The 57,671-nt window shown below is 41.7% G+C and carries 54 protein-coding genes, 1 tRNA gene and 1 pseudogene (2 of these 56 only partly in view); 37 read left to right on the forward strand and 19 right to left on the reverse strand.

The features are described 5' to 3' along the window. A protein-coding gene (locus GKR61_RS03500) for an aldehyde dehydrogenase (RefSeq protein ID WP_036954587.1) crosses the window boundary here: on the forward strand, positions 1-819 show its 3' portion. It extends 666 nt beyond the left edge of the window; the window shows 819 of its 1,485 coding nt (coding positions 667-1,485); the start codon falls outside the window, past its left edge; the stop codon is at positions 817-819. 84 nt (positions 820-903) lie between these two features. Then, positions 904-2,418 carry an alanine/glycine:cation symporter family protein gene (locus tag GKR61_RS03505; RefSeq protein ID WP_154639549.1) on the forward strand — a complete coding sequence of 505 codons (1,515 nt, stop codon included), beginning with the start codon at positions 904-906 and terminating at the stop codon, positions 2,416-2,418. A gap of 13 nt (positions 2,419-2,431) precedes the next feature. Here the strand turns inward: GKR61_RS03505 and GKR61_RS03510 are convergent. Continuing rightward, positions 2,432-2,519 (reverse strand) — tRNA-Ser (locus tag GKR61_RS03510). Positions 2,520-2,860: 341 nt separating this feature from the next. Here GKR61_RS03510 and ghrA point away from each other — a divergent pair. The 3 genes from ghrA to GKR61_RS03525 all read left to right on the forward strand — a co-directional run bounded on the left by ghrA (position 2,861) and on the right by GKR61_RS03525 (position 5,458). Then, positions 2,861-3,802, forward strand: coding sequence for a glyoxylate/hydroxypyruvate reductase GhrA (gene ghrA, locus GKR61_RS03515; RefSeq protein ID WP_154599322.1), 942 nt, complete (start codon positions 2,861-2,863; stop codon positions 3,800-3,802). Positions 3,803-4,091: 289 nt separating this feature from the next. Then, positions 4,092-4,652 carry a TorD/DmsD family molecular chaperone gene (locus GKR61_RS03520; protein WP_154599321.1) on the forward strand — a complete coding sequence of 187 codons (561 nt, stop codon included), beginning with the start codon at positions 4,092-4,094 and terminating at the stop codon, positions 4,650-4,652. Between the two features lie 86 nt (positions 4,653-4,738). Further along, positions 4,739-5,458 (forward strand): YnfC family lipoprotein, encoded by a 720-nt coding sequence (locus GKR61_RS03525; RefSeq protein WP_154599320.1) that lies wholly within the window; start codon positions 4,739-4,741, stop codon positions 5,456-5,458. A gap of 111 nt (positions 5,459-5,569) precedes the next feature. Here the strand turns inward: GKR61_RS03525 and GKR61_RS03530 are convergent, their stop codons facing one another. After that, a complete protein-coding gene (locus tag GKR61_RS03530; protein WP_036954568.1) occupies positions 5,570-6,130 on the reverse strand; it encodes a lipoprotein in 561 nt (186 codons plus the stop codon). A 39-nt stretch (positions 6,131-6,169) separates the two neighbouring features. Beyond that, positions 6,170-7,375 carry a multidrug efflux MFS transporter MdtH gene (gene mdtH, locus GKR61_RS03535; protein WP_036954565.1) on the reverse strand — a complete coding sequence of 402 codons (1,206 nt, stop codon included), beginning with the start codon at positions 7,373-7,375 and terminating at the stop codon, positions 6,170-6,172. A 501-nt stretch (positions 7,376-7,876) separates the two neighbouring features. On the opposite strand from mdtH, the gene rimJ reads away from it, so the two are divergent. After that, on the forward strand, positions 7,877-8,464 hold the full coding sequence (rimJ, locus tag GKR61_RS03540) for a ribosomal protein S5-alanine N-acetyltransferase (protein WP_036954560.1): 588 nt from the start codon (positions 7,877-7,879) through the stop codon (positions 8,462-8,464). A gap of 78 nt (positions 8,465-8,542) precedes the next feature. After that, positions 8,543-10,081 (forward strand): murein biosynthesis integral membrane protein MurJ, encoded by a 1,539-nt coding sequence (gene murJ / locus GKR61_RS03545; RefSeq protein WP_036954556.1) that lies wholly within the window; start codon positions 8,543-8,545, stop codon positions 10,079-10,081. 69 nt (positions 10,082-10,150) lie between these two features. On the opposite strand, the gene amtB is transcribed toward murJ, so the two are convergent. From amtB to argS, 3 genes are all read right to left on the reverse strand, one after another. After that, complete coding sequence (amtB, locus tag GKR61_RS03550) at positions 10,151-11,443, reverse strand: ammonium transporter AmtB (RefSeq protein ID WP_108478197.1); 1,293 nt, start codon at positions 11,441-11,443, stop codon at positions 10,151-10,153. 12 nt (positions 11,444-11,455) lie between these two features. Then, positions 11,456-11,794, reverse strand: a complete 339-nt coding sequence (locus tag GKR61_RS03555) for a P-II family nitrogen regulator (protein WP_036954549.1) — start codon at positions 11,792-11,794, stop codon at positions 11,456-11,458. Between the two features lie 254 nt (positions 11,795-12,048). Continuing rightward, positions 12,049-13,779 (reverse strand): arginine--tRNA ligase, encoded by a 1,731-nt coding sequence (gene argS / locus GKR61_RS03560; protein ID WP_036954545.1) that lies wholly within the window; start codon positions 13,777-13,779, stop codon positions 12,049-12,051. A gap of 175 nt (positions 13,780-13,954) precedes the next feature. Here argS and GKR61_RS03565 point away from each other — a divergent pair, with 175 nt between their 5' ends. The 3 genes from GKR61_RS03565 to GKR61_RS03575 all read left to right on the forward strand — a co-directional run bounded on the left by GKR61_RS03565 (position 13,955) and on the right by GKR61_RS03575 (position 16,177). Next, entirely contained in the window at positions 13,955-14,509 is a 555-nt protein-coding gene (locus GKR61_RS03565; protein ID WP_036954540.1) for a VOC family protein, read from the forward strand. Between the two features lie 177 nt (positions 14,510-14,686). Next, positions 14,687-15,448 carry a copper homeostasis protein CutC gene (gene cutC, locus GKR61_RS03570; protein WP_108478196.1) on the forward strand — a complete coding sequence of 254 codons (762 nt, stop codon included), beginning with the start codon at positions 14,687-14,689 and terminating at the stop codon, positions 15,446-15,448. A 300-nt stretch (positions 15,449-15,748) separates the two neighbouring features. After that, complete coding sequence (locus GKR61_RS03575; protein ID WP_036948307.1) at positions 15,749-16,177, forward strand: hypothetical protein; 429 nt, start codon at positions 15,749-15,751, stop codon at positions 16,175-16,177. Positions 16,178-16,278: 101 nt separating this feature from the next. Here the strand turns inward: GKR61_RS03575 and cmoB are convergent, their stop codons facing one another. The 5 genes from cmoB to GKR61_RS03600 all read right to left on the reverse strand — a co-directional run bounded on the left by cmoB (position 16,279) and on the right by GKR61_RS03600 (position 19,414). Then, positions 16,279-17,250: a tRNA 5-methoxyuridine(34)/uridine 5-oxyacetic acid(34) synthase CmoB gene (gene cmoB / locus GKR61_RS03580; RefSeq protein ID WP_036948303.1), complete on the reverse strand. Its 972-nt coding sequence runs from the start codon at positions 17,248-17,250 to the stop codon at positions 16,279-16,281. Continuing rightward, on the reverse strand, positions 17,250-18,002 hold the full coding sequence (gene cmoA / locus GKR61_RS03585) for a carboxy-S-adenosyl-L-methionine synthase CmoA (protein WP_036948300.1): 753 nt from the start codon (positions 18,000-18,002) through the stop codon (positions 17,250-17,252). Before cmoA ends, cmoB begins: the two co-directional genes overlap by 1 nt. Positions 18,003-18,094: 92 nt before the next feature. Beyond that, the gene (locus tag GKR61_RS03590; protein ID WP_108478193.1) at positions 18,095-18,493 is read right to left on the reverse strand and encodes an MAPEG family protein; all 399 of its coding nucleotides are present in this window, start codon (positions 18,491-18,493) and stop codon (positions 18,095-18,097) included. Positions 18,494-18,598: 105 nt separating this feature from the next. Continuing rightward, complete coding sequence (locus GKR61_RS03595; protein ID WP_036948295.1) at positions 18,599-19,003, reverse strand: NUDIX hydrolase; 405 nt, start codon at positions 19,001-19,003, stop codon at positions 18,599-18,601. A gap of 72 nt (positions 19,004-19,075) precedes the next feature. Next, positions 19,076-19,414, reverse strand: a complete 339-nt coding sequence (locus GKR61_RS03600) for a DUF4377 domain-containing protein (protein WP_036948292.1) — start codon at positions 19,412-19,414, stop codon at positions 19,076-19,078. Between the two features lie 351 nt (positions 19,415-19,765). Here GKR61_RS03600 and aspS point away from each other — a divergent pair, with 351 nt between their 5' ends. The 7 genes from aspS (at position 19,766) to GKR61_RS03635 (ending at position 25,833) form a co-directional block, all read left to right on the forward strand. Continuing rightward, positions 19,766-21,535: an aspartate--tRNA ligase gene (gene aspS, locus GKR61_RS03605; RefSeq protein ID WP_154639550.1), complete on the forward strand. Its 1,770-nt coding sequence runs from the start codon at positions 19,766-19,768 to the stop codon at positions 21,533-21,535. After that, a complete protein-coding gene (gene nudB / locus GKR61_RS03610; RefSeq protein WP_154599318.1) occupies positions 21,535-21,969 on the forward strand; it encodes a dihydroneopterin triphosphate diphosphatase in 435 nt (144 codons plus the stop codon). Before aspS ends, nudB begins: the two co-directional genes overlap by 1 nt. A gap of 30 nt (positions 21,970-21,999) precedes the next feature. Next, a complete protein-coding gene (locus GKR61_RS03615) occupies positions 22,000-22,743 on the forward strand; it encodes a YebC/PmpR family DNA-binding transcriptional regulator (protein WP_036948283.1) in 744 nt (247 codons plus the stop codon). Between the two features lie 225 nt (positions 22,744-22,968). Next, the gene (gene ruvC / locus GKR61_RS03620) at positions 22,969-23,490 is read left to right on the forward strand and encodes a crossover junction endodeoxyribonuclease RuvC (protein ID WP_036948281.1); all 522 of its coding nucleotides are present in this window, start codon (positions 22,969-22,971) and stop codon (positions 23,488-23,490) included. Positions 23,491-23,574: 84 nt separating this feature from the next. After that, complete coding sequence (ruvA, locus tag GKR61_RS03625; protein ID WP_036948277.1) at positions 23,575-24,192, forward strand: Holliday junction branch migration protein RuvA; 618 nt, start codon at positions 23,575-23,577, stop codon at positions 24,190-24,192. Between the two features lie 16 nt (positions 24,193-24,208). Beyond that, the gene (ruvB, locus tag GKR61_RS03630; protein ID WP_036948275.1) at positions 24,209-25,219 is read left to right on the forward strand and encodes a Holliday junction branch migration DNA helicase RuvB; all 1,011 of its coding nucleotides are present in this window, start codon (positions 24,209-24,211) and stop codon (positions 25,217-25,219) included. Positions 25,220-25,473: 254 nt separating this feature from the next. Continuing rightward, complete coding sequence (locus tag GKR61_RS03635) at positions 25,474-25,833, forward strand: hypothetical protein (RefSeq protein WP_154599317.1); 360 nt, start codon at positions 25,474-25,476, stop codon at positions 25,831-25,833. Between the two features lie 96 nt (positions 25,834-25,929). Here the strand turns inward: GKR61_RS03635 and znuB are convergent, their stop codons facing one another. Continuing rightward, positions 25,930-26,715 (reverse strand): zinc ABC transporter permease subunit ZnuB, encoded by a 786-nt coding sequence (znuB, locus tag GKR61_RS03640; RefSeq protein ID WP_154599316.1) that lies wholly within the window; start codon positions 26,713-26,715, stop codon positions 25,930-25,932. Further along, positions 26,708-27,475 (reverse strand): zinc ABC transporter ATP-binding protein ZnuC, encoded by a 768-nt coding sequence (gene znuC, locus GKR61_RS03645; protein WP_154599315.1) that lies wholly within the window; start codon positions 27,473-27,475, stop codon positions 26,708-26,710. The genes znuB and znuC overlap by 8 nt, the downstream gene beginning before the upstream one ends. A gap of 73 nt (positions 27,476-27,548) precedes the next feature. On the opposite strand from znuC, the gene znuA reads away from it, so the two are divergent. From znuA to GKR61_RS17900, 8 genes are all read left to right on the forward strand, one after another. After that, entirely contained in the window at positions 27,549-28,508 is a 960-nt protein-coding gene (znuA, locus tag GKR61_RS03650) for a zinc ABC transporter substrate-binding protein ZnuA (RefSeq protein WP_154599314.1), read from the forward strand. Between the two features lie 20 nt (positions 28,509-28,528). Continuing rightward, a complete protein-coding gene (mepM, locus tag GKR61_RS03655) occupies positions 28,529-29,863 on the forward strand; it encodes a murein DD-endopeptidase MepM (protein WP_036948263.1) in 1,335 nt (444 codons plus the stop codon). Positions 29,864-29,980: 117 nt separating this feature from the next. Then, the gene (gene lpxM / locus GKR61_RS03660) at positions 29,981-30,955 is read left to right on the forward strand and encodes a lauroyl-Kdo(2)-lipid IV(A) myristoyltransferase (RefSeq protein WP_154639551.1); all 975 of its coding nucleotides are present in this window, start codon (positions 29,981-29,983) and stop codon (positions 30,953-30,955) included. Positions 30,956-31,176: 221 nt separating this feature from the next. Continuing rightward, positions 31,177-32,025, forward strand: a complete 849-nt coding sequence (locus tag GKR61_RS03665) for a LysR family transcriptional regulator (RefSeq protein WP_108478187.1) — start codon at positions 31,177-31,179, stop codon at positions 32,023-32,025. A 195-nt stretch (positions 32,026-32,220) separates the two neighbouring features. Further along, entirely contained in the window at positions 32,221-32,742 is a 522-nt protein-coding gene (locus tag GKR61_RS03670) for a fimbrial protein (RefSeq protein WP_036948256.1), read from the forward strand. Continuing rightward, entirely contained in the window at positions 32,660-33,457 is a 798-nt protein-coding gene (locus tag GKR61_RS03675; RefSeq protein ID WP_230083114.1) for a fimbrial biogenesis chaperone, read from the forward strand. The genes GKR61_RS03670 and GKR61_RS03675 overlap by 83 nt, the downstream gene beginning before the upstream one ends. A 3-nt stretch (positions 33,458-33,460) precedes the next feature. Continuing rightward, positions 33,461-35,974, forward strand: a complete 2,514-nt coding sequence (locus tag GKR61_RS03680) for a fimbria/pilus outer membrane usher protein (protein ID WP_154639552.1) — start codon at positions 33,461-33,463, stop codon at positions 35,972-35,974. 8 nt (positions 35,975-35,982) lie between these two features. After that, positions 35,983-37,005 (forward strand): fimbrial protein, encoded by a 1,023-nt coding sequence (locus tag GKR61_RS17900; RefSeq protein WP_154599310.1) that lies wholly within the window; start codon positions 35,983-35,985, stop codon positions 37,003-37,005. 73 nt (positions 37,006-37,078) lie between these two features. Here the strand turns inward: GKR61_RS17900 and pyk are convergent, their stop codons facing one another. Together pyk and GKR61_RS03695 are read right to left on the reverse strand one after the other, a co-directional pair. Further along, entirely contained in the window at positions 37,079-38,521 is a 1,443-nt protein-coding gene (pyk, locus tag GKR61_RS03690) for a pyruvate kinase (RefSeq protein ID WP_036948247.1), read from the reverse strand. Positions 38,522-38,721: 200 nt separating this feature from the next. Continuing rightward, positions 38,722-39,567, reverse strand: coding sequence for a MurR/RpiR family transcriptional regulator (locus GKR61_RS03695; protein ID WP_036948244.1), 846 nt, complete (start codon positions 39,565-39,567; stop codon positions 38,722-38,724). 459 nt (positions 39,568-40,026) lie between these two features. Between GKR61_RS03695 and zwf the strand changes: the two genes are divergently transcribed. Beyond that, entirely contained in the window at positions 40,027-41,502 is a 1,476-nt protein-coding gene (gene zwf / locus GKR61_RS03700) for a glucose-6-phosphate dehydrogenase (protein WP_154639553.1), read from the forward strand. A gap of 76 nt (positions 41,503-41,578) precedes the next feature. On the opposite strand, the gene pdxK is transcribed toward zwf, so the two are convergent. Next, complete coding sequence (gene pdxK / locus GKR61_RS03705; RefSeq protein ID WP_154599309.1) at positions 41,579-42,427, reverse strand: pyridoxine/pyridoxal/pyridoxamine kinase; 849 nt, start codon at positions 42,425-42,427, stop codon at positions 41,579-41,581. 656 nt (positions 42,428-43,083) lie between these two features. On the opposite strand from pdxK, the gene mdtJ reads away from it, so the two are divergent. From mdtJ to GKR61_RS03720, 3 genes are all read left to right on the forward strand, one after another. Continuing rightward, on the forward strand, positions 43,084-43,512 hold the full coding sequence (gene mdtJ / locus GKR61_RS03710) for a multidrug/spermidine efflux SMR transporter subunit MdtJ (protein WP_036948234.1): 429 nt from the start codon (positions 43,084-43,086) through the stop codon (positions 43,510-43,512). A 1-nt stretch (position 43,513) separates the two neighbouring features. After that, positions 43,514-43,846 (forward strand): multidrug/spermidine efflux SMR transporter subunit MdtI, encoded by a 333-nt coding sequence (gene mdtI / locus GKR61_RS03715; protein ID WP_154599308.1) that lies wholly within the window; start codon positions 43,514-43,516, stop codon positions 43,844-43,846. 669 nt (positions 43,847-44,515) lie between these two features. Then, a complete protein-coding gene (locus GKR61_RS03720) occupies positions 44,516-45,580 on the forward strand; it encodes a hypothetical protein (protein ID WP_154639554.1) in 1,065 nt (354 codons plus the stop codon). Here GKR61_RS03720 and GKR61_RS17905 read toward each other — a convergent pair. The 3 genes from GKR61_RS17905 to GKR61_RS03735 all read right to left on the reverse strand — a co-directional run bounded on the left by GKR61_RS17905 (position 45,543) and on the right by GKR61_RS03735 (position 47,093). Next, positions 45,543-45,758 carry a hypothetical protein gene (locus tag GKR61_RS17905; protein WP_230083115.1) on the reverse strand — a complete coding sequence of 72 codons (216 nt, stop codon included), beginning with the start codon at positions 45,756-45,758 and terminating at the stop codon, positions 45,543-45,545. The two genes, GKR61_RS03720 and GKR61_RS17905, sit on opposite strands and share 38 nt — an antisense overlap. 112 nt (positions 45,759-45,870) lie before the next feature. Then, the gene (gene cui, locus GKR61_RS03730) at positions 45,871-46,389 is read right to left on the reverse strand and encodes a colicin immunity protein Cui (RefSeq protein WP_148444739.1); all 519 of its coding nucleotides are present in this window, start codon (positions 46,387-46,389) and stop codon (positions 45,871-45,873) included. A 356-nt stretch (positions 46,390-46,745) separates the two neighbouring features. Next, positions 46,746-47,093, reverse strand: coding sequence for a RidA family protein (locus GKR61_RS03735; protein WP_036948225.1), 348 nt, complete (start codon positions 47,091-47,093; stop codon positions 46,746-46,748). Positions 47,094-47,241: 148 nt separating this feature from the next. Between GKR61_RS03735 and GKR61_RS03740 the strand changes: the two are divergent. The 8 genes and pseudogenes from GKR61_RS03740 to GKR61_RS03775 all read left to right on the forward strand — a co-directional run. Next, positions 47,242-49,167: pseudogene (locus tag GKR61_RS03740) on the forward strand (ATP-dependent DNA helicase). A gap of 103 nt (positions 49,168-49,270) precedes the next feature. After that, positions 49,271-49,966 carry a tRNA (adenosine(37)-N6)-threonylcarbamoyltransferase complex dimerization subunit type 1 TsaB gene (gene tsaB / locus GKR61_RS03745; RefSeq protein WP_108478182.1) on the forward strand — a complete coding sequence of 232 codons (696 nt, stop codon included), beginning with the start codon at positions 49,271-49,273 and terminating at the stop codon, positions 49,964-49,966. Between the two features lie 220 nt (positions 49,967-50,186). After that, positions 50,187-50,789 (forward strand): Slp family lipoprotein, encoded by a 603-nt coding sequence (locus tag GKR61_RS03750; protein WP_036948218.1) that lies wholly within the window; start codon positions 50,187-50,189, stop codon positions 50,787-50,789. A gap of 332 nt (positions 50,790-51,121) precedes the next feature. Further along, positions 51,122-52,810: a long-chain-fatty-acid--CoA ligase FadD gene (gene fadD, locus GKR61_RS03755; protein WP_154599305.1), complete on the forward strand. Its 1,689-nt coding sequence runs from the start codon at positions 51,122-51,124 to the stop codon at positions 52,808-52,810. Positions 52,811-52,919: 109 nt separating this feature from the next. Next, entirely contained in the window at positions 52,920-54,041 is a 1,122-nt protein-coding gene (rnd, locus tag GKR61_RS03760; RefSeq protein ID WP_036948213.1) for a ribonuclease D, read from the forward strand. 516 nt (positions 54,042-54,557) lie between these two features. Further along, a complete protein-coding gene (locus GKR61_RS03765) occupies positions 54,558-55,325 on the forward strand; it encodes a Slam-dependent surface lipoprotein (protein WP_154599304.1) in 768 nt (255 codons plus the stop codon). Positions 55,326-55,440: 115 nt separating this feature from the next. After that, complete coding sequence (locus GKR61_RS03770) at positions 55,441-56,865, forward strand: surface lipoprotein assembly modifier (RefSeq protein ID WP_154639555.1); 1,425 nt, start codon at positions 55,441-55,443, stop codon at positions 56,863-56,865. An 18-nt stretch (positions 56,866-56,883) separates the two neighbouring features. Next, positions 56,884-57,671: the 5' portion of a TonB-dependent receptor domain-containing protein gene (locus GKR61_RS03775; protein WP_154639556.1), read on the forward strand. 2,245 nt of this gene lie beyond the right edge of the window; the window shows 788 of its 3,033 coding nt (coding positions 1-788); it begins with the start codon at positions 56,884-56,886; the stop codon falls past the right edge of the window.

The following is a 57,671-nucleotide window of genomic DNA, read 5'->3' on the forward strand; positions in this document are numbered from 1 at the left end:
GTCGGGGAAGCCTTAGGACGCCATCCTGATGTGGATGTGGTGTCGTTTACTGGTTCAACCGAAGTGGGGCGTTTATTCCTGAAATACTCCGCGGAAAGTAACCTAAAAGAGATTGTCTTGGAATGCGGCGGGAAAAGCCCGCAAGTGGTGTTTGAGGATGCGGACTTAGATGCGGCTATTCCACATATTATGGCGGCAGCGTTCTGGAATATGAGCGAAAACTGTAGCTGTGGCTCTCGCTTAATTGTGCATGAAAATGTCAAAAAAACCTTACTCGAAAAGTTAACTGCGGCGACATCAACATGGCAAGTGGGAGACCCTCGCGAGGCAGGAGTTTCTATTGGTCCAATGATTGAACAGGCGCATTTTGAAAAAGTGAAATCGTTTTTAGATACCACCGTTAAAGAAGGTGGAAAATTGGTAACAGGAGGAAAAATACATAGTGACCTCGGCTCAGGATGGTATATAGAACCAACTATCTTTGATGCCGTTACGCCAGAAATGTCTCTCTTTCGACATGAAGTTTTTGGTCCCATTTTAGCCGTCACATCGTTTAAAACCGATGACGAGGCGGTCAATTTAGCCAATGACACTCACTACGGATTGGCTGCATCGTTTTATAGCCAAAATGTCCATCGAGTGATGAATATTGCACGTCGTATCAATGCGGGGACGGTGTCCGTCAACGGATTTAGCGAAGGTAATATCACCACGCCATTTGGTGGTTTCCGTCAGTCAGGTTTTGGTGGAAAAGACAACGGCTTAGAAGCCTTTGAGCAATACACCCAAACGAAAGTTATCTGGTTTATCAATCAGTAAAATGACATTGACCTGAACCTTGCGGGGTTCAGGTTTCGACCCTTGCAAATACACAAATACAATTACAATAGTCGAGGAGTACATATGGAAGCCATCGTTAATACCATCGTTGGTTACATCTGGGGTAATGCTCTCGTATTCTTATCTCTGGGTGTCGGTCTCTATTTCACATTAGCAACACGCGGTGTTCAGTTTCGTTACATCGTCAAAATGGTCTGTTTATTAAAAGGAAATAAAGCATCAAAAGACGGGATTTCCTCATTCCAAGCCTTCTGTTTAGCATTATCGGGGCGTGTTGGGGTCGGTAACATTGCAGGGGTAGCAACAGCGATTGCGGCAGGTGGTCCCGGCGCAATTTTCTGGATGGTCGTCATGGGCTTACTTGGAGGCGCGAGCGCCTTTATTGAGTCTACACTGGCGCAAATTTATAAGCAGCGCTCAGATGATCAATATCGTGGTGGTTCACCGTACTATATTGAAAAAGGATTGAAATTAAAGCCTTTTGCTATCTTTGTTGCGGCAGTGATCTGTTTATCTTACGGTGTGTTGGTACCGAGTATTCAAGCCAATACCATCGCGGATTCGTTCCAAACGGCATTTAATATTCCACCAATGGCAACAGGTGCATTAGTGACGGTATTAATGGCGTGGTTAATTTTTGGTGGCGTGAAACGTATTGCGAGCGCAGCCGATAAAATTGTTCCTATCATGGCATTAGCTTATATCGTGATGATGGTGATTATTCTGGGCAGCCATTGGGATAGCGTGCCTGGCATGTTCAGCTTAATTTTCCGCAGTGCGATGGGAATGGATGCGGTATTCGGTGGGATCGTGGGAACCGCGGTGTCTTGGGGCGTGCGTCGTGCCGTGTTTTCAAACGTGGCAGGAGTCGGTGAAGCGACGTTCAGTTCCGCGGCGGCAGAAGTTAGCCATCCGGTCAAACAGGGGCTTATCCAAGCATTCTCTATCTATATCGACACCGTGGTTGTGTGTACAGCATCGGGACTGATGATTTTAGTCACCAATATGTACAACGTTTTCCCTGATGGTTCAGCGACTGCCCTTGTGGAGTATGTGCCAGGTGTGGCAGCAGGAACTGCATGGACTCAAATGGCAGTTTCTACGGTATTTACATCGGCGGGTGCGGGGTTTGTCTCTATCGCGGTATTCTTGTTCGCCTTCACAACGCTTATGGCTTACTACTATATTGCAGAAACCACCATTGTTTATCTTGACCGTAAGCTTAAATACCCTGTGTTGAAGCTGATTTTGAAATTTGTCTTCCTAGTGATTGTCTTTATGGGCAGCGTGCAATCAGTCAGTATTATGTGGGGACTGGGTGATATCGGCTTCGGCAGTATGAGCTACTTAAACTTGATTGCGATTGTCTTTTTATCGAAACCCGCTTTAAGAGCGTTACGTGATTTTGAAAGACAAACTAAATTAGGGGTTGATCCGGTGTTTGATCCGAAGGCCGCAGGTGTAGAAAACGCAGAGTTATGGGAAGAAATCAGTCGTGAATATCATGCGCAAGGCGTTGGGATTGATAAAATCGATGGTTCTGGGAAGATAAACGAGAAATTACTTAAGGAAGAATAACTTAGATTAGAAATGGCGGTGAGGGAGGGATTCGAACCCTCGATACGTTGCCGTATACACACTTTCCAGGCGTGCTCCTTCAGCCTCTCGGACACCTCACCGTTTTTCTAAATTGTGGTTGTAGAATTTGTTATAAATAACTTGTCCTTCAACGGGGCGCTACTATAGGGAAAAGAGCGCCTTCCGTCAACTCCCAATTAAATAAAAATCCACTTTTTTCTATCGTTTAGCTAAATAAAAACCAATTTGGTTACTCTCTAATCTTAATAAATTACGGTTGATTAGAAATTGATAATAAATTGTTTATTTAAACTTCAAGTAATTAATCCAGATTCCGTTAACTCCTTAACAAAATCCTCATCTTATGGATATAAATATGGGGTATTGACTTGAAAATAAACATCATTACGCACACTCTGGTGGAAACCTATAAGGAGTTGCCATGAATATTTTATTTTACCATCCATTTTTTGATGCCAATCAGTGGATTGATGGCATGCGTGCTCGATTGCCTCAAGCCAATATTCGCCAATGGAAGCCGGGAGATACCCAACAGGCAGATTATGCCATGGTATGGCTTCCTCCTTATGAGTGCCTTGCGGGTCGCCAAGACTTAAAAGGAATCTTCGCATTAGGCGCGGGGGTGGATGCGATTCTAAAGCAAGAGCAAGATAACCCGGGAACATTACCGGCAGGCGTTCCACTGATGCGCTTAGAAGACACGGGTATGGCCATTCAAATGGAAGAATATGCCGCTGCAAAAGTCTTGTATTACTTCCGTCGTATGGATGAGTACCGTCAGTTACAATCCCAGCGTCAATGGAAACAACTGCCAGCTTACACCCATGACCAGTTTGTGGTGGGCGTGATGGGCGCAGGGGCGTTAGGTCAAGCCGTGGCAAAACGCTTAGCCAGTTTTGGTCTTAAAGTCAGAACGTGGAGTCGCTCAGAAAAGCAGATCCCAAATGTGAAAAGTTACTATGGGCAAGACCAGTTAGCGGATTTCTTATCAGGAACCCGCGCGATTGTGAACCTGCTACCAAGCACGCCAGAAACGGTGGGTATTTTGAATCATCAATTATTCAGCCAGCTGGAACAGAACGCCTATATTATTAACCTCGCCCGAGGTGCGCACTTAATTGAGCAAGACTTGCTGGAAGCATTAGAAAAAGGGCAAGTTGCAGGGGCGTCTCTCGATGTTTTTGCCACTGAGCCACTACCACATATGCACCCATTCTGGACACATCCACGTATCGCCATTACGCCACACGTTGCCGCGTTTACGTTGCCGAATGAAGCGATGGATATGATTGCGAGTAATATTCAGCGGATTGAAAGGGGTGAGCAGCCAGAGGGGATAGTTAATTTAGCCCAAGGCTACTAAATCCTCTTCATACTTCACGCTGTGGCGTTGTTGTCTGCTCTCGGTCACTCGGGTCACATACTTTTGTATGCTCCCCGAGATAACCTCGTTTGACGCCTAGCCACAGCGCGAATTATTTTGAGGATGCTTCAGTTATCAGATATCTGATTTTTTAAGAAATAGTCACTATTCATCATTGATGTCTTATCTCGATTTCTCAAAGCGTGGGTTTTCTGTTTTTTCAGGTATACTGCATCGCATCATGATCACGAAAAAGTGATTGCAGGAAAATCGCCACAGGAAGAAACCCATGAATGAATTCTCAATCGTCTGCCGTATTTTAGGTACCTTATTTCAACGCTCTCCGGACGATGCGCTTGTGAAGCCTCTTATCGATATGATTGCTCAAGATAAGCTCAAAGCCTCATGGCCCTTGGAGCAAGATGAGCTGTGGGTAAGAATGGCTAAGGCAGTGGATCACAAGGCTATCACGGCGGATTATCAATCAATGTTTGGTAGTGAGCCAACGGTTCCACCTTTTGCTCACCGCTATGATGAAGAAATCACTGAAGCGGAAATTCGCGAATTTCTTGTGACTCGTGGAATGACCTTAACCGATGCCCCAACGGATGCATTTGGTGCGCTACTGTTAGCCGCATCATGGCTAGAAGACCAAGCTGCTGAAGACGAAACCGCCGCGCAGGAAGAGCTATTCGACAGCTATATCTTGAGCTGGTATGGCGCATTTCTGGGGAAAGTTGAAGCTCACGCGACAACGCCGTTTTACCGTACATTAGCGCAAATTACCCGCGATGCCGTCATTGCACTGCGTGATGAGTTAGAATCTGACTCAGAGAGTGGTGATGAATAAGTGACACTGTCACTTAAAGACTGATGATTGAGAGAAGATAGGTGTGGAACCGTCTTCTCTCATCATAGGTTAAAAGGATAGACACAATGACCTCGACAAAACTTCACGGCTTAATGTTGCTCTTTATTTCACCGTTAGCACTGGCACAAGTGGATAATGATCTGCCTAGCTATAATAAACGCATGGTTAATTACAGCACGGAATTTCAATTTGACCCGCTTTACGGAAAAGTAAAAGAATTAACGCAAATCATGAACGATGAGAAAGGGCTCAGCAAAAGAGTGACTGTGTCTTTTAATCTCCATGGCTGTCTCAATAATTTAAGTTATTACAATAGAGACAGTGAAACAGCATTTGTGATTGTCAGAAAATTTAAGCAACTTTATTACTTAGTCGATAAACAAAAATTCAAAGGTTATGGCATCGATAAGATGTGCAATTTACAAACCGGAGAACTGCAAGATTGGAAATATTATTATCGTGATGGTCTTGTTAATAAGATCACTCAAGGAAAGAAAGAGATAGCGACGTTTGTTTATGGTGAACATTTTTTACCGATAGAAACGACATATTTCGATGGAAATGAAGTTATTAATACAAAAAATGAATACTTTTTCACTAATGGCTTAGTCACTAAAATTCTGTTTCATACGACGAAAAATCAGCAACCGTTTGTCGAAACAACTCAAAAATGCACCCATTATGATGATCATAAAAACCCAACAGTATGTACCAGTGTGGTGACATACAGTGATGGACGGGTAGAAAAATTCGATTTTGAATACAAAACGAGTTATTACGAGTGACTTTTTAGTATTAAAGATAAATGGCATTCCAATAAAAAAGCAACCTATCAGAAAGGTTGCTTTTTTCATTTTTAGATTATCAATTTATCAATCAAAAATATTTATGGTCAATTAATCAACCATTGGAATAACTAATTTACCCGGTTTGATTTCTAAACCTTTAGCGAGTTTTTTCGCAGTCGCTTCTGCGGCGCTGTTATCAGGGTTGAGCACGTAAACAGGCTGAGTCGCGAAGAAGGTATCAAGGGAGCTATTTAAATACGGGATCACCACGGAAATGGCGGTTTCCATATTTTCTGGTGTAATTTTATATTGGGTAATTTTCAGCTCTTTCAAATAGATAGAGCCTGTTTGTGCATCAAAAACAGGGCGCGCGGTTAAGGTCAGTGCAATATCGGCCGCCGCAGCACCAAGTAGTGAATTCATTGTGACAGTGGCTTCGCCTTTTAATGCAATAATGCCTGGTTCGCTACGACCAATTTCTGATTGCAAGTTATGTAAGGTGATATCCGCATCTGCAAATCCAGTAATGCCGATATTATTTTCGTACTTAACCTTGGTCGCAAGGTAACTGTTAATTTGTGATTCACTGATAGTAAATTCGGTTAATTTGTCACAACCCGTGAGAATAAATAGCAATCCAAAGATAGATGCCAAGAAAATGTTTTTCATAATCACTCCTTTATACAGTAATAACCCAAGTGTAACGTATTACTGCCCGCTCAACATGACTGTTTCAATTTTTTTACGGTTAAATTGGCGATGAAGCGCCCACAAAGTGATAAAACCAATAGTGCCGAGCAAGAACCAAGGAAGCTGAGGGATATTCCATTGGTGCCCAATATCGTACATCCAACCGCCACCGGTATAGCCAACGGCACCGCCTAGCGCAAGACCGAGTCGACTAAAGCCCATATAACTACCACGAGCGCGAGGGTCGGCAAGGGATGCACTCAGGGTCTCACGAGCAGGGTCGGCGGTGATAGTCCCCAAATAGAAAATACCAATCAACACAAACAGAATATTGACCGATGTGGTCATACCGATAGGGAACATGCTCAGGCTCATTAAAAATAACCCTGCCATCAAACGTTGCTCTAATCGGAAATGTTTTTCGCTCCAACGGGCAATCGGATAAAGCAGTGTCAGGGAAATTGCCGCTTCAATAGCATACATCCATTTCACCGCCGTTGGTGTGCCAGCCAATTCGTTAACGGCGATAGGAAACATCAGCATTACTTGTACTGACAGCATAAAGTAGCCAGAAAGCGTGATCACATAAGTCACAAAGCGGGTGTCTTTCAAGACTCGACGCATCCCATCACGAATAGGGGCTTTGATGGTGGAAATGCGATAAGCAGGAAGTAGCCAAGCATTAAGTAGAGCCGCAATCACAAACACTGCCGCGCCAGCCCAGCAAACATAGTGGAAGTCATACTGTAAAAGCCAGCTACCAATTAATGCCCCAATCACCGCGCCAGCGCTGTCCTGCATAAACAATAATGAATAAAAACGCCCACGCTCATAAGGGCGGGTCAATTTAATCACTAAAGCGGTACGAGGAGGGTCAAACAAGGTGCCGCCAAGGGCAGACAATATACAAGAAAGCCATAACACCCAAGGGTCATACGCCAAAGCCATCAACACAAAGCCTGCGGCACGCAACAGCATCCCGATAATAATTAACGGTTTTGCACCAAATCGGTCGGCAATCGCGCCCCCAAAAATCCCAAATCCTTGCTGCACAAACTGGCGAAGTCCAAGGGCAAACCCAACCACCACAGCTGCCCAGCCAAGCTGCTCAACAAAGCGAATTGAAATTAAAGGGAAAACCACGAAAAAGCCAAGAACAACCAGCATATTATCGAGTAAAAGGAAATATTTGCCGAGGCTTCTTGCCCGTGATACCTGCGCCATGAAACACCATAAAAAAATAGTAACGGAAGGAATGATTCTTATTAATAGTATCAGGAGTTTGGCGGGAATGATGGTATATGCACCATGATATTTTTTTATCGATAAATCCGTCATATTTCCCATTATAGGGGTGTTGGCTACGTTCGTTCGCCCTCGTCACATACTGATGTATGCTCCAAGGGACTCACTCACTTGCCGCCTACCTCTAATGTGAACTATTTTAAAGCGAAATATAATCGGGACATCGGAGGTTCCTGAAGTATTATTAGTTTATGTATTTCTAATGCTCTAGCTTAAGGTGAAAAGCACGAAATAGGAGTATCTAGGGTTTATCTGTAAACATCAATCGTGAGTTTTTTACGTACACATGAAATAAAACAAAACCAACCGCTCAAAAAATGACTTAATTATAGAGAGAATTGAATTAGTTAAGTGATAAATTTAAGTTATAATTCAAACATCGAAAGTAAGACTGGTAACACTACTAATTAAGGGCTAACGATGTTTGGTTATCGTTCAAATGAACCCAAAGTGCGTCTAATGACAGACAGAATGATTATCCGTTTAGCCTACGAACGAGATAATTACCGACTTGCGGACTATTACAGCTTAAACAAAGAGTTCCTAACCCCATGGGAACCTACCCGTGACAACTCTCATTTTAACCCTTCAGGTTGGAACAACCGCCTACATGCCATGAGCGAAATGCATCGCCAAGGCAGCGCGTTTCATTTCCTTTTATTGGATAAAGATGAAAACGAAGTGATTGGCGTCGCGAATTTTAGCAATATTTTACGCGGCTCCTTCCATGCGTGTTATCTGGGCTATTCGCTGGGTGAAAAATGGCAGGGACAAGGGCTGATGTACGAAGCTTTAACCCAAATTATTCGTTACATGCAAAAACACCAAGGCATGCACCGCATCATGGCGAATTACATGCCCCATAATATGCGCAGCGGTAACTTGCTCACTCGCCTAGGTTTTGAACGTGAAGGTTATGCAAAGCAGTATCTCGAAATTAATGGAGAATGGCGCGACCACGTCTTAACGGCATTAACCGACAATGAATGGAAGTCGACTAAAGCCTAAACATTTACTCTACAATCGTAGTCAGTTTTGCCATCCGCTGTTAAACTGCTGCGATTGTCTTCTTTTAGTCTAGCAATCATGAATTTATTAAAATCTTTAGCGGCAGTCAGCTCGATGACGATGATGTCACGGGTTTTAGGCTTCATTCGTGACGCCATTATTGCCCGTGTATTTGGTGCGGGAGCGGCTTCTGATGCCTTCTTTGTCGCCTTTAAACTCCCTAACTTATTACGTCGAATTTTTGCTGAAGGGGCGTTTTCTCAAGCATTTGTTCCCATTCTTGCCGAATATAAAAACCAGCAGGGCGAAGAGGCCACGCGCACGTTTGTAGCCTATATTTCGGGGATGCTTACATTAGCATTGGCGATCGTGACGGTTGTCGGCATGTTTGCTGCGCCGTGGATCATTTATGTGACGGCGCCGGGTTTTACCACGAATGCCGATAAATTTGCGCTAACGACAGATTTATTGCGTGTGACGTTCCCTTATATTTTCTTGATCTCATTGGCATCTTTAGCGGGTGCGATCCTTAATACGTGGAACCGCTTTTCGGTACCCGCGTTTGCACCGACGCTATTAAACGTCAGCATGATTTTCTTTGCAGCGTTCGCTGCGCCGTATTTTGACCCGCCGATTATGTCTCTGGCTTGGGCTGTTCTTGTTGGTGGTGTGCTGCAATTGGGTTACCAATTACCGCATTTAAAGAAAATTGGTATGTTGGTATTGCCACGTTTATCGTTCCACGATAGTGGTGTTTGGCGAGTAATGAAGATGATGGGACCGGCGATTATCGGGGTTTCTGTCGCGCAAATTTCATTAATTATTAACACGATCTTCGCCTCATTCCTGCAATCAGGTTCGGTATCATGGATGTATTATGCCGACCGCTTAATGGAGTTACCTTCAGGGGTGCTTGGTGTTGCACTGGGTACCATCCTATTGCCATCGCTCTCTAAAAGTTTTACTAGCGGAAATCACCAAGAATATCGCCATTTAATGGATTGGGGATTACGTTTATGTTTATTACTGGCACTACCGTGTGCGGTAGGGCTAGCGATACTATCTGAAGCGTTAACGGTTTCGCTTTTCCAATATGACAAATTTACCGCTCACGACTCCTTGATGACCCAGTATGCATTAATGGCGTATTGTGTGGGCTTAACGGGGATGATCTTAGTGAAAATCTTGGCGCCAGGTTTCTATTCACGCCAAAATATTCGTACTCCTGTAAGAATTGCGATAGTCACTTTGATTCTGACTCAGTTAATGAACTTAGCCTTTATTGGGCCTCTGCAACATGCAGGTCTAGCCCTGTCTATTGGGCTGGCGGCGTGTTTTAACGCCGGTGTTTTGTATTGGCAGTTACGCAAGCAAGATATTTTCCAACCGCTAGCAGGCTGGCGTGGTTTCTTAGTTAAATTGTTTGTTGCCTTGGCGGTGATGGTTGTGGTGCTATTTGGCGTACTACATTTTATGCCACCGTGGCAAGACGGCAATATGCTGATGCGCATGTTACGTTTGATGGGGGTAGTGATTATTGGAGCAGGGAGCTACTTTGTGGCGCTGTATCTATTAGGCTTCCGCCCGCGTGACTTTATGAAGCGCAGTATTGCGTAGTTCTTAATTCGCATATGTATTAGCTTTACATCGAACAAACTCCCCCCTCAATCGAGGGGGAGTAGACAATTACGGATGATAAGCACGCTCGCCATGAGTGGTAAGATCCAACCCATCGCACTCTTCCTCTGGGGAAACCCGCAGACCAACTAACTTATCAGCTAGTTTAAAGGCGATAAATGCCACTACACCCGACCATACAATGGTAACCACAATACTTTCAATCTGAACAAATACTTGATGGGATAACGTGACGTTGTCACGATAACCAAGTCCCCCAAACAGCGTCGAGGTAAATACGCCTGTGAGTATGCAACCAATAATACCGCAGGTGCCATGGATACCAAAAACATCGCACACATCATCGGCTTTTAACCAACGTTTTAAGACGACAACGCCCCAAAGCCCAATAATTCCCCCGACAACACCAATAACAAGTGCACCAATAGGACCAACAGTACCGGCCGCAGGTGTGATAGCGACTAATCCAGAGATACAACCGGAGCAGCTTCCAAGCATGGAGGGTTTTCCTCTCAATAACCACTCAGTAAATGTCCATGAAAGGATAGCGCCAGCCGTGGCAATCACTGTGTTAATAAACGCCAGTGCGGCAATATTATTGGCACTGCCTGCGGAGCCTGCGTTAAAGCCAAACCACCCAATATACAGTACAGCGGTACCCATAAAGACCATCGGTAAGTTATGGGGCTTTAGCACCACTTGGCTGTAGTCACTACGTTTACCCAGCAAATAGGCACCGACCAATGCAGCGACAGCGGCGTTAATGTGCACCACGGTTCCGCCTGCAAAATCGAGAGCGCCATCATCCGCCAGCCATCCACCTTCAGCCCACACCATATGCGCGATAGGTACATAAGAGAACGTAAACCAAATCACGGTAAAAATAAGAAGTGCAGAGAAACGCACGCGTTCTCCCAGTGCTCCGACAATTAATGCGAGGGTAATAACCGCAAATGAGCCTTGGAAGGCAACATGGATATATCGATTAATGGAACCCGATAAATCGTCGATGGACATCGCGCTTAGAAACGTTAAAGAACCATCCCCAAAGATTTTATTTCCTGCGGTGAAAGCGAGGCTATAGCCGAATACAAACCAAAGAATAATCACCACACTAAAAATCAGCATTACTTGGGTGATCAGCGATAACACGTTTTTGCTGCGTAATAATCCGCCATAAAACAGTGCAATGCCGGGGATGGTCATAAAAAATACCAACGCTGTGCAGATCAACATAAAGGCGTTATCGGCTTTATCAACGGCATTCACTTCCGACGCATAGGCGGGAAGTGCGAAATAACTTAAGGCGAAGAGTGCGGCAGGTAACCATAATCGTCTCATTATTTATCTCCCTTAGAGTGCGTCATCGCCGGATTCGCTGGTACGAATGCGAACAGCTTGTAGAAGTTCAAAAACAAACAGCTTTCCATCCCCCACTTTCCCCGTATCTGCGGTACGAATGATCGCATCGAGAGCGGGTTCCAGTAGGTCATCGCTGATAGCGATTTCCATTTTGGTTTTGGGTAGAAAACTCACTTCATATTCCGCACCACGGTAAAGCTCCGCGTGACCTTTCTGTCTGCCATATCCTTTGACTTCACAGATGGTCATCCCTTGTATTCCTAATTCAGTGAGTGCTTCACGAACATCTTCTAATTTGAACGGTTTAATAATTGCGATGATGTACTTCATAAATCCCCCTGTCTTTTTGAAAAGGCAAAAGAGATAAAGCAAGCATCGTGCCAAATGTTAAATTTCTGTTTTTTAGGGTGTAATGGATTGAAATGGGGAGAAATAATGAGAGGTTGCTCACCAATTAAGTGCAAGCTGTCTATTGATTACAAAAAATTGCTCAAAAATAGTGCAAAAAAGAGAGGGGAAAGGGGGGCGTGAGAAGTGAAAAGTAAAAAGCCCACCGAAGTGGGCTTTAAACAAAAGAATAAAACTTACATTCTTTCGACGGTTTCGATACCTAACGTATCCAGACCCGCTTTTAGGGTTTTTTGCGTTAATAAAGCCAGTTTTAAACGGCTTTGACGCTGTGCATCGGTATCTGCGGACAAAATAGGGCAATGTTCATAGAAACTAGAGAACAGACCCGCTAAGTCATACAGATAAGCACACATAACGTGTGGCGTACCTTCACGTGCAACCGTTAAGATTGTCTCTTCAAACTGCATTAAACGTGTTGCTAATGCCATTTCGTGTGGCGCTTCTAATACGATTGGCAGGGTTAAATCTGCTTCGGTAATGTCTGCTTTTTTGAAGATAGAGGCAACGCGGGTATAGGCATATTGCATATATGGCGCGGTGTTACCTTCAAAGGCTAACATATTGTCCCAATCGAAAATGTAGTCAGTGGTACGGTTTTTAGACAGGTCAGCATATTTAACCGCGCCGATACCCACGACATTTGCAAGATTCAGTAATTCCTCTTCCGCCATATCCGGGTTTTTCTCACGGATTAGCGTTTGGGCGCGTTCAACGGCTTCATCTAACAGGTCGGACAGACGAACAGTACCGCCTGAACGGGTTTTGAATGGCTTACCGTCTTTTCCTAGCATCATTCCGAACATATGGTGCTCAAGCGCCATGGATTCTGGAATATAGCCCGCTTTACGGACGATAGTCCAAGCTTGCATTAAATGTTGATGCTGGCGGGAGTCGATGTAATACAAAGAGCGATCCGCATGCAAGGTTTCATAACGGTATTTTGCACAGGCGATGTCGGTGGTGGTGTACAGGAAACCGCCATCTTTCTTCTGGACGATAACGCCCATCGGTTCGCCTTCCTTGTTTTTGAATTCATCAAGGAAAACGACGGTTGCACCTTCGCTTTCTACGGCTAAACCTTTGGCTTTTAAGTCAGCAACGATGCCTGGTAGCATGCTGTTATACAGGCTTTCACCCATCACATCATCTTCCGTTAACGTGACGTTTAAACGGCGATAAGTTTCTTGGTTCTGTTGCATGGTGATATCAACCAGTTTACGCCACATTTTACGGCAGTATTCATCACCAGATTGTAGTTTCACCACGTAACCACGGGCACGAACGGCAAAGTCTTCATCTTCGTCGTAATGTTTTTTCGCTTCGCGATAGAATTCTTCGAGGTCTGAAAGCGCCATATCGCTGGCATCTTCATTTTGCACTTTTTCTAAGTAAGCAATCAGCATCCCAAATTGTGTGCCCCAGTCACCCACGTGGTTAGCGCGGATTACTTTGTGACCGATAAACTCTTGGGTACGTGCTGCAGCATCACCAATAATCGTGGAGCGCAAATGACCAACGTGCATCTGTTTTGCAACGTTAGGCGCGGAGTAGTCAATCACGATGGTTTCGGCTTTAACTGGTGCTAGGCCTAAACGGTCGCTGGTCAGCGCGTTTTCTGCGTGAGTGGCAATCCATGTTGGGTCGATAAAAATGTTGATGAAACCGGGACCGGCGATTTCAATTTTAGATGCGATACCTTCGAGATCTAATTGGCTGACAATTTGCTCGGCCAGTTGTCGGGGAGGCAGACCCATTTTTTTCGCAGCTCCCATCACGCCGTTAGCCTGATAGTCACCAAATTGCGCTTTAGCTGATTGACGAACAAGGGCGTCACAGCCTTCTGGAGCTCCCGCTGCTAGCATTGCAGCACTGATTTTATCTGAAAGAATAGCCTGAATATTCACCGGATTACCTTAAATAACGAACATAGTTACCGCATTGTGCCATTTCATGGGCGTAACTAAAAGGTGGAAGAGAAAAAACGGCAGGTTTTATACCATATTTTGGGGGAGTCGTGCTACAGTCTGGCACTTGTTTCACTTTTTATTATCTTTGTTTTTTATCAATAGAGTTATGTGAATGTTAGATTTCGATAAAATCCCTCAGTTAAATGATTTGTGGTGTGACCTACCTTATTTTGAAAAAAAAGTGACGGCAATGGCGCACGCACTCGGCTTATCTTTGACAGATTATGTGATTGACCATATTTCTGTACGTTGCCATCATCAGGAAACCGCAGAGCGTTGGCATGATGGGCTATTGCAATGCGCCGAGTTACTTTCAGATAACTTGATTAACGGTCGCCCAATTCGTCTTTATGACCTGAAAAAGCCCATTCAAGTTGCTGGGCAGGATGTTTATATTATCGAGCTGCCTTTTCCAAAAGATAAAATCTATCCTCAAGAGAGCTGGGAACATATTGAAATGGTCATTGATGTCGCGCCAGAATTATTGGAAGAGACAGCGCGTCGTTTATTACCGGACACACTACCGGAGGGCTACTCCTATAAAGTGAGCCAACCTAAAGGTCAGCAAGAAAGACTGCCAAATCCGACTTTGGCCGTGACAAACGGCTTAATTACCCTCAAATATCACCCATTTTCCCTTAGAAACATCGTTGAAAGCGAAAAATAAGTGATGCAATTAACGTTATTGATCATTATTTAGAGCCAACTCTAAATGGTGTGATATCACGCAGATAACATTTAACAAAAAGTGGCATAGTTAGTTGAATGCCTAATAAAAAGCACGTTTTGGCCCTCAATTTTCAGCTCATATTCTACTGAGCTTATGACCATTTTGGAGATCTTCATGGCGAAACTGGAAATTTGCTGTTTTGGTATAGAATGCGCCGAAGTCGCGCAAGAATATGGTGCAAATCGCATTGAGCTCTGTTCGGGGGCAGCCGATGGGGGGCTAACACCAAGCTACGGCTATTTAAAACTGGCGAGAGAGAAACTTCATATACCTGTTCATCCCATTATTCGTCCTCGTGGTGGCGATTTCTGCTATAACGTGAGTGAATTTGATGTGATCCGTGAAGATTTACAGATGATCAAGGAGATGGGGTTTCCCGGCGCAGTGGTGGGGATCTTAGATACAGAAGGGCGCATTGATATCGAACGGATGCAGACCTTAATGGAAATTGCGAATGGAATGGAGATTACTTTCCATCGTGCTTTTGATATGTGTATCAATCCGTTACTGGCATTAGAGCAACTTAAAAACCTTGGGGTGGCACGTATTTTAACATCCGGTCAGCAACAAAGTGCTGAGTTAGGTTTGCCGCTACTGAAAGAGTTGCACGAAAAAAGCCGTGAAATTAATGGTCCAATCATTATGGCTGGTGCGGGGGTTCGGTTGGCAAATATGACCAAGTTTATGGAAATTGGTCTAACGGAAGTGCACAGCTCCGCAGGGAAAACTGTCCCTTCCAGTATGAATTACCGCAAAGCTGGTGTAACTATGGCATCGAACAGTGAAACCGATGAGTTCACACACTACTGTGTGGATGGACCAACGGTGGAAGCGATGATGGACTTTATTTCTATAACGGAAAAAGTTCCGGCGTAAATCATAAATTCGGAATAGGACTGACTGAATTTGTGATAGGGAGAGTTAAGATAGGGAGGCTAATAACCTCCCTGAGGTTGATGACAAAGAGGGATAAAAGCGTGGTTTTTCCCTCTTTGTGTTATCAGGCGAAAATCAATGAATTGATTTTCCTTGTTAATTTTACAACCCCAAAAGAGCCATTTCCAAACCTGATGGGTTTGTCAATGGTCTAAGGGAGGTTAAATACCTCCCTTTGTTTTTAGATTTTTGAACTGAGTAAAAACTAAAAACCGCTGAATGAATTTTAAGGAAAAAATCATGCTGAAAAAAATTGTATTAACTTCATCACTTTTGTTTATCACAACCTCCTCGTTTGCATTTTCATTAGCTGAAAAAGAGAAGCACCAAAAATATGAAACGGAAATTTCCTCTCAAGTTACGACATTAAATAAAACCTGTGGGTCAGACATTAAAGCGAACTTTGACTGGGCAACGTTTTCAAAAGAGCAGCTCGAAACCATTGGTATCGATGGTTATAGCAAAGAGATGCTCAAGGGAATAGCCAATGTCTGTGAACACTCTGAACTGGCAAAACAGTCAGTCAGTGAGAAAATCAAAAATATTAACTATTCCTATACCAAGCCTAGGGCGATTGAATTAAAAGATGGCACGCTATCGTTAGGAATGGATTTTGATTCGGCGAATGACGCAAAAGCAGTTGAAGAGTATTTAATGAATAACTTATAGCCGTTATTTTTTGTGGCGCATAATAAAAACCCCCGTGAGTTTTCGATGAACTTTTGGGGGTTTTGTCATGTAGGGCCGGTGAGAATTGCCGTCTTACAATATTACGGTTTTTTTGCCACTAAAATCGCACGTAGAGGGGCAGGATACCCTTCGATGGTTTTGGATTGATCATTAGGGTCTAAAAATTCCGCTAACGAATCCGTTTGCATCCACTCAGTACGGCGCTGTTCGTCTAACGAAGTCACCGCTTGGTCAACAATGCGTACATCGACAAAACCGCATTTCTCTAACCACACTTTGAGCATTTTGGCGGAAGGAATAAAGTAAACGTTGCGCATTTGTGCATAGCGATCGCCAGGGATCAGGCATTGGAATTCATCACCTTCAATCACCAAACTTTCCAACACTAACTCACCTTCACTGACGAGTTGGTCTTTTAGTTGCCATAAATGGTCGAGTGGGGAGCGACGATGATACAGAACGCCCATCGAAAATACGGTATCAAAGGCTTTTAATGCAGGCAGTTGTTCAATACCTAATGGTAATAAATGTGCGCGTTGGTCATCACCTAACAGTTTTCTAACCGCTTCAAATTGGCATAAAAACAGTTCAGTAGGATCGATGCCGACAACAAACTCCGCTTCTTCGCCCAGCATACGCCACATGTGATAACCACTTCCGCAGCCCACATCTAACACATGACGACCTTTTAATGGGGAAATATGGGGCAGAACGCGCTCCCATTTCCAATCTGAACGCCATTCGGTATCGATATTGACGCCATAGAGAGAAAATGGACCTTTACGCCATGGTTTCAACTGCCCCAAAATATTGTTTAAACGGCGAGTTTCCCCTTCAGTTAATTCCGGATCGCGCGTTGCAGTGACACTATTTTTAATATCCAAATGGGTTGGTGTCATGACAGGCAGGTTATCTAACATTTTCTCCCATGAAGAGAACCCACCGTGTAGGCCTTCTTTCTTCCATGCCGCCAGTTGAGCTGGCAGGGTTTCTAACCAATGGCTAAGAGGGCCAACGGCAATTTGTTGATAAAAACGACCGAAATCGATCATTACTGCCCCTCTTTTAATGCTAATAATGAACCGAAGTTAAAACATTGGAACCAGACTTCACAATGGGTGAATCCCACGCGTTTTAAGCGGGCTTTATGCGCTTCAACAGAGTCGGTGAGCATGACATTTTCGAGCATGCTGCGTTTTTGGCTGATTTCGAGTTCGCTATACCCGTTGGCGCGTTTGAAATCATGGTGCATGTTGAAAAGCAATTCACCAATTTGCTTATCTTCAAAATTGAATTTCTCAGATAACACTAAAATGCCACCAGGCAATAACCCTTGATAAATTTTAGTGAGTAATTTTTCGCGGTCATCGGGATTTAAAAACTGCAATGTGAAGTTAAGGATAACCATGGACGCATTTTCAATATGAATGTCGCGAATATCTCCTTCGATAACCTCGACAGGGGTTTGGGCTTTATACGCATCAATATGACGGCGGCAGCGTTCGACCATAGCGGGTGAATTATCGACAGAAATGATTTTGCAGTTTTCCACTGAAATATTTCGACGTACAGACAGGGTGGCGGCACCAAGGGAACAACCCAGATCATAGACTTGGCTATTTGGTGTCACAAAGCGACCCGCTAGCATCCCAATCATGGTGATGATATTGGAGTAACCCGGTACGGAACGTTGGATCATATCGGGGAAAACTTCAGCTACTTTTTCATCGAACTTCCAGTCACCTAAATTGGCGATCGGCGCGGAGAAAAGGCTGTCTTTATGGTTTGGATCCTGACTTGACATAGATTTGTATTAATTAGCAGAACAAAAGTAGTGGCGGATTGTAGCAGAAAGCCATATAACCTGAAAACCAATCCGCATAAAAGTAAGGAAAACTAAAAAGAGAACGACACCATTTGTACCCAAGGTAGATAATAGGCATTGGCGATGATCATCAAGGCGAGAGCCAGATAAGTCCCCATCATTCCCATTCGACGCTGTGAATAGTCATGGTTTTTTAAACCGTAAGAGTGGAGCATGCGGCTTGCAATTAGCAGAATGCCGCAAACATGGATCATCCATACTTTGGCGCCATTCATCTCCATTAACAGTAATAAAATTAATGAAATTGGAATGTATTCGATGGCATTGCCATGCACACGGATAGCGGTTTGCAATTCAGAAAACCCACCATCGCCAACAGACACACGGTACTGATTTCTTAGCTTTACGACATTGAGTGATAGTCTCAGTATCAATAAAGCCCCTAGTACAGCGTATAAAGAACTGACCATTTTTTACTCTACCTCTATGGAGATAAATTAAATTTTCTAAATTTTAAAACCTAATAGGTAAATCTACAAATAGAAATATATCGATTTTGATAATTCATTTTTGAATTATTGAATAAGGTTATCCGCTTTAAGTTGCGCCAAGACAGCTATCGCGGTGATAGAGCAGCGGTCAGTATCATTGGAATCTAGCCACACTAGTTCAGCAATTTCAGCCGCGGGTTGAGGGATGCCGTCGTAATCGGCGTGGTAGCAACGAATACAAACCTGTGTGCCATCCTGTTTGCCATCAGCTAACCCTGTGAATTCTCCGTAGAATCGGATGGATTCAGGGTGCAAGGTTAATGTGAGTTCCTCATCGATTTCGCGAGCAAGCGCCTGTTGGTCAGTTTCACCGTGCTCACGTTTCCCGCCAGGAATATAAAATAGGGTTTTATTATGGGAACGAACCATGGCAACTTTGCCATTCTGAATGGTAATTAAACCTAATTTATCAATGATTTTAGTGCTCATCTTTTGCCTTAACCTGTTGTAGCTTGCGGCCAATCATAGAAAAGAGCAGGTGGTTTTACACCTGCGTCGACATTATTTTTTCTCGATAACTTTGACTAACTCATAACGAATGCTTGGGGCATCAGCGGGTGGGTTAGGCACATCAAATTGTTGAACCTCTAGTACGTAGTTATAGCCAGGCTCATAGCTGAATCCTTGAATGGATGAGTAAAAATATTGCCAATCATCCGTTGGTTTTTCTTTAACTTTCATGCATTTCATAGGTGCAACGCCGACACAGTCAGCCAGAGAGGAGTCGATATAAAAGATTTTATTGTTGCTATTGGTGGGCTTCATCGTATTGGTATTATTTCCGTTTTGGCATCCTGCAAGCAGAACAAGAAGGGATGATGCGAGTAGAATTTTTTTCATAAAGGTTCCTCTAGTTTCAGGCAAAAGTGTCTGAATATGAGTAATTATAGCAAAATGAGACGGGTAATTATTCCCAAAAAAATTATGATCTAACAAACAATCAAATTTTAATTCTCAATTGGGTGTGTGATTTTTTTAGATTCGTTGGGATCGTTTTAATAGATAAGAACCATTTTTATTGATTAGAGATGGTTTTTTTGTATCAATTTCGCAGTTAAGCTGTATAGCAAACTGTTTGTCTAACAGAATTTCCTATATAATGTCTGCCTTTTTTGACATTCTGAATTTTCAGCTAAATGCCAAATTCCCGCAGCAAGCAAAAGCACAACAAGCTGAGTAAAAGGATAGAGTATGCGTACTAATTATTGTGGGCAATTAAATATCGCTCATGAAGGCCAGAAGGTCACTCTTTGTGGATGGGTAAACCGCCGTCGTGACTTAGGTGGTTTGATTTTTATCGATATGCGTGATCGTGAAGGTATCGTTCAAGTTTTCTTCGATCCAGAGCGTAAAGACATATTTGAAAAAGCGTCAGAACTGCGTAACGAGTTCTGCATCCAAATCACAGGTACAGTACGTGCGCGCCCAGATAGCCAGAAAAACAAAGACATGGCTACGGGTGAAATTGAAATCTTTGCTGAAGGCTTGGAAGTCTTCAACAAATCTGAACCTCTGCCATTAGACAGCAACCAAACCAACACAGAAGAGCGTCGTTTAAAATACCGCTATTTAGATTTACGCCGTCCGGAGATGTCAGATCGTCTGCGTACTCGTGCGAAAATCACCAGCTTTGTTCGTAACTTTATGGACAAAGAAGGCTTTATGGACGTTGAAACGCCAATGCTAACCAAAGTGACGCCAGAAGGGGCGCGTGACTACTTAGTACCAAGCCGTGTTCATAAAGGCAAATTCTACGCATTGCCACAATCCCCTCAGCTGTTCAAACAGCTGCTGATGATGTCTGGCTTCGATCGTTACTATCAAATCGTAAAATGCTTCCGTGACGAAGATTTACGTGCTGACCGTCAACCTGAATTTACCCAAATCGATGTGGAAACCTCGTTCATGAGCGCGGAGCAAGTTCGCGAAGTGATGGAGCGTATGATCCGCAACCTGTGGCTTGATGTGAAAGGCGTTGATTTAGGCGATTTCCCAATCATGACCTTCGCAGAAGCGATGCGTCGTTACGGTTCAGATAAACCAGATCTACGTAACCCAATGGAACTGGTTGATGTTGCTGATATTGTTAAAGATGTTGAATTCGCAGTATTTGCAAGTCCAGCAAATGATCCAAAAGGCCGTGTTGCAGCCCTGAAAGTGCCAGGTGGCGCAGCAATGACCCGTAAACAAATTGACGAATACGGCAATTTCGTGGGCATCTATGGTGCGAAAGGCTTAGCGTGGATGAAAATCAACGAACGCGCGAAAGGCTTAGAAGGCATTCAAAGCCCAGTTGCGAAGTTCCTAAGCTTAGAAATTATCGAGCAAATTATTGAACGTACTGGCGCTGCCGATGGCGACATTATCCTGTTTGGTGCGGGTGCGAAAAATGTGGTGACTGACTCCATGGGCGCATTACGCCTGAAAGTGGGTCGTGACTTCGAGCTGACTAACTTAAATAGCTGGCAGCCACTGTGGGTTATCGACTTCCCTATGTTTGAAGAAAATGGCGAAGGCGGCTTAACCGCGATGCACCACCCATTCACTTCACCAAAAGATTTCACTCCGGAAGATCTGGCGAAAAACCCTGAAGATGCCGTTGCGAATGCTTACGATATGGTTATCAATGGTTACGAAGTGGGTGGCGGTTCTGTCCGTATTCACCGCAGCGAAATGCAACAAACCGTGTTCGGTATTTTAGGTATCAATGAAGAAGAACAACGTGAAAAGTTCGGCTTCCTGTTAGATGCGCTGAAATACGGTACGCCACCACATGCAGGTTTGGCATTTGGTTTAGACCGCTTAGTGATGCTGTTAACTGGAACTGATAACATCCGTGATGTTATTGCCTTCCCGAAAACGACCGCAGCGGCGTGTTTAATGACCAATGCGCCAAGTCATGCAAACCCTGATTCGCTGACTGAGTTAGCGATTGCAGTTGTGGCGAAAGAAGAAGAGTAATGAAAAATTATAAGCGCCCAGAATCGGTATTAGTCATTATGGTGGCTGAAAACACGGGCAGGGTGCTTATGATGCGGCGTAAAGATGATCCAGACTTCTGGCAATCAGTGACCGGAAGTTTGGAACTTCATGAAAACAGTGCTGCGGATGCAGCGCTTCGCGAAATCAAAGAAGAGACGGGGTTTAACCCGCAACCAAGTCAGTTACATGATTTGTCGAAAAGTATCATCTTTGAAATTTTCCCGCATTTCAGGCATCGTTATGCACCGGATGTAACCCACTGTAAAGAACATTGGTTTAAATTGGTGCTAAGTGATGAACAAACGCCATTACTGACTGAACACACAGAATTTTGTTGGCTTGAACCGCAACAGGCGGCAAAGCTGACAAAATCGTGGAGCAACAGCCAGGCTATTTTAGAATTTGCTGTTTAATTATTTTATTGACGTTTTTGGAGATATTTCATGGCAGGTCATAGTAAATGGGCCAACACCAAACACCGTAAAGCGGCGCAAGACGCAAAACGCGGTAAGATTTTCACTAAAATTATTCGTGAGCTGGTCACTGCAGCGCGTTTAGGCGGCGGCGATGTCGCAACTAACCCACGTTTGCGTGCTGCTGTGGATAAAGCATTATCAAACAACATGACTCGCGACACATTAAACCGTGCGATTGCACGTGGTGTGGGTAATGATGATAACGATAATATGGAAACCATCATTTATGAAGGTTACGGTCCTGGCGGCACAGCGGTTATGGTTGAATGTCTAAGTGACAACCGTAACCGTACCGTCTCTGAAGTTCGCCACGCGTTTACGAAAACGGGCGGTAACTTAGGGACTGATGGTTCTGTATCTTATCTGTTCACCAAACGTGGCGTGATCACTTACGCACCGGGCGTGGACGAAGATGCTCTGATGGAAGCTGCATTGGAAGCGGGTGCCGACGACGTTGAAACTTACGATGATGGCGCGATTGACGTTTACACTACACCAGAAACGTTTGGTGAAGTGAAAGATGCGCTGGATGCCGCTGGTTTTACTAGCGAAAACGCTGAAGTTTCTATGGTTCCATCCACTAAAGCCGAACTTGATGTTGAAACTGCCCCTAAATTACTGCGTCTGATTGATATGTTAGAAGATTCAGACGACGTACAGGAAGTTTATCATAACGGTGATATCTCTGATGAAGTTGCTGAGCAACTGTAATTAAGACGATGTCTGCGTAGAGAAAGCGGGCTGTGTCCAGCCTGTTTTCTCTAACGCCTCTCCCATCTTCACCTTCTCTTTTATTTGCTATATTTATGATGGTAGGAATGCTACTTACACTGAAATTCCGGTGGAAACGGTGATATTTCCTTGTTGCCATTGTGGCTGTCATTAGATGGGAATAAGATGATATGAAAATTAATAAAGGGCAACTATAGGTTTTATATGGCGATTATTCTAGGTATCGACCCTGGCTCACGGATCACAGGATACGGTGTTATTCGCCAACAAGGTAGGCAACTACTCTATCTTGGAAGTGGGTGTATTCGTACTCAAGTTGATGATTTACCAAGCCGTCTGCAGCGTATTTATGCGGGAGTCTCGGAAATTATCACCCAGTACCAACCTGATGTTTTATCTATCGAACAAGTGTTTATGGCGAAGAATGCGGACTCGGCTCTGAAACTGGGGCAAGCGCGTGGTGTGGCGATTGTCGCGGCAGCAAACCAAAATATTCCCGTTTTTGAATATGCGGCTCGCCAAGTCAAGCAAACTGTTGTGGGAACGGGAGCTGCAGAAAAAAGCCAAGTTCAACATATGGTGAAATCTATCCTAAAATTATCGGCTAGCCCCCAAGCGGATGCTGCGGATGCGCTGGCGATTGCCATCACACATTGCCATTTTAATCAAAACCTGCTGAAAGTCGGCGATCCGCGTTTAGTGTTGACCCGTGGAAGATTAAGATGAAGACTGGATATGCATCCAGCATTTTTTGTGGTATAAACAGCAGAGTCAAAATTTAAAACGCTAATCAAATTTAAGGGGTTCAGTGTGATAGGTCGTTTACGTGGCATCGTATTAGAAAAGCAACCACCCATTGTGTTACTTGAGCTACAAGGTGTTGGCTATGAAGTTCATATGCCAATGACTTGTTTCTATGAATTACCTGAAATTGGTCAAGAAGCGATTGTTTTCACCCACTTTGTTGTGCGAGAAGACGCTCAATTACTGTATGGTTTCAATGACAAACAAGAGCGTGCACTATTTAAAGAGCTGATTAAAGTCAATGGCGTGGGTCCTAAACTGGCACTCGCAATTTTATCTGGCATGTCGGCTCAACAATTTGTGTCTGCCATCGAGCAAGAAGCGATTTCCTCTTTGGTGAAATTGCCAGGTATTGGTAAGAAAACTGCCGAGCGTTTAGTGGTCGAAATGAAAGACCGTTTCAAAGGCTTGAATGGGGATCTTTTCAACCCAGTGAGCGATATTAATTTACCAAGCGTGAAGAGCCAAGGACCAAGCCAAGCAGATATCGAAGCCGAAGCTGCTGCTGCCTTGATTGCTTTGGGATATAAGCCGCAAGAAGCCAGCCGTATGGTGAGTAAAGTCGCGAAACCTGATAGCGATTCTGAAACCCTGATCCGTGATGCCTTACGCGCAGCACTTTAATTGAGAGATTATTACGATGATTGAAGCTGATCGCCTAATTACCGCTGAAGTGCTGCATTCTGAAGAAGAAGCCATTGATCGCGCGATCCGCCCTAAATTACTGGATGAGTATATTGGGCAACCGCAAGTTAAGCATCAAATGGAAATATTTATTCAGGCAGCCAAAATGCGGGGGGATGCGCTTGATCATCTGTTAATTTTTGGACCACCAGGGTTAGGAAAAACCACATTAGCGGGTATTGTCGCCAACGAACTTGGGGTTAATTTACGGACAACCTCAGGGCCTGTCCTAGAAAAGGCAGGGGATTTGGCAGCGATGCTGACTAACCTTGAGCCTCATGATGTCCTGTTTATTGATGAAATCCATCGCCTTTCACCCGTAGTCGAAGAGATTTTGTATCCTGCCATGGAAGACTATCAATTAGATATTATGATTGGTGAAGGTCCTGCGGCACGTTCCATCAAAATCGATTTACCGCCATTCACGTTAATTGGCGCCACTACGCGGGCTGGCTCTTTAACGTCGCCACTGCGTGACCGCTTTGGGATCGTACAGCGCTTAGAATTTTACCAAGTTGATGATTTGCAACATATCGTGAAGCGTAGCGCTCAGTATATGGGGCTGGATATCACCGAAGAAGGGGCATTGCAGGTCGCGATGCGTTCACGAGGAACACCACGAATCACTAACCGTTTATTACGCCGTGTGCGTGACTTTGCCCAAGTAAAAGGCAATGGCAGTATTGATGAGTTGATTGCGAGCCAAGCGCTGGATATGTTGAATGTGGATGCGGCGGGTTTTGACTATCTTGACCGTAAACTGCTGGTGGCAATCATCGATAAGTTTATGGGCGGACCAGTGGGGGTTGATAACCTTGCCGCTGCGATTGGAGAAGAGCGCGAGACCATCGAAGATGTGCTCGAACCTTATCTTATCCAGCAAGGGTTTATTCAGCGAACACCAAGAGGGCGTATGGCAACAGCCCATGCTTATTCTCATTTCGGGTTAACGCCGAAAGAAGTCTAGATTTTAAACGCTTGATTGATATATAGATACGTATGATTTAAATAATATCATACGTATTTCAAATGAAATGAACCCAGTAATTTAGCCACAATTACTGGGTTTTTTTGTATCTATATTTTACTAAATTGAGAAATTATCATTATTTAGTCCACGAAATGGTATTGAGAATATATGCAGTGAGTTTTAAAAATACAGACATTGATAATGATTTTTATTATCATATGGTGTTTTTTCGACTATTAGGATAGTCCCACATGAATAAAGCTTCTTGCACATTTGCACTCACAGTACTTTTATTTGCAACTGTTGTTTCTGGTTGCACAAAAAACACCAAAGCTATCACCAATAAGGAAACTATTGAAAGTTGTTCTCGGTATTTACCTGAAGGATCAACATATTGGGTGAGTATCGAGGGTGAAATTGACTTAAACAAGAAATTTCATGGGGATTTAAACGTGAATGTTCCAAAAAATAAATTAAATGATCCAAAATACTCAGATGAAGGATTTAAACTAAAAGTTAATCAATTTATGGATTGTGTCGGTGGATTTATAAACGATAGTGTCGGTGATGTAGAAACCCCCGTGAATAACGATAAAAAGAATGCTGAATAATTCGTATTATTGAATTTTATTAGAACCCGCATAAAGCGGGTTTTCTATAGGTTTTTTATCCAGATACGGTTTTATTCAGGCATTCTTTTTATACAACTAGTTTTTCGTTTTTACGCACAAACTTAGAATAAATAAAATGGCAGAAGTTAGTACCACGGACGGGCCAGCCGGAGTGTCATAAAATGCGGATAGGGTTAATCCGCCAGTCACGGAAACCATGCCAATACCAATGGCGGTGAGCGCCATTTGTTCTGGCGTTTTTGCAAAACGTCGAGCGGTAGCAGCAGGGATGATCAGTAAAGAGGTAATGATTAGCGCACCAACAAATTTCATTGCGATCCCGATGGTTAACGCCGTGACCATCATCAACAATAAGCGAGAGCGTTGGAGATTAATTCCATCCACAAAAGCCAGCTCTGAGCTAACTGTCATCGATAAAAGCGCCCGCCATCGATAAAAAAGCAACCCGCAAACGACAACTACACCGATTAGAATCGTTATAATGTCTTCATATGTTACGGATAACAAATCACCAAATAGATAAGCCATCAGATCGACGCGGACACTCGCCATTAGGCTGACGACAACAAGGCCTAAAGATAGAGAGCTGTGAGCCATAATGCCGAGTAATGTATCGACGGCGAGTTGAGGACGTTTTTCCAGCCACACAAGGATCAGAGCCAATAATAACGTCACGGCGATCACGGCGTAAAAGGGATTAATGTTTAACAGCAAACCGAAGGCAACACCTAGCAAAGATGCGTGGGCGAGGGTGTCCCCAAAATAGGACATGCGGCGCCAAACCACAAAGGAACCTAAGGGACCGGCAGCAATCGCGAGTAACATACCTGCAATCCAACCAGGTAACAGTAACTCAATCATGATGGCAATCCTTGCTGTGTTGGTGGGATGTAATCACATTACCTTCTAAATCATGTTGGTGATTATGTTGATGACGGTAAACCCCCAGTTGCTGTGCGCCCCGATAGCCAAACATAGCAACAAATTCAGGGTGATTAGAGACAACATCAGGGGTACCAGAGCAACAAATATGCCCGTTAATACATAAAACTTGGTCTGTTTTTGCCATAACTAAATGCAGGTCATGAGAGACCATGAGAACCGCGCAACCGAGTTCAGTTCTTAATTGATTGATTAGGTCATACAACGCAACTTGACCATTAATATCGACGCCTTGGGCGGGCTCATCGAGAACCAACAAATCAGGTTTATTGAGTAATGCACGCGCAAGTAGAACGCGCTGGGTTTCACCACCCGAGAGTTTCTGCATTGGCTGGTCAATAAGATGCGTGGCTTTTACTCGCTCAAGAGCGGGTAATAAATGTGCCGTGCGGACACCTTGCTTTAACATCATAAACCGCTTCACGGTTAGCGGTAGGGTGGTATCTAAATGCAGTTTTTGTGGGACATAACCAATAGAGAGTGACGAGGCTCGATTGATAGTGCCTGATGTGGGCGCTAATAGCCCCAATACCACGCGAACAATCGTGGATTTACCGGCACCATTCGGCCCCAATAACGTCACGATATCACCTTTGTTAAGTGCAAAAGTGACATCCTTTAATACGGGTTTATTGCCAAATGAGACAGAGATTTTATTTAAAGATAATAGTGGTTGCATATGAAAACATCTTGCAGAAATCAAGTTGTGTTATATTATAACATTTCAATTTTAAGATCACGGAAAAATGTTCATGATACACAAATCGAAACTTATTACCCGTAAATTCATCTGCAAAGCTACGTTAGCTTCAGTTTTAACTGCATCGATGTTGCCACTAGCCAACGCCGATGTCGTCACATCGATTCGACCTTTAGCTTTCATTGCTGCGGGGATCGCTGATGGTGTCACTGATACACAAGTTTTACTTCCTGATGGCGCTTCGCCACATGATTATGCACTGAAACCTTCGGATTTAAAAAAGATAAAACAGGCTGATTTATTTGTTTGGGTTGGTCCTGAATTAGAAATATTTTTAGAGAAGCCAATCAATGTATTAGACCAGAATAAACGTCTGGCATTGGCTGAGCAGAAAAATATTCATGACTTATTAATGGCTGAAAACCATGAGGAGGACGATAGCCATCAACATGCCGATGAACCTAACCATGATGCGGATCACGAACATCATCACCATGGTGAGTATAATATGCACATCTGGTTGTCTCCAGATATTGCAAATTTGGCTGCCGATGACATTTACGCGCGTTTAGTAGAGCTTTATCCTGCTCAGAAAGATAAGCTGGACGTAAACCTTCGTAAATTCAAAGAAAACATGGCGCAAAACGATAAGAAAATTGCTAGTATTTTAAAACCGGCTCAAAATAAAGGGTATTTTGTTTTTCACGATGCTTATGGCTACTTTGAAAAACACTATCAGCTCGCTCCGTTAGGGCATTTTACGATAAACCCTGAGATTCAGCCCGGTGCCCAAAAATTGCATCAAATACGAACACAACTGGTTGAGCATAAAGCGCAATGCGTTTTTGCTGAGCCACAATTCAGACCTGCGGTTATTGAAAGCGTAGCGAAAAATACGGGAGTCAAAATGGGTACTCTCGACCCACTCGGTAGTGGGCTGGCAATTGGACCAGATAGCTACATGAAGTTTCTGACTCAACTATCAGAACAATACGCAAGCTGCCTGAATTAAGCATAGAGGAATAGTTTAAAGTGCAGCAAATGGCAAGTGGTATTGTGCAGGCATTTAACGGCTTGTCCAAGACCCATAAAATTGTGTTGAGCACGCTCACTGTCGCCACCATGGCCGTCGCGATTTGGCGGCCTGTACATATCCCTACTACGCATGAAAGTGACAGTTCTCCTGATACGGTCATTCCTTTTGCTCAATCAGCGATTGAAGCAGAAGGCGATGATTTAATTCAAGATAGTAGTGAGCAGTTACCCGATGAAGGCGTTGCAGACAGCGACACTGACGCATCAGATGCAGATGGTACACCTCTCGCACATGAATATGTTGTCTCAAGTGGCGATAATTTATCGTCTATTTTGACCCAGTTTGGTATTGAAGCTGGTGATGTTGCGACACTTTCAAATCAACATAAATCATTACGTAATTTAAAAATCGGTCAAACCCTTAGCTGGACACTGAATGCTGATGGCGAATTAGAATCCTTAACGTGGGATGTTTCTCGTCGTGAAACGCGTATCTTCAAACGTGTTGGGGCAACCAACAAATTTGAAGAAGTGAAAGAGATCCGCAAAGGTGATTGGACAAACAGCGTGATGACCGGTTCTATCGAAGGCACGTTTGCTCAAAGCACCAAGAAAGCCGGTTTGACTCGTACCGAAGGTCGTGAAGTTACCAAAGCATTACAGTGGCAGGTGGACTTTAACAAGCTGAAAAAAGGCGATAAGTTTACTGTTTTAATGGGGCGCGAGATGCTCAATGGGACTCATGAACAGAGCCAACTAGTTGGCGTACGTTTACAGTCTGGCGGTAAAAATTACTACGCTTTCCGTGCTGAAGACGGACGCTACTATGACAGTGAAGGTAATGGTTTAGAACGCGGTTTCTTGCGTTTTCCAACGGTTAAGCAGTTCAGAGTTTCATCACACTTTAACCCGCGTCGTGTTAACCCGGTAACGGGGCGAGTTGCACCACATAAAGGGGTCGATTTCTCAATGCCAGTGGGTACCCCTGTATTAGCGGTTGGTGATGGTGAAGTGATTGTGGCGAAGTACAGTGGTGCGGCAGGAAACTTTATTGCTATTCGCCATGGTCGCCAATATACGACGCGTTATATGCATTTACGTCAATTGCTGGTGAAACCAGGACAAAAAGTGAAGCGTGGTGATCGCATTGCGTTATCAGGTAATACTGGACGTTCTACAGGGCCACATCTCCATTTTGAAATGTGGGTTAACCAACAAGCCGTCAACCCGCTAACTGCGAAATTACCAAGCTCAGGTGGTTTAACAGGTAAAGAACGTAAAGAATATTTAGAGCTGGTCAAAGAAACTAAACCTCAGCTTAAACTGAAATAACCATTTCAGCTTCTTCATCCAATAACTGGCAGATACTTGTGTCTGCCAGTTTTTTTTGTAATGCTCTTACACATTCATTTTTGGTTATCAAAATAGCCGTGATTTCTTGGGTATAACATGAATAAAGAACAAGATACCGACAGCAAAAAGGGCTATGTGCCAACGTTTCATAAATCCTATTTATTACCTAAATATTGGGGCGTGTGGTTAGGTGCAGGGCTCTTTGTTGCGCTTGCCTATACCCCTGTTAAAGTTCGTGATCCTATGCTGGCAAAAATAGGTAAATGGGTTGGACGATTAGCGAAGAGCGCCCGTCGCCGAGCTAAAATTAACTTACTCTATTGCTTTCCTGATATGGAAGAGCAACAAAGAGAAGAGTTGGTTGACCGGATGTTTGAAACTGCACCGCAGTCTTTTGTCATGTTGGCTGAATTGTGTGTACGTGGTGCAGAGCGAACATTAGCGCGCACCCAGTGGCATAACAAACAGATTATCGACCAATTGCAGGAACAGCAAAGCAATGTGATTTTTATGGTTCCTCACGGCTGGGCTGTCGATGCTCCTGCAATGTTATTAGCTGCGATGGGGCAGAATATGGCGGCGATGTTCCATCACCAGAAAAATCCCGTTGCAGATTATTTGTGGAACAAGGCGCGTTACCATTTTGGTGGACGCCTTCATTCCCGCGAAGCAGGAATTAAACCTTTTATTGCATCGGTCAGACAAGGTTACTGGGGCTTTTATCTACCCGATCAAGATCATGGGGAAGAACACAGTGAATTTGTTGATTTCTTTGGCACATACAAAGCGACTTTACCCGCTATTGGTCGATTGATGAAAGTGTGTAAAGCGAACATTGTTCCGTTATTTCCGGTGTACGATCACGTTAATCATCAATTACATATCTATGTTCGTGAACCAATGGATGATATTGATGGGCAAGATGATAACTATATTGCACGTCGAATGAATGAGGAGTTAGAGTTTTTAGTTGAGCCTAATCCAGAGCAATATACGTGGATCCTCAAACTCTTGAAAACGCGCAAGGAAGGTGAAATAGAACCTTATCAGCGAAAGGATTTATATCGCTAGATATCTTTTTAGTATAGTAAAAAGCCACGGTAATCATTATCCGTGGCTTTTGTTTTTTAAGAGCGGTAGATATTTATTATATATAATTATGGAATAAATTTAATTTAAAAGATGGCTTTAAAATAATACTAAAAACACTAAAGTGTAGGAGTGATATTCTAAATACATTGTTATATTCTTCCTGAGATGAAGGTGAGGGAAGATTATGGGCTGGAAACATTATGAATAAAACGAAAACAACATTAGATCAATGGATAACTTTGCAAGCTGTTGTCGATTATGGCGGGTTCGCTCAAGCGGCTGAAGTGTTACATAAAACACAATCTTCAATTAGTTATACTATTAGTAAGCTAGAACAAATATTAGATATTGAAATTTTTGTAGTGGAAAAACGCCGAGCTGTATTAACTTCACAAGGTGAAGCACTATTAGCATTATCACGAGAAGTGACCAATAAAGCGATTGCATTAGAAATAGCCGCGAAATTAATAAATAAAAAGATAAATAATAAAATAAAGATAGTAATAGATTCATTATATAGCAGTGATGACCTATTAAATAAGATTGGAAGCCTAATCAAAAGTAGAAAAGATTATGATATTGAATTAACCAAAACACTACTGAATCGGGAAGATATCTTATCATATAAAGAGTTTGATTTATTAATATCTCATCATTATATCGGTTCATTAAATCCCATCTTTTTGGGAGAGATTGACGCGGTTCTTGTTACAGCGCCTAATCATTATTTGCAGCAATGTACCAAAGATAAGATTAGACATAAACTCGAAAAAACACCGCATATTGTTTTGTCTACGATTTTTCAAGATAAGATGCGAAGCCACCAAACTGTTAAGGTTGCAAATACTGAAACAGCGATTAAATTAACTAAAAATTCAGTCGGTTACTCTTGGTTTCCAAGGAATATTATTCATGAATTGATAGAGGAAAACATCTTAAAAGAAATTGAGAATGATATTTGCAATTCTAAATACCAATTTTATATGTATAAAAATAAGAATCCCATAATAAATGATATGATCATAAATTACCTATTTAATGATTTCTAAACTAATTAATTTTGGTTTTAAATTTATTCTGTAAAGTGTATGAGTATTTTTGATTTGAATTTAAAAAAATCAATATAACCATTCATTAACTTAATTGAAGGGGGATGCTATATTTCTGGCGAAAAGTAAATATATAACATATTTACTTTTTGAAATGTAAATTTTAAAACATACATTCTATTTATAGGAAATATCATGAATATTCTAAATAAAACTCTAAATTTATTGGGAGTGAGCTTGGCTATCACGATCGCACCGGCAGTGTTTGCTTCTGGTGTGATTAATTTTACGGGAGAAATAACGGAGCAAGCTTGTACCGTAGATAGTCAATCACGTAATTTAAATGTTGATCTTGGCCGAATATCAACCAAAAGTTTATCTTCTGCTGGAGAAATGGCAGGGTTAACGAATTTCACAATTAAACTTGTAGATTGCCCTCTTGATACTAAAGTGACGGTTAATTTCGCAGGAAATCGCGATGCGGTGGACCAAGATATTCTCGCTTTACATCATGGCAATGGCGCAGCAAAAAACGTAGGTATTGCATTGTATGAAAAAAATGCAGTTTCTCAGATAAAATTATACGAAGATACTAAAGAGGTTGTTTTAGCAGGAAACTCGGGAGAGTTGGAGTATGTTGCAGCGTTTAAAGCAACCGGTGCTGCAACAGCAGGGCAAGCAAATAGTAGCGCAATTTACAGTATTCAATATCAATAATATGCTGGGTGACGCTTGTCACCCATATTTACGTTATGTTGGCATGTCTATGAAGATAATTTATTCAGCTATTTTATTTTTTTTCTGTTTTGTATCTTTAGCATCAGCTAGTGGGATTAGCGTAGGTGGAACTCGTTTTGTTTATATGGATAATAAACGAGAAATTTCAATTCCAATTTTTAATAGTAATGAAAAAAAACCTTTCTTAATCCAAAGTTGGGTGACCGGATTCAATGAGGATATTAAAGCGCCATTTATTGCAACTCCAGCTTTATTCCGTGTTGAGCCGAGTAGTTATGGGGCAGCAAGAATTGCGTATTTAGGCGAGCCACTTGCATCTAACCAAGAAAAAATATTTTTATTAAATATAAAATCAATACCTCCTAAAGATGAGAGTATTGAAAATGAATTGCAAATTATTATTAATTCTCAGTTTAAACTTTTCCTACGCTCAAACGATATTGAGCCATTAAATTTTGATAACATAATATTAACAAAAGAGCATAATGGAATAAAAATAAAAAATAAAACTCCATATCATTTATCAATTAAAAGCATTTTAATTAATGGGGAGTCCATAAAAGGAATGAAAATGATTTACCCTTGGGTAGATGATTATATTTTTAAAGATAAGATAGATAAGGGGCATGTAGTTACTGTTGAATTTATTAATGACTATGGTGCTATTGTGGAAAAGAAAATAACCAAGAGCTAGTGTATGGAAACACACCACTTAATCAAAAATTGGTTTTATAGTAAAAAAACGAAATTCATTAATATTACATTTTTTTCATCAGTTGGATTTGCATCAATTTCTAGTGCAAGTGAGATGTTTGACATCAATGCAATTAATACAGGGATTGAGAATAAGCTATCTGACTCTTCATTATTAAGTTATCTTTCTAAAACAGAAGGGCAACTCCCTGGTCGTTATCAGGTCAATATTTATGTGAATGGAAACAAAGTTGCAGATGAGTTGCTTGAATTTATTTACGATAATGAAGAAAAAAAACTGAAACCTAAGATAACAAAAGAACAGTTAATGAGTTGGGGTGTTAAGCCCTCAATGTTATTACAAAAAAATGAAATCTCTTCAACCGATAAATTCTTAGATATTAAGCGCTCAATTGATGGTAGTGACATTCATCATGATTTCTTTTCAAATCGATTAGATATTAGCATTCCTCAAATTGCAATGGAAATGGCGAGCCGAGGCTATATTGACGTCACTGAATGGGACGATGGAATTAACGGGATGTTTATTAACTATTCAGCACGGTTTAACCGAGCATGGGGAAACTCAAACAGCCAGCGAAATATTTATGTAGGTCTACGAAATGGGATTAATTGGGGAGCTTGGCGGTTACGTAATCACAGTTATTACAATGACACGAGTGAAAAGGCTATTTTGCATAGTTTGCAAACTTTCTTAGAGCGGGATATTCGTGATTTGAAAAGCCATTTAATTATTGGAGAAACAGCGTCTGATAACGGGATTATGGGTGCTTTTCAATATCACGGTATAAAGCTTATGTCGGAAGAAAGCATGTTACCGCAAAGTCGCCGTGGATTTGCTCCTGTAGTTAGTGGGGTTGCAAATACTAATGCAGTGGTCACTGTTCGTCAAAATGGTCAGATTATTTATCAAACATCAGTACCTGCTGGGGAATTTCTATTGAATGATCTTTATCCTACGTCGTTCAATGGGGATTTACAGGTTATGGTCACTGAAGCAAATGGATCAATAAGAACATTTACCCAACCTTTTTCTAATGCCCCCATCATGCAAAGGGAGGGGGCATTAAAATACAGCATCGAACTTGGAAAATATAGGGAAGAGAAAAGGATAGAACGACCTTATTTTATTCAATTCTCTGGGATCTATGGTCTGCCAATCAATTTAGAGAATTATGGCAATCTATCATTATTAGGTGGCGCTTTTATCTCAGAAGATAAACAAGTCTATGTTTTAGGATCAGGGGTGAGTTTAGGTTACCTAGGGGGTATTTCATTGGATATGACATACTCACAAGAACAATGGCAGCAATATGCAAAGATGACGGATCAAACCTACCGTCTTCAATATACCAAATATATTCAAAATACAGCGACGGGACTGAATTTATCAGCTCAATACGCGTTAGAGCCAGATATAAGCCATACTTTTTTTCACGCCATAGACATCGATCGAATATCAAAAAAGCAACGGTTACAGATTGCTTTGAGTCAAGCGCTAGGGAAATGGGGATCTTTAAACATTAATGGGTATCAACAAAAATATTGGGGACAGTCAGGATCAGATAATAACCTGACAGTCAGTTTTGGCTCTCAATATCAATCTATTAATTACAGCTTTTCCTATTCCCATTCTGAGCAAAATAATCCTCGTCGGGTCGATAGATTATTTTCCTTTAATTGCAGTATGCCATTTCGTTGGAAAGAAAAGGCTTATTGGGGTGTTTATAGCTACAACTCGAGCGGCAATGCCGGGGGAATAAGTACATTTAGCTTGAATGGCTCAGCTTTCAATTCCAATCAATTGCAATATGACATTACTCAGCAATATCATCATAAAAATCAACAATTCAGTCATGGTATTCGTGGTAATTACGTAACCTCTTACGGTGAATTTGGTGCTGGTTGGGATTATGCTTCTGAATATCAAGCTACCCATGCTGAGGTGACTGGAGCGCTTTTATTTCATCAAGATGGAATGACCGCTTCACGCGCGTTTTCTGATGCTATTGGACTGGTTAAAACTCAAGATATTAATAATTTGAAAGTGAATAACGTGCCTTCACTGCGTACTAATGGGCAAGGGTATGCCGTGGTGCCTATGTTAACGCGCTATGAACGTAATAAAGTGAGTGTAGATACCTCGACGTTAAAGGGTAATGATGATGTGGAATTGAGCTCAGCGACCGTTGTTCCCACAAGCGGTGCGATTATTTTGGTGGATCTTAAAGCGAAGCGTGGTGGGCGAGTGGTATTAAAACTCAAGAAAAATAATCGGTTACTCGGGTTTGGTACCCAAGTTAATATTCTCGCACAGCAGCATATCGTCTCATCGGGCATTGTAGCGAATGATGGAGAAGTCTATTTGAGTGGGGTTCCTGCACAGAGTATTGTTCAAATTAAATGGGGAGAAGCGTATACACAGCAGTGTCAATTACCTCTTAAGATTGATGTGAGCAATCAAAATATTCAATTTATTGACGGGGTTTGCCAATAAGGGGTGTTATGAAACAGTTTGCTATCTCCAGCGTTATCTACGCCATCATGTTGTTGTTCTCACCAAGACTTTTCGCAGACTACCGAGCAGAATTTGCATCTTACACGGTACCGATATCTCAAACGCTGTATGTCCCTAAAAGTGCACCCATCAACTCACATATTGCAACGATAGAGCTGGGAACCTATACGCCATGGGTGTGGTGGAATGAATCAGGGACAACGCGAGTGGGAATTAATTTACCTGGTATATTTGATGAGCACTATCAGATAGCAGGGGTTGGCGCTATTAAGGAAATTGGCCTATCAGGTATCGGCTTTGCATTGCACGGCTCAGTTAATAGCCCGTGTTCAGCGAGGGGATATGTGAATGGTAAAAATAATCGCGATGGAAATCCGGCGAATCGTTTATTGTGCCCGAGTAGCGAATCAAGAGGCAATTACAATGTTACCTTGAAAGCCGCATTTTATAAAATTCGCCCTCGAGTCAATACTCAATTATTACAATCGACCAGCGCTGCAATGCTTATTGTGTTTAATAATAAGTTTATTATTCAAGATTCGTTTGGAAATGTTGAGCCAAAAATTTGGTTGTCACCGATTAATGTGATTGCAAATGGATGTGAAGTGAAAAATCGGGTGATCAATGTTGTGTTTGGTCAAGTGGAAAAGTCAGGTGCAAATGGGGTGGGTGTGACGCTTGTGAATAGTCGTAAGCGGTTCAAAATTGAGCTTGAGTGCGATGAATCTTCACCCGTAAAGATCAACTTTATGGGAACGGCTGACGAAAGTGGGATAGGTGGAACGATTGCACTCAACAATCCGAATCATCAAGAAACGGCGAAAGGCTTTGGTATTCAAATTAAGCACAAAGGGAAGCCGATTAAACTCAACCAAATGGTACAAATTTCCCGTTTAAATCAAGCGCAACACTATGTTATTCCGTTAGAAGCGGCCTATATTCAAACAGCAGAGAAAACACGCGGAGGAAAGGCGGATGGAACGCTGCAATTTAATTTGCAATATCATTGAGATGAAAAAATAAAAGGGAGCCTAAGCTCCCTCGATGAATTGAACGCTTACATTACCATTAACGATAAAATTATTATTCAACCACTAAAATACGGCAGGTATTGGTGCTGCCGATGGTGCCCATTTGGTCACCTTGAGTCACGATAACCGTATCACCTACCATCAAGTAGCCATTATCACGTAAACGTGCGATGGCTTCGCTTGCTGCCGCAATACCATCAGTATGCGTGCTGCAAAACACAGGGGTGACACCCCGGTACAGTGAACATTGATTCAATGTTTTTTCATGGCGAGACATCGCGAAAATTGGCAAGCCAGAGCTAATGCGCGACATAATACGTGCGGTACGACCTGATTCAGTCATCGCGATGATCGCTTTAACGCCTTTTAGGTGGTTGGCGGCGTACATGGTTGACATCGCAATTGCATCTTCGGAACTTTCGAATTCAGCATCTAAACGGTGTTTCGAAATATTCAGACCCGGCATTTTCTCCGCACCAAAACAGACTTGTGCCATGGCGGCGACAGTTTCTGCTGGGTATTGTCCTGCGGCGGTTTCTGCGGATAGCATCACCGCATCAGTTCCGTCTAAGACCGCGTTTGCCACGTCCATGACTTCTGCACGGGTTGGCATTGGGTTGGTGATCATGGATTCCATCATTTGAGTTGCCGTGATCACCACGCGGTTCAATTGACGGGAACGACGAATTAATTTCTTCTGTACTGCAACCAGTTCAGGGTCACCAATTTCAACTCCTAAGTCACCACGGGCAACCATCACCACATCAGATGCAAGGATCACTTCGTCCATGATGTCGTCAGTTGCGACTGCTTCTGCACGTTCAACTTTGGCGACGATTTGGCATTCACAGCCTGCATCTCGAGCTAAACGGCGAGCATAATCCAGATCTTCACCTGAACGCGGGAAAGAGACAGCCAAGAAATCCACATTGATTTTAGCAGCGGTAATAATGTCGGCTTTGTCTTTTTCTGTCAGCGCTTCTGCGGACAAACCACCACCGAGTTTATTAATACCTTTATTGTTGGAAAGTTGTCCGCCGACAGTCACTTCGGTGAAGACTTGCAAACCTTGAACTTCACGAACTTTTAACTGCACGCGACCATCATCCAGTAGGAGAATATCGCCCGGTACCACGTCAGCAGGCAGACCTTTATAGTCGATACCCACTTTATGCTGGTCGCCTTCACCTTTACCTAATGAGGCATCCAGCGTGAATTTATCACCAACATTGAGGAAAACTTTACCGTCTTTAAAAGTAGAAACACGAATTTTCGGACCTTGTAGATCCCCAAGAATAGCGACGTGACGCCCTAATCGAGCCGCAATCTCACGCACTTTATTTGCGCGCGCCATGTGGTCTTCAGGAGTTCCGTGAGAGAAGTTAAGGCGAACAACGTTAGCCCCAGCATTGATAATTTTTTCTAGATTATTATCACGATCGGTTGCTGGACCAAGGGTTGTAACAATTTTAGTTCTTCTAAGCCGTCTAGACATGTATTACTCCGTGACCTGTAATGGTACAAATATAAGTGAAACCATTTCACTCCATTTCGAAACCTATTTACTGCAAATAGGGGTGCTGACACGAGCACAGCTATTATATACAGCAAATTTCTTAAAGCCATCGGGAGAATAAAAACTCTTTGGGCCCGGTAGACTTAAGAAACCTCTTTTAACATTGTCATTTCCATCTTTCAGACATTATCAAACCGCGAATCGCGTAACGCTTCTTTGACCCGTTTCAAGTTATCTCTAAATTTTTCGCCTCGACGCAAAGTAAATCCGGTGGTTAATACATCAATGACGGCAAGCTGCGCCATTCTGGAGACCATTGGCATGTACATGTCCGTATCTTCAGGGACATCAATAATAATTGATAAGCTGGCTTCTTTGGCGAGAGGAGAACCTTCGGAGGTAATTGCGATGACCGTCGCATCATTCTGGCGAGCGAGTTGCGCCATATCGACTAAGGCTTTTGTGCGTCCAGTGTGAGAAATCAACACAATCACATCCCCCTCGCTACTATTGATGCAACTCATGCGTTGCATGACAATATCATCAAAGTATATGACTGGAATATTAAAACGGAAAAATTTATTCATCGCATCGTGGGCTACCGCCGCAGAAGCTCCAAACCCAAAAAAACTGATTTTCCGAGCTTGGGTGAGTAAATCAACAGCGCGATTAATGGCATGCGTATCGAGTGTATGTTTGACATTGTCTAACCCTGCCATCGCCGACTCGAAAATCTTATGGGTATAGGTATTGACGGTGTCAGTCTCTTCGATATGGCGATTAACGTATGGTGTGCCATTGGCAAGATTTTGAGCCAGTTTTAATTTAAAGTCAGGAAACCCTTTGGTTTCCATTTTTCGGCAAAATCGGTTGACGGTAGGCTCGCTGACGTCAGCCAGTTGGGCTAACGCCGCTATACTAAGATGAATAGCACTTTGGGGCATTCCTAAAATGACCTCAGCCACTTTTTTTTCTGATTTGCTCAAAAAATCGAGGCTAGTTTTCATTTGTTCTAAAATATTCATATAGCAAAAGTGCCTATTTCAGCAAAAGGAGAAATATTTCTGCCATCAGAGTATGGTGGCATTAACATCTGGATATGACTGAAAATATACTACGTGTTGGTTGTAAGCTATCTATGCACTGAGCGTAACTTATGGCTTTTTTTACGAAAATATGACCCGTATCTAATTTTCAACTTAGTAAACTCACTACATAAACCGTGATTTTCCAACAAAGCTGGAAGCATTCAGTGATAAAAAATTTTATTGATGTCTGGGTATGCTGTATTTTTCAGCATAAAAACTGTGACCAGCGTCATCAATATTTACTGGGCAGTAGCAAACGGGTACATTAGCAGGCAACCGATTGTATTTTTATAAAAACGACATTCAGAACCTATCTCATTAGAGTGAAGTATTCCCTTATTTTCTTTGGGCTCTAATCAGATAGTTTCTAAATTCCGCAGATTGAGGAGAACCAACATGGCGGTACATAATGCTGCTCAAGCTTGTGACCTGATTATTTTCGGCACTAAAGGTGACCTAGCACGTCGCAAGTTACTTCCATCACTGTATCAATTGGAAAAAGCAGGTTATATCCATCCAGATACTCGTATTATCGGCGTTGGTCGTGCCCAATGGGAACGGAACGATTATGTAGAATTTGTGCATAAAGCATTAAATGATTTTTTGAAAGAAGAGCTAGATTTGGCGTTGTGGGAGCGTTTAAGCGCACGCTTAGATTTCTGCAATTTAGATGTCAGTGAAACGGATAACTTCGTTCGTTTAGCCGATATGCTTAAGCAAGATACACAACCCGCTATCCACTATTTTGCAATGCCACCAAGCACATTTGGTGAAATGTGTCATGGGCTGGGTCACGCAGGGTTGAACAAACAACCTAACCGCGTGGTCATGGAAAAACCATTAGGTACAGATTTAGCTTCATCTCAGCAGATCAACAATGAAGTGGCTAAGTATTTCGATGAAAGTCAAGTTTACCGAATTGACCACTATTTAGGTAAAGAAACGGTTTTAAACCTTCTGGCACTGCGTTTTGCGAATTCACTATTTATTAATAACTGGGACAATCGCACTATTGACCATGTGCAGATCACCGTTGCGGAAGAAGTCGGTATCGAAGGTCGTTGGGGTTACTTTGACCAAGCAGGTCAGATGCGTGATATGGTGCAAAACCATTTGCTGCAGATCTTAACGATGATCGCCATGTCACCACCGGCAGACTTAACCACTGACCGTATTCGTGATGAAAAAGTGAAAGTGCTGCGTTCTTTACGCCGCATTGACCACACAAACGTTCGTGAGAAAGCCGTACGCGGTCAATATACTGCGGGCTTTGTACAAGGCAAAAAAGTACCAGGCTACTTAGAAGAAGAAGGCGCGAATAAGCAGAGCCAGACCGAGTCTTTTGTGGCTTTACGTGTAGATATTGATGATTGGCGTTGGGCAGGCGTTCCATTCTACCTGCGCACTGGTAAGCGTTTACCTGCAAAATGTTCAGAAGTTGTGGTCTATTTTAAAAAGCCGGCACTGAATATTTTCTCTGAAAGCTATCAAGATTTACCACAAAACAAATTGACCATTCGTCTACAGCCAGATGAAGGGATCGATATTGAAATTATGAACAAGGCACCGGGCTTGGATCATAAACACCGTTTACAGACCACTAAACTGGACTTGAGTTTCTCCGAAACCTTCAACCAAACGCATCTTGCGGATGCTTACGAGCGTTTATTATTAGAAGCTATGCGTGGTATTCAGGCATTGTTTGTACGTCGTGATGAAGTGGAAGAAGCGTGGAAGTGGGTCGATTCCATTATGGAAGCGTGGGCCATGGATAACGACGCGCCTAAGCCGTATCAAGCAGGAACATGGGGTCCTATCGCTTCAGTGGCAATGATTGCTCGCGATGGACGTTCGTGGAATGAGTTTGAGTGATTTTTCTTGAGTTGTAATGAAAGCCCAGTCATCTGACTGGGCTTTATTGTATGTCATAAATACATAGCTAGAAAGGCTATAGCACTAACTCACTACGCCCCGTAGCGGCCATATGAATGATGCCTTGCTCGATACGTAAACACGCCATTTTGGCTGCATCAGGAACCGATAATCCGGCTAATAATTGAGCGGTAAGCTCAGCGCCGAATAGGTCTCCAGTGCCCTTTGGTGTGACAGGGTAACGTTTATGGCGAATAACGGCGACATCCTGTTTAGTCACACAAACCACTTCAATGCTTTCCTCATCAGGTTGGAAAGCGCTCGTAATGATGACCCACTGCGTGTGACCTTTGAGTAACGAACGCGCTGCACGGGTGGCATCGTCTAGATTGTTTATCTCTTGCCCGCTGAGTGTGGAAAGTTCAAATTTGTTCGGGATAATCCCTGTCGCGAGTGGAATGACTTCATGACGATAAACATCAGCTATCGCTGGAGGAATATAAAAGCCACTATCTTCATCTCCCATGACAGGGTCGACAATGACAGGCATTTTAGGGTGTTGCTCGCGCACAGAGCCAAGCCAATTTGCAAGGTCGTGAGCTTTATCTGGGGAACCTAAATAACCCGTCAAAATGGCTTTAATGCTGTTTAAACTGCCACGTTCAACAAAGCCTTGTAAATAGCCACGAAACCATTCACCGGGTAATTCTCCACCATAACAACTGGCATAGTGGGGCGTGTTGCTTAGAATAACGGTGGGAACTGCAGCAACGCGTAATCCTTGTTTGGTCAATGCGGGGACAGCGATGCTATTACCCACACTGCCATAGACAACTTGTGATTGAATGGAGACAACATCATAAGGAAGCGGGGTGGCATCGGCGGCGTTTTGAAAGCTATTTGACGTTAGCGTAAAGGTATCCATGACTCTCTCTTATTTGGTGTTCATTATTGCTATTTTCTAACGGATAACACGATAAGAAGCGTGTTGGCGTTAATTGTCAATCGTAACCGAAAAAATTCATATTGAATGGGATGTTAGCAGCATAAAAAAGGGTAAAAAAAATTTTTTTTGCTCAGATCCTCTAAAAATAAATGCGAGGAAAATTACAGAATTATTCGCAAAATAGACGCTGGCACTGTATTGCTTAGCATATTAATGAATATTTATGCATAAATATGACGGATTCAAAAAGCGTTTGCATTCATTGACTTAATAATTTTGGCGTGGTAGAAATAGCTTGAAACTAACAATTATATGAGGGTTCGGAGTAACTTAGATGGATGTCCATCCGATGAAATGAATGAGATATCATGCTTAGCGTGACTAGCATAAAGATCAGTAAGTCCCAAAGAAGATCAACACACAAGCTTTTCCTTTCCGCTATTCTTTCCAGTGAGTATCACTGGTGTGGCGCATTATAGCGTCCTTCTAGATTATTCAATTCGCTGAATAAAATCAGCACTCTTTTATTTTTATTTGAATTTTAAACAGCTTAAAGCTTAGCCATTAAGCTAATTGCCTTTCTGTCTTGTTCAAAAAACAGGCTATGGCGAAGCTGTATCTAGAGGGATACTATAATGATTTATTGGATATTTTTAGCATTAGCTATCGTGACTGAGGTCATTGGTACGTTATCAATGAAACATGCCAGTGTAAGCGGTGATTTCACTGGTATGGCTGTGATGTATGTGATGATTGCGACTTCCTATATTTTACTGGCGGTTGCGGTAAAAAAAGTGGCACTGGGTGTTGCTTACGCTATGTGGGAAGGTGTTGGTGTTCTGCTAATTACGACGTTCAGCGTATTGTGGTTTGGAGAATCACTGTCACCAATGAAAGTTGGTGGATTAGTTTTCCTGATCACAGGTATTGCATTGATCAAATCAGGCACCAAAAAAGCGACTGTTAGCCAATCAGCTCAGAAAGTAAAACAAGCTGCAAAAAATGCGGTTGATTCCGCCAAAGCCCGAGCTTTAGTGACAAAGACTGCTAAATCGGAGGTGTAGTATGGCCAGTCAATTTGAATGGTGGCATGCGGCATTTTTGATCCTCGCAGTGGTACTGGAAATTCTTGCCAACGTATTTTTAAAAATGTCAGATGGTTTTAGACATTATTGGTTAGGAATTTTGTCTCTCATCGCCGTATTAGGGGCATTTAGTGCACTGGCGCAGGCAGTGAAGGGAATTGAACTGTCAGTCGCTTATGCATTATGGGGAGCATTCGGTTTAATCGCCACAGTTGCTGCTGGCTGGATCCTGTTTAATCAACGCCTAAACTATAAAGGCTGGGGTGGGTTAGTCCTCTTACTTATCGGTATGGTGCTGATTAAAATGTCGTAACGGACAATACAATTCTTAAAGCTATTAGTGTTTATTCTACAATATAGTACTAATAGCTTTTCAATATATAATTACATCTAAAATTAATACTTTCAGTGAAGTAATATATTTAAAATATTGAACTAATTTTCATAGAATAATATATGGTTATTCATTCGTTAATGAAAATAATTTTATCTCTATTTATTTTTTGAATGGCCGCCATTAGGCAGCCTATGGGCAAGGTAACGCAACAATTAAAGGTTACCAAGGGCGTTTAAGTGTGGATTATAGCATCTCAATAGCTCAGTCTACTCAACTTTCTGATATATCTATTAATTATAAAGACACTAGCTGTAGTGGCTATTTTACAATTCAATCACGACGTCATTTCCAAAAATGAATTTACTACAGTATTCACTAGTTTTTGAGAAAAATTAGACTCTCTTTATTGTATTAATTCATTTTTATGAAAAAAAGCATAAAATCCTTCAGAGTAGAAAATTTATTTATATCTATTATATTTTAAATGGAATGACTGAAAAGGTATATTTATTTTTAAAAGTCAGCAATAAAGATAATGTTTACATTTTTATAATGAAGGTTGTTATGTTTTATATATTGTATGAGATTGGTTTTTATTTTATTTAATAAATATATTCATTTTTATGCTCATAGAAAGGAAATATCATGAATGATGTAATGATAGTAACTCCACACAGTAGTTTCCGCGATAGATTGATTTATGATGGAATGGCTTCTACAGAATATGGTAATATTTCATTAAGTGATGCAGTAAATATATACTGCATGAAGAAAGATATGATTTGCCCTGTGTGTGGTGAGGTTAATTGTGTCTATTTCAAAAGGCTGTGCGATGATTTACTAAAAAAGCCTAATGATAAAGAGCTTAAAAAAATAATGGTTAAAAGCCAAACGATAGGAGTTCCATTTACAAAGGTTTTTGATGAGTATCGTAATAAAGTTGAAAATCAACTCGCTGGTGCTCTTAAAAGAAATGGCATTGTTCCAACACTAAAGATTAGGCGAGAAATGTTTTCAAAGTATATGAATTTATTTGATATGCTGAATAGAAAGGTGGTAAATGGAAAGGAAATATACATTGATAAACATATTAAGAGTTCAATTTTTAGTAAGATTGATTCTAAAACATCTGCAGTCTTAACATATTTAAATACTTTAGATGCTACTAGAAATATTAAAAACTACCCTGAAATGATAGATGCTTTGAGAAAAAATGATTTCAATAGAGCTTCTAAAATCTTTTACAAAATGATGCCTAAAGATTTAGAAAGTTATTTAGCATTAGATACTATTATTGATGAAGCAATAGCCAAAAAGCAAGTTGATGAGGAATTGAAGAAAATACAAGGTAAAGCCAAAGAGGAGATAATGAAATTACAAATAAATGAAGCTATTAAGACAGCATCAGAAATAATTTCAGATATTGGTGATAAAGCATCTAAAATCATTGGGGATAAATACAAGGTTGCATCTGATAAAATAATTAATGAATTAAATGATTTTAAAGGCAAAAAAATTAAAAATTCAAGTGATGCGCTAAAAATATTAGAAAAAACAATAAATAATCCATATCTTAAAGTTCATAAGAAAGATCTTCCTGCCATTTCTCAGGCTATAAAATTTATAGATGGAAAAAAGCTATCGGAGAATTTATATAAACTAGGTAGCTCTTTTAAGCTTGCGGATAAATTTTTAAAATTTGAAAAATAAAAAATAAGGTTGAAGAGGGGTTTGAAACGGGAAATTGGAGACCTTTAGTTTTAGAAATTGAAGCTATGGTATTAGCAGGAGTTGCATCTCCTATTGTATTAGCATTTACATCAGCAAGCCTAAGCTTATTATTACCGATTACTATTTCAGCTACACTTTTATCTGTATCTGCTATCATATTAACTGCTGTGATTACCTCTTATATTGATGCTGATTTCGCTGATGCAATAAATAAAGAAATCATTCCGTAAGTATATTTTTAAATTTATAATTATGAATTGATTTATGTTTTATTTTTTATACTTAATAGGTAGAAATATAAATGCATTTACTGCAGCGCAAGTAATGGTAAAGATTGATATAAAGATGGCGTAATAATAGAGAAATGAAGTAAATTCAAAAGCGGAAATTGTTCGCAAATTTCTGTTTCCGTTTGATATGTTATAGTTTAAAAAGTAATTAATATAGGTGATCATAGAAATGATTAAAATTATACTAAAATAACCAAATATAGTTGTAATTATCCCTTTGTTATATAATTTAAAGTGTTCTTTTTTTATTTTTATAGAATTCCATATAACCAAATAGTATGGAATCGAAAATACAGGTGCGATTTTACAGTATAAAGCGGATAGATAGCTTTCATTTCGATAATAATCTGAATAAATCACAGGTATCTCATCTATCCAATTGCTAATACTGATTATTACTATGTTGGGTATCATGTGTAACCATATAGCAGAGAGAGGAACAGCTCCCAGTAATATGGTAATAATAAAAGCTAAACTTGAATTGATCTTAAAAGACATTTTAGAATTCCTACTTCACATGGTGTGATAATAATATTCATTCCTATTGTCATGTAAAGATTTATTATTTCCTACTGTGTAGAGGAATACAAATTTCATTTGAGATGAAAAAAGAAGATGGGCAAACAGTAAGGCACTAAATAATACATTTTTTTACTTTCAATAAATAAATCAAATAGATCTGTAAAATAGGAGCCAAAAATTAGCTACTATCGTCATGCTATGGTATGTAGTGAGACAGAAAAGAAGTAAGAGAAGTGAGAAAATAAAAGGTCAAAACATCACGTTAAAAAATAATGCCGCTCAATTCAAGTGACGGCATTAAGCTGATGTTCTTTTTCAAGTATCAATCAAGACTAATCAATCGCCGCAACGATTTTGATCTCAACTTTATATTCAGGCTTCATCAGAGCCGCTTGAACAGTGCAACGAACAGGTGCGCTACCCGCAACAACCCATGCATCCCACGCTTGGTTCATGCCAGCAAAATCCGCTTTATCTGCAAGGAAGATAGTCGCATCTAAAATTTTGCTTTTATCTGAACCCACTCGGCCTAACATGACATCAATAGCGGCTAAGGTATCTGCGGTTTGAATAATAATGTCGCCATCCAGTTTTTCTGGGACGCTAGTGTAATAGACCACGTTGTTGTGGATAACAGCTTCAGACCAACGGGTATCTGGGTCAATGCGTTCAATAGTCATAATTGTTCCTTATTATCAATGCTAACAAAGGATATCAGTTTGCTACTATGATGAAAATCAGTTCATTGATGAAACGATAATTAGCTCAGCAGCCATCTTGAACTCATGGTAAAGTGTGCTCATCAACAGTAAGCAATATAGGTTCGTAGTGTCTAACGACTTTTCAGCAGATGGCTTTCTAGCAAAAACAATTCCCGGTTTCCAACCTCGAGCTGCGCAGGTCACCATGTCTGACGCGGTTACTCAATCTATTGAGCAGCAGCATGTGCTGGTGGCTGAAGCGGGTACAGGAACAGGGAAAACCTACGCTTATCTCGTCCCTGCATTACGAAGTGGCAAAAAAGTGATTGTCTCTACAGGGTCGAAAGCACTACAAGACCAGCTTTATCACCGAGATCTACCTACGATTATCGATGCGATGAACTACACGGGTAAAACGGCGCTTCTAAAAGGGCGTTCAAATTATCTGTGTCTTGAAAGGTTAGATCAGCAATCCCTCGGTGGAGGTAGCCTTGAACCCGAGATCCTCTCAGCGATTGTCAGATTACGCAGTTGGTCCATCGAATCAGAACTGGGGGATACCAGTACTTGCCATGATATTGCTGAAGATAGCCCCGTTTGGCCGTTAGTCACGAGTACCAACGATAACTGTTTAGGCAGTGATTGCCCCCGCTACCAAGAGTGCTTTGTACTCAAAGCGCGTCGTAAAGCCCTTGATGCAGATGTGGTGGTCGTTAACCACCATCTTTTTATGGCTGACAGAGTGGTGAAAGATACAGGTTTTGGGGAGTTGATCCCCCAAGCGGATGTGATGATTTTCGATGAAGCCCATCAAATCCCTGATATTGCAAGCCAATATTTTGGTCAGCAACTCAGTAGCCGGCAACTGTTAGATTTAGCTCGCGATATGATAATGACGTATCGTACAGAACTAAAAGACCAAGCTCAATTGCAAAAAAGTGCCGATCGACTGACGCAAAGCACACTGGATTTTCGCCTTAACTTAGGGGAAAACAGCTTTAGAGGGAATTTACGGGAATTACTGAAGTTATCCGAAGTTCAGCGAGCGTTAACGCTACTGGATGATGCACTGGAACTCTGTTATGAAGTCATCAAAACGTCATTAGGGCGTTCCTAAAGTTTGGATTCTATTTTTGAGCGCGTGACGATTTACCGCAACCGTCTTAACCGCTTAAAGGATGTCACCATACCGGGTTATAGTTACTGGTTTGAGAGCTACGGACGTCACTTTTTATTAGCCTTAACACCACTCACTGTCGCGGATAAATTCAGTGAAATGATTGCTAGTACGCCGGCTAGTTGGGTGTTCACGTCAGCAACCCTTTCTGTTAACGAAAAACTGAGCCACTTTACTGACCGCTTAGGTCTCAGCTCTGCGAAAACATTATTGCTCGCAAGCCCGTTTGATTATGAAAGCCAAACTTTGCTGTGTGTGCCTCGCTTTTTACCGGAGCCTAATCAACGGGGTAGCGCTCAAAAGCTTGCCAATATGTTACGCCCGTTAATTGAAAAAAACCGAGGTCGATGCTTCTTTTTATGTACCTCTCATTTAATGATGAGGGAATTAGCTGAAGAGTTTAAAGCGTCGCTGACATTGCCTGTGCTTATGCAGGGGGAAAGCAGTAAAAATAAATTGCTGGCACAGTTTATTGCGGCAGGAAATGCCGTTTTGGTCGCTACGAGCAGTTTCTGGGAAGGAGTTGATGTTCGGGGCGATGAACTGACCTGCGTGATCATCGATAAACTCCCGTTTACCGCGCCGGATGACCCGTTATTGCGTGCTCGTATTGAAGACTGTGAACTTCGAGGGGGAGACCCATTTACCGATGTTCAACTGCCCGATGCCGTCATCACATTAAAGCAAGGGGTGGGACGCTTGATCCGTGATACTAAAGATTACGGCGTGATTGTGATTTGTGACAATCGGCTCGTGACTCGCCCTTATGGAGAGGTGTTTTTGCGAAGCTTACCACCTTCGCCTCGTACGCGAGATCTGAATAAAGCGATTGAATTTTTGGCAACTAAGCGCGCGGAAGCGATTGAGAAACACTAATTTTATGCAATCCTGTGGGCGGTTTATGTTAAGATACCGCCCATCTTTCAGGTTGCCGTCATAAGGCGACAACAAAAAACCTAATATTTGCCGGAGTTTAGGCATGTCGAGTCGTATTCTAGCTGTTGATACAGCCACTGAAGCTTGTTCTGTTGCATTACTGTGCGACGGTGAAATTATTTCGCGTTTTGCAATCTCTCCTCGCGAACATACTCAAAAAGTATTACCGATGGTAGAAGAAGTATTAGCGCAAGCAGGCATTAAACTTAATCAATTAGATGCATTAGCATTTGGGCGTGGACCGGGTAGTTTTACTGGGGTTCGAATTGGTGTGGGCATTGCTCAAGGCTTAGCTCTGGGCGCCGATTTACCCATGATCGGTGTTTCCTCGCTGATGACGCTGGCACAAGGTGTATATCGAACAACGAATAGTTCCCGTGTGTTGGTGGCGATTGATGCTCGAATGTCCGAAATATATTGTGCGCAATATCAACGCGATGAGCAGGGTTTTTGGGTAGGTGAAGAAACTGAAGCTGTGATGCTTCCTGCTGATTTCAAATTAAAATTCACTGAATTAGAAGGGCAATGGAGTCATGCAGGAACGGGCTGGGCTGCTTATCCTGAATTATTAGAAGGCTTGTCCTTAAGTGACAGCCTAATCACGTTACCTGCAGCGCAAGATATGCTGCCAATTGCTGAGCAGCTGTGGCTAGCAGGTAAAGTGACTGCGGTTGAGAATGTCGAACCGACTTATTTGCGTAATGAAGTGACTTGGAAAAAATTACCGGGTCGCGAATAAATAGAATCAGCATGATTTTTGTCGAATGAAAAAATAGCTATCAGGGTAAAACCAATAGCTATTTTTTTAATCTAAGATATAGAATCGGTGTTTAATTGATCTATTATTGAATAAATAAGCGTTAATAAAAATTGGATTGCACATATAATGTGATAAGGAATACCAGCAGTTTTAATACGTACTATCTCACTTTATAATGACTGCTAATTGGAGGTGGTAAATGAAAATTCAATTTAGCTACCGCTCGGCAATGAAAACTCTATTACTTGCGGGCATATTAGCGCTGGCAGGTTGTGTATCTATCCCTCAGTCTATTAAGGGATCAGTACCTAATCCTGCAGATAATCTTAAGTCGGTGCAAAATGCGCCGGAGATGTATATTGGTCAAGAAGCGCGTTTTGGCGGTAAAGTGTTATCTGTCTTTAATGAGCCGAAAAGAACGCGGATTGAGATAGCCGTCATGACGTTAAATAAATATGACGCTGCGCCTGAATTAAACTCCGCATCGCTTGGTCGAATCTACGCTTATATTAACGGGTTTGTTGAGCCAAACGATTTTAAAAACCGCTATGTCACTGTTGTGGGTAACATAACTGGAGAACAAGCAGGGAAAATCGGAGAGGTACCTTATCAATATGTGACAATGAATGTCACAGGCTTCCAACGTTGGAGCATTGCACAAAGCGTGATGATGCCACCGCCTGCGGGTCCATGGGGGTACGGGTATTATGGCTCCCCATATTACTATAATCATCCTTGGGGATGGGGCTATGGGTATCCAGTGGGGCCGGCTCAAGTACAGACGTATTTAACGGAAGATTAAGCAATAGTATTATTCTGCTAAAAATCCTAGTTAAGCTAGGATTTTTTTTATAAAAAAACTGAGCATGAGTGGACTATTCATCGCTTAATTCTCCAAAAATTCCTGCCAGCAGTGTATAATTACAGGTTATAAGCAGACTAAAGTTCTGGTGAATTAATCATAAGTTGATAGGGCGGTATTGACCGCCTTATTTTTATCTCGAAGGAATGAAATTTATTTAGTGATATAGCTCTCAACCTTAACATTGTCTAATTTTCAAACTGGTACAATGAGTTAATAATTTGTTAAAGGGTTGTGTAAAATAATAACTCACTAAATTCAGGAGTAACATTTTGGAAAAAATCTGGCTAAAAAACTATCCTGCTGATGTACCTGAAGAAATAAGTCCTGATGACTTCGCGTCATTAGCAGAGTTACTTGAAAACGCCGTTTCTCAATATGCGGATCAGCCAGCGTTCATTAATATGGGCGCAGTGATGACCTACCGTAAACTTGAAGAGAGAAGCCGCGCATTTGCCGCATACCTACAAAATGGATTGGGTCTTAAAAAAGGTGACCGAGTTGCTTTAATGATGCCAAACTTGTTGCAGTATCCTATTGCACTGTTTGGGATCCTACGTGCGGGTATGGTAGCGGTTAATGTTAACCCACTGTATACCCCGCGAGAGTTAGAGCATCAGTTAAATGATAGCGGGGCGACAGCGATTGTCATCGTTTCTAACTTTGCACATACATTAGAAAAAATCGTTTTTAATACCAAAGTTAAACACGTTATTTTAACCCGCTTAGGGGATCAGCTACCGCGCCCGAAAGCCACAATTGTGGATTTTGTGGTGAAATATGTAAAACGGTTGGTTCCAAAATACAATTTGCCGGATGCCATTTCGTTTCGTCGCGCTATGCATCAAGGCTATCGAATGCAATATATCAAGCCGAATATTATTGGCGAAGATTTAGCATTCTTACAATATACCGGTGGTACGACTGGGGTAGCCAAAGGTGCGATGTTAACGCATCGTAATATGCTTGCGAATATCGCCCAAGCTAAAGCTGCGTATGGTCCTGTTTTACATTTTGGTCATGAATATGTGGTAACGGCACTGCCGCTTTATCACGTCTTTGCGCTGACCGTAAACTGCTTATTGTTTATCAGTGTGGGCGGCGTGAATCTGCTTATCACCAACCCGCGAGATGTGCCAGATACGGTGAAACAATTATCCCGCTATCCCTTTACCTCGATCACGGGTGTTAACACGCTCTTTAATGCATGGTTGCAAAACCCTGAGTTTCAGAAGCTTGATTTTTCCCGTTTAAGGCTGTCTGTTGGAGGCGGAATGCCTGTCCATAAAGCGGTTGCTCAGAAGTGGCAAGCGCTGACGGGGCGGCATTTACTCGAAGGTTATGGCTTAACGGAATGTTCGCCATTAGTTTCTGGTAACCCATATAATTTAACCGCTTATAGTGGTAGTATCGGGATACCTGTTCCATCAACCGATGTGAAGTTTTTAGATGATGATGGGCATGAAGTTCCTCATGGTACTCCTGGGGAAATGTGGGTAAAAGGCCCGCAGGTGATGAAAGGATATTGGAATCGCCCTGATTCGACCAGTGAAGTGCTTATCGATGGTTGGTTAGCGACTGGCGATATCGCAGAAATAGATGACGAAGGCTATATTCGTATTGTTGATCGCAAAAAAGATATGATTATTGTCTCTGGTTTTAATGTCTATCCAAATGAAATCGAAGATGTTATTTCCATGCATCCTGATGTTATCGAATGTGCTGCAATTGGGGTGCCAAGCGAAAGTACTGGGGAAGCGGTGAAGGTTTTTGTGGTTACCAAAAATTCAGCGCTGACCGCAGCAGATCTAAAAACATTCTGCCGCCGTTCGCTAACGGCGTATAAAGTCCCGAAAATTTTTGAGTTTCGTGATGAGTTGCCGAAATCTAACGTAGGAAAAATTCTACGAAAAGAATTACGAGCCGAAGAGCAGCAAGAACGAGAAAAATCACCGTCATAGCCAACTAGCTGGTGAATTAACAAAAGCAATGTGTGTAACGCCGGTTTTTACCGGCGTTACTGTGTCAGTCAGATACACTTAACCAAATTATAATAAAGAGAAACTTGTTTTGAATTACCGTTTAGTCACAACAGATAGCGAATTAGCCCAAGTCTGCCAAGAGGCCAGTGATGCGCCGTGGTTAGCATTAGATACTGAGTTTGTTCGCACTAGAACCTATTACCCACAGCTGGGCTTATTGCAGTTGTATGATGGAAAACAGGTTTCACTGATTGATCCGCTATTAATGACGGATTTTAGCCCATTTAAGGCGCTGTTAACCAATCCAAACCAATTGAAATTTTTACATGCAGGCAGTGAAGACTTAGAAGTGTTTATGCATGATTTTGGTTGTGTGCCAGAGCCGATGATAGATACCCAAATCGTAGCGGCATTTTTGGGTTATCCCATTTCTTGCGGCTTCGCTACGTTAGTGGCGGAACATTTGGGAGTTGAGTTAGATAAAAGTGAATCTCGAACAGACTGGCTCGCGCGTCCTTTAAGTTCGAAGCAGTGTGATTATGCAATGGCGGATGTACTTTATTTACTGCCGCTGGCTAAAATTTTGATGGAAAAAGTGACGGAAGCTGGCTATTTGGCCGATGCCCAAGACGAGTGTCAGCGTGTGGTTGCTCGCCGTCAAAAAACAGTTAAGCCTGAAAAAGCCTACTTAAATATCACGAATGCATGGCAATTACGCGATGAACAACTTGCTTGCTTACAGTTGCTGGCGGCATGGCGTTTGGATCAAGCCAAAGCGCGGGATATGGCGATCAATTTCGTGATTAAAGAAGAAAATCTGTGGAAAGTCGCACGTTATTTACCGAGCTCTTTAGGTGAGTTGGATGCCCTCGGTTTATCTGGGCAAGAAATTCGCTGTCATGGTCGCCGCTTGTTAAGTATTGTCGAAGACGCGAAGAAACTGGATGCCAGCCAGTATCCGGCGCCTGTTGCTAATATTACTGAACAGAGCCAATACAAGAGCATTTTTAAAGAGATCAAAGGGGTGGTGAAAGAAATCGCCGAGAATGAAAAATTCAACCCAGAGTTATTAGCATCTCGTCGACAAATTAACCAGTTATTAGCGGTACATTGGGGGCTAAAAGAGAAATCATGTCAGCCTGAACTGCTTGCTGGTTGGCGAGGTCGGTTACTGGAAGCGCCATTAACCCAATTACTTAGCCAAGCATAATTATGATAAAGGCACAAAATAGCGATGATTTTGTGCCTTTATCCCATTTTTAAAGTACTTTTTTCTTCGGTAATTTGTTACTCATATCAATAAGTTTTATTCTCATTCTGCCAATATTCAATATTTATTATTCTTTAAATAATGAAGATTATTATTTATCGCCAATCTAAAAATAATGTTTCTTTCTAATATTAATGCCTCACTTTAATGCATTTCAATTCTGTAATTACTCTTAAAAAATAGCAAATATAAATAAAAATCGAACTTAAAATAACCCATTACAGCGATGATTAACATTTGTATGGGGAGGGTTATTTTATAGTTTATTGAAAAATAAAAAGAAAAAATCATTCTAATACAATGATTTTTAATTGAATTATAAAATCTCCATTTGTAAATAAAACTCATTCTCATAAAATCATTTCCAGTTTGTGGGCCCGCAAATACGTCCAAGATCACAGAGCAAAAAGCATCATCTCCTTTTAATTTTTTATTTTCAAAATAAGGAAATTGAATATGAATAAAAGCACTAAATTTACATTAATTGCTATGTTGGTGGGGGTTTCTACTTGTGCGAGTGCGGTAACGGAATCTGCACAAAGCCAAACGTATGAAACAGAAAGGTCGGATGTAACAATTGGGGGAACACAAGGCGCTCATGGGCCATATGGTGGTTCTATAGGTGCTCCGGGTATTGGTCATCGTGATAAAGCTAATGGGAAAAAAATATCATTCTCGAGTTTAGCGAGAATTGTGATGCTCCCTAAAGAAGGTAATGTTTATATTGTCCCTGGAACTCCACAGCATGAAGTCGATATGGGAAAATTCCAATTTTCTAAAATCGCGGATGCAGAAGTTTATTATGGGGATTGGTCACAAACTGGAACGGAAGACGATGCTAAGCATACCGCTTTCTTCTCTGGCCAAGATGCAACAACAGCGGTACCAACCGAAGGTAAAGCCACTTACACCATTGCAGGAATTAACCAATATGATGGTGAGAAAAAGCTTCCAGGTAGTTTTGAGGCGAACTTTGGGGATAAAGATTATACTGGGTCATTACAAGGAACTGCACATAGTTATGATTTTAAAGGAAAAATAATGGATGGAGGTTCGTTTTCTGGGGATGCCATTGTTAAAAATCTCGAAAACACTCAGCAGAATACAGGTTTGAGTTATGGGCGCTTCTTTGGTGAGAATGCGGAACATGTTGGTGGTGTGTTGGTATTTAATGATAATCACAAACATGATACTGCCTTTGGTGGTAGCCAAACCGAAGAGTAATTTCTTTATTTAACACTCTTTATTTAACACTCTTTGTTTAGCAATATGATTGTTATCAGGTAGGCAAAAGTGATTTTGCCTACCTGTATTTTTATGGGAAAAAAAAGGAAGACGGATGAAAAAAACAATCAGCAAGATTGAGGTATTAATTCTATTATTGTTTTCTGTAAATTCATTTTCTGAGCAAAGCTATGGCGGTCAACAATATGGGCAAAAACAATATGAACAAATAATCGGATTTTTAACTGAAATAAATAACACAAGAAATAATTCGTCAAATATAATTCCACTTAAAATAAACAAAAATGTCGACGACCTTGGTTTTATTCTTTATGATTTAGTCAATCGGCAGCAATTCCAAAAAATCGATGAAATATTGCCTGAATATCTAAATGATAAAAATCACGACAAAGGTATGGTGGATTATATTTCAGCAGAGAGGGCTTATTTTAATGGTGATTATCCATTAGCGCTAAAATTATATTTAAAAATAGTTAATGGAAACCCTAACTCAGTGTTTGCTGAAATGAAATTGGCTCATATCTATATAAAGAATAGTTATTATCGTGAAGCATTAGTTTTATACGGAAAAATAAAGAATAAATATCGAGTAGGTTTACCTGAAGAGCGAATAAAACAGATAGACAGTGAAATTACAGCATTAGAAAATCGAGCTAATTGGCAGGGAAATTTCAATGCGGATTTAAAGTATGACACAAACTATACCGAGGCTCACGGTAACAAGGAACAGCAATGTAATTCGATGTGGTGTATGCAAGGTAGCGAAATCAAATCCGGTTTGGTGTATGGCTTTTCAGGAAATGCCAATAAAGTCCTTTGGCAGAATCGAGGACATTCACTGTTGGCCAGCCTTGGTGGATACGTATGGGAATACCCACATCGCTCAGTAAAAAGGCGTTTTTCAAGTTATTCATCAGTAAGCTATCAGTATCTTTATGGGAATAAAAAGATCGCTTTTTCACCGATTGTAGATATTAATTGGCGAGGGCATTTGTTTGACCATTACAGTGTCGGCGCGAGCATTACAGGGGCATACTCCCCTAGTAATAAGCTTTATTTGCTATCCAATCTAACGTATAAAAATCAAGCTTTCTTTGGGAAACGAGTATCGCGATCAGGTTATGATATTAATTATAGTATAACGGCAATTTATTCGGTCAATCCACAATGGAGCTTATTTTCAAATTTATATGGTGGTAAAAACATTGAGCAATATAAAAGTGACAGTTATCAAGTGTCAGGGTTAACTGTGGGCTCAATCAATGTATTTAGCTCGAATAAGTTAGTCGATAAATTAACAAGTAGTAATCATAAGTTTTTTGATTTTGACAGTGCACTTAATACAAAGCGACACGATGAATCATGGGAGTTAAATAGCCAAATAACCCTATTAAGCCACACATTTTTATCATTAACACCAACACTGTATGTTAATTATAAATTCAATGATAGCAGTGCAAAAATAAGCTATTCCTATAATAAAAGCGAAGTGGGTTTAAATTTAAGTAAAACGTTTTAGTTCGTATTGAGATTTAATATGAAAGTAACAGCAGTGGTAGCAATGAAAATTGCCACAGGGTTAACGATGGGTGTCATTTCACTTTCGTCTTATGCCAGCTCAAGGGAACAGGTGGGCAATATACAAGTAAAAGACCAGACTGATACGATTAAAATACGGGATCAAAAGGGTGCTGATGACCAATATGATAAAGACGAATCAAATATCTATATCAGCAAAGAAGCGGTCGAGCGTTATAAAGGCACTAACCCCGCCGATATTTTGAATCATGGCATTGGTGTTTATAGCGGTGATGCACGTAATAGTGGGGCGTTAGACCCAAATATTCGAGGCATTCAAGGTCAAGGGCGTGTACCTGTTACGGTGGATGGTACGGAGCAAGCCATCACCGTGTGGCGTGGCTACAACGGGGCCAATAACCGAAACTATGTAGACCCCAATATGATCAGCAGTATCACCGTAGTAAAAAGCCCGATGTTAGATCGTGATATTCGTACCTCTATTGGTGGTGGCGTGGCAGTAAAAACCCTCAGCATTGATGATATTGTCCCATCAGATGAACGTTTTTCTGTCGATCTTAAACTTGAAACACGAACTAATTCAACAAAGCCTCGAATCAATCAATTACATCTTGGAAGCGATTATAGAGATAACCCTATGCTCATGGATAGTTTGCTTAATCACTATGATGACTCTCTGTCGTTAGTGAGGTTCCGAGACCCAGAGACAACGGTAGAGCCAGACCAACCAGGAAGTTCCAATTTCTTTAATTTAAAAGACAGTGCAATGCGAGTAGCACTGGGGTT

Origin of the sequence: Providencia sp. wls1916 (assembly GCF_009706585.1) — a bacterium.
Taxonomy (GTDB): Bacteria; Pseudomonadota; Gammaproteobacteria; order Enterobacterales; family Enterobacteriaceae; genus Providencia; species Providencia lanzhouensis.

Coding starts and splice junctions, on each gene's coding strand:
- GKR61_RS03590 (WP_108478193.1), bottom strand. CDS start 18,493: ATGGTCAGTTCTTTATACGCTGTACTAGGGGCTTTATTGATACTGAGA.
- GKR61_RS03525 (WP_154599320.1), top strand. CDS start 4,739: ATGACCTCGACAAAACTTCACGGCTTAATGTTGCTCTTTATTTCACCG.
- lpxM (WP_154639551.1), top strand. CDS start 29,981: ATGAATAAAGAACAAGATACCGACAGCAAAAAGGGCTATGTGCCAACG.
- GKR61_RS03520 (WP_154599321.1), top strand. CDS start 4,092: ATGAATGAATTCTCAATCGTCTGCCGTATTTTAGGTACCTTATTTCAA.
- cui (WP_148444739.1), bottom strand. CDS start 46,389: ATGTCTTTTAAGATCAATTCAAGTTTAGCTTTTATTATTACCATATTA.
- znuC (WP_154599315.1), bottom strand. CDS start 27,475: ATGCAACCACTATTATCTTTAAATAAAATCTCTGTCTCATTTGGCAAT.
- cmoA (WP_036948300.1), bottom strand. CDS start 18,002: ATGTCAAGTCAGGATCCAAACCATAAAGACAGCCTTTTCTCCGCGCCG.
- GKR61_RS03615 (WP_036948283.1), top strand. CDS start 22,000: ATGGCAGGTCATAGTAAATGGGCCAACACCAAACACCGTAAAGCGGCG.
- cutC (WP_108478196.1), top strand. CDS start 14,687: ATGGCGAAACTGGAAATTTGCTGTTTTGGTATAGAATGCGCCGAAGTC.
- GKR61_RS03555 (WP_036954549.1), bottom strand. CDS start 11,794: ATGAAGTACATCATCGCAATTATTAAACCGTTCAAATTAGAAGATGTT.
- pdxK (WP_154599309.1), bottom strand. CDS start 42,427: ATGGATACCTTTACGCTAACGTCAAATAGCTTTCAAAACGCCGCCGAT.
- GKR61_RS03680 (WP_154639552.1), top strand. CDS start 33,461: ATGGAAACACACCACTTAATCAAAAATTGGTTTTATAGTAAAAAAACG.
- mdtH (WP_036954565.1), bottom strand. CDS start 7,375: ATGGCGCAGGTATCACGGGCAAGAAGCCTCGGCAAATATTTCCTTTTA.
- GKR61_RS03505 (WP_154639549.1), top strand. CDS start 904: ATGGAAGCCATCGTTAATACCATCGTTGGTTACATCTGGGGTAATGCT.
- GKR61_RS03575 (WP_036948307.1), top strand. CDS start 15,749: ATGCTGAAAAAAATTGTATTAACTTCATCACTTTTGTTTATCACAACC.
- tsaB (WP_108478182.1), top strand. CDS start 49,271: ATGTCGAGTCGTATTCTAGCTGTTGATACAGCCACTGAAGCTTGTTCT.
- GKR61_RS03665 (WP_108478187.1), top strand. CDS start 31,177: ATGAATAAAACGAAAACAACATTAGATCAATGGATAACTTTGCAAGCT.
- GKR61_RS17900 (WP_154599310.1), top strand. CDS start 35,983: ATGAAACAGTTTGCTATCTCCAGCGTTATCTACGCCATCATGTTGTTG.
- ghrA (WP_154599322.1), top strand. CDS start 2,861: ATGAATATTTTATTTTACCATCCATTTTTTGATGCCAATCAGTGGATT.
- GKR61_RS03765 (WP_154599304.1), top strand. CDS start 54,558: ATGAATAAAAGCACTAAATTTACATTAATTGCTATGTTGGTGGGGGTT.
- GKR61_RS17905 (WP_230083115.1), bottom strand. CDS start 45,758: ATGATAGCAGATACAGATAAAAGTGTAGCTGAAATAGTAATCGGTAAT.
- znuB (WP_154599316.1), bottom strand. CDS start 26,715: ATGATTGAGTTACTGTTACCTGGTTGGATTGCAGGTATGTTACTCGCG.
- amtB (WP_108478197.1), bottom strand. CDS start 11,443: ATGAGACGATTATGGTTACCTGCCGCACTCTTCGCCTTAAGTTATTTC.
- znuA (WP_154599314.1), top strand. CDS start 27,549: ATGATACACAAATCGAAACTTATTACCCGTAAATTCATCTGCAAAGCT.
- GKR61_RS03600 (WP_036948292.1), bottom strand. CDS start 19,414: ATGAAAAAAATTCTACTCGCATCATCCCTTCTTGTTCTGCTTGCAGGA.
- GKR61_RS03530 (WP_036954568.1), bottom strand. CDS start 6,130: ATGAAAAACATTTTCTTGGCATCTATCTTTGGATTGCTATTTATTCTC.
- mdtI (WP_154599308.1), top strand. CDS start 43,514: ATGGCCAGTCAATTTGAATGGTGGCATGCGGCATTTTTGATCCTCGCA.
- GKR61_RS03675 (WP_230083114.1), top strand. CDS start 32,660: ATGTTGCAGCGTTTAAAGCAACCGGTGCTGCAACAGCAGGGCAAGCAA.
- GKR61_RS03750 (WP_036948218.1), top strand. CDS start 50,187: ATGAAAATTCAATTTAGCTACCGCTCGGCAATGAAAACTCTATTACTT.
- GKR61_RS03695 (WP_036948244.1), bottom strand. CDS start 39,567: ATGAATATTTTAGAACAAATGAAAACTAGCCTCGATTTTTTGAGCAAA.
- nudB (WP_154599318.1), top strand. CDS start 21,535: ATGAAAAATTATAAGCGCCCAGAATCGGTATTAGTCATTATGGTGGCT.
- aspS (WP_154639550.1), top strand. CDS start 19,766: ATGCGTACTAATTATTGTGGGCAATTAAATATCGCTCATGAAGGCCAG.
- GKR61_RS03670 (WP_036948256.1), top strand. CDS start 32,221: ATGAATATTCTAAATAAAACTCTAAATTTATTGGGAGTGAGCTTGGCT.
- GKR61_RS03720 (WP_154639554.1), top strand. CDS start 44,516: ATGAATGATGTAATGATAGTAACTCCACACAGTAGTTTCCGCGATAGA.
- ruvC (WP_036948281.1), top strand. CDS start 22,969: ATGGCGATTATTCTAGGTATCGACCCTGGCTCACGGATCACAGGATAC.
- GKR61_RS03770 (WP_154639555.1), top strand. CDS start 55,441: ATGAAAAAAACAATCAGCAAGATTGAGGTATTAATTCTATTATTGTTT.
- murJ (WP_036954556.1), top strand. CDS start 8,543: ATGAATTTATTAAAATCTTTAGCGGCAGTCAGCTCGATGACGATGATG.
- rimJ (WP_036954560.1), top strand. CDS start 7,877: ATGTTTGGTTATCGTTCAAATGAACCCAAAGTGCGTCTAATGACAGAC.
- ruvB (WP_036948275.1), top strand. CDS start 24,209: ATGATTGAAGCTGATCGCCTAATTACCGCTGAAGTGCTGCATTCTGAA.
- zwf (WP_154639553.1), top strand. CDS start 40,027: ATGGCGGTACATAATGCTGCTCAAGCTTGTGACCTGATTATTTTCGGC.
- cmoB (WP_036948303.1), bottom strand. CDS start 17,250: ATGATCGATTTCGGTCGTTTTTATCAACAAATTGCCGTTGGCCCTCTT.
- GKR61_RS03735 (WP_036948225.1), bottom strand. CDS start 47,093: ATGACTATTGAACGCATTGACCCAGATACCCGTTGGTCTGAAGCTGTT.
- mdtJ (WP_036948234.1), top strand. CDS start 43,084: ATGATTTATTGGATATTTTTAGCATTAGCTATCGTGACTGAGGTCATT.
- GKR61_RS03635 (WP_154599317.1), top strand. CDS start 25,474: ATGAATAAAGCTTCTTGCACATTTGCACTCACAGTACTTTTATTTGCA.
- GKR61_RS03595 (WP_036948295.1), bottom strand. CDS start 19,003: ATGAGCACTAAAATCATTGATAAATTAGGTTTAATTACCATTCAGAAT.
- pyk (WP_036948247.1), bottom strand. CDS start 38,521: ATGTCTAGACGGCTTAGAAGAACTAAAATTGTTACAACCCTTGGTCCA.
- GKR61_RS03565 (WP_036954540.1), top strand. CDS start 13,955: ATGTTAGATTTCGATAAAATCCCTCAGTTAAATGATTTGTGGTGTGAC.